This is a genomic window from Pantoea hericii (assembly GCF_014155795.1).
Taxonomy (GTDB): Bacteria; Pseudomonadota; Gammaproteobacteria; order Enterobacterales; family Enterobacteriaceae; genus Pantoea; species Pantoea eucalypti.
The window spans coordinates 569,518-626,575 of sequence record NZ_SCKV01000001.1; the positions used below are offsets into that span (position 1 = coordinate 569,518).

A 57,058-nucleotide genomic window follows, 5' to 3' on the forward strand; every position below is an offset into this window, starting at 1 on the left:
ACGCGTTAAGCGTGCGCAGCAGCTGATTTGCAAAGCAATAGCGTTAGATTCGCAGAAAGGCGAATGAAAGATAAATCAGAAAGGATTTTGACAACAATGACATCGACGTTGTCAGAAAATGGTGGAGATAAGCGGGATCGAACCGCTGACCTCTTGCATGCCATGCAAGCGCTCTCCCAGCTGAGCTATACCCCCACATCTGGAATCGTTTTTCAGTGCCAAACTTTTGGGAAAAAGTTTGGTGGAGCTAAGCGGGATCGAACCGCTGACCTCCTGCATGCCATGCAGGCGCTCTCCCAGCTGAGCTATAGCCCCGAACCGAAAAACTGTCGCGTTAAGCGACGGACGGCATAATATGAAACCGCCTCCAGGGTGTCAACGGCAAAATGACATTCTCTGTTTGATCGCTGAAAAAGGCGGCAACCTGCGAAGTTTCAGCAGCATGCTGCAGATAAAAATCATGTCTGGTCATGCAGTACCGTTTTTTAACTGTTATACCCGCTGCCATCAGGTTAATTCACGGTTAAATATGTTATAGGAATTTTCTTGTCTTCGTCTTTTTCGCATGCAAAACTTAGCCCGCTAATTTAGTGGCCACCGGGACCCTCTCCCGCGCGCCGCGCGTCCACCAGGCGTTATCGTCCCATTAATCATAAAAAAACTATTGAGATACTATGTCGCTGCATACACCTAAAGAAATCGCACAACTGGCGATCCAGTCTGGCGTGGCTAAAAGTCGTGCGCCTGTCAGCATCCTTCTGATTCTTGGCTTTATGGCGGGTGCATTTATTGCGACCGGCTTCCTGTTAGATCTTCACGTCATTAACTCCCTGCCCGCTGAATGGGGCTCTTTCGGTGGCCTGTTAGGTGCCGCAGTCTTCCCTGTGGGTATCATTATGACCGTGCTGGCGGGTGGCGAGCTGCTGACCGGCAATATGATGACGTTACCCGTGGCCTGGTTCGCCCGCCGCATCAGCTTTATGAGCGTAGCGCGTAACTGGTTCTGGGTGACCCTGGCGAACTTTATCGGCAGCGTGGCTGTTGCATGGTTCTTTGGCCATATGCTGGGCATGACCGAAGGTGACTACCTGAAAAAGACCGTGGCTATCGCCTCTGCCAAAGTTCATGCCGATTTCCTGCATTCCTTTATTTCAGGCATTGGCTGTAACTGGCTGGTGTGTCTGGCTGTGTGGCTGGCATTTGCGAGTAAAGATATGGTTGGCAAAATCTTCGGCATGTGGTTCCCGGTGATGGCGTTTGTTGCCATTGGCTTCCAGCACGTTGTCGCTAACATGTTTATTATTCCGGCCGCTATTTTTGCCGGTCAGATGAGCTGGGCAGAGTACTTCCCTAACTTTGTCGCCGTCTTCCTGGGCAATGCCGTAGGAGGAGCCGTCTTCGTTGGTCTGGCCTATTTCCTGGCATTCCGTCCTGCTGCCGAACCTGCCAGTAATCCTCAGTAATTCTGTTTTGCCTTTTGTCATCAGACAAAAGGCAATTTCAGCCTACGTTACTTTTCACCGTTACTTTTTGCTGTAATATGTACCGCTAATGTATTTAACAGGGACAGTGTCGTGAAAAAGGAATGGCTTACCCCCGAAGAGCTGGCTGCAGAAACGGGTTACAGTCGGCAAACGGTTAATAAGTGGATCAAGCGGGAGAACTGGACAACCACGCCAAAGCCCGGAGTTCAGGGCGGCAAGGCACGTCTTATTCATATTGATGAACGCGTAAAAAGTTTTATTCAATCCACCCGCAACCTTAATGAACCCACAGCCACCTATGGCGCAGTAACGAATTCATTACCTGCGTTATTGTTAAGTTCCATCCAGCAAATGAGCCAGGATGAACAGGATCAACTCACTGCATTAATCTTACGTGAAGGGATTAAAGGCGTGCTGGAGCGACTGGGAATTGGTGAAGAGTAAGAAAACCGGAAGCGTAGCGCCTCCGGCTGTGTTAATTACGCCTGCGCTTCGCGCTCACTGATAAAGGCCAGGGCCTGCTCAATACGGGCCACGCTGCGGCTGCGGCCAATCGCCTCCACGGTGACATCCAGACCCGGTGACTGACCGGCACCGGTCACGGCCACACGCAGCGGCATGCCGACTTTACCCATACCCACTTCCAGCTCATCTGCGGTGCTCTGAATCGCCTGATGCACGTTTTCAGCAGTCCATTCAGTGATGGCGGCCAGCTTGTCACGCACCACTTCCAGCGGCTGACGCGCGACCGGACGAAGATGTTTCTTCGCCGCATCGGCATCGAACTCTGCAAAGTCTTCGTAGAAGTAGCGGCAGGATGCAGCCATTTCCTTCAGCGTTTTGCAACGCTCGCCCAGCAGACCCACCAGCTTCGCCAGTTCCGGTCCGGTGCGGGTATCAATTTTCTGCTCTTCAATATGCCACTGAAGATGTGTCGCCACATATTCTGGCGGCAGCGTATTGATATAGTGGTGGTTCAGCCACTGCAGTTTCTCAGTGTTGAACGCACTGGCAGACTTACTGACGGCATCCAGCGTAAACAGCTCAGCCATTTCAGCCACGCTGAAAATTTCCTGATCGCCATGTGACCAGCCCAGACGAACCAGGTAGTTGAGCAGCGCTTCCGGCAGGTAGCCGTCATCACGATACTGCATCACCCCTACTGCGCCATGACGCTTGGAGAGTTTTTTGCCATCATCGCCCAGAATCATGGAGACGTGAGCGTAGACCGGAACCTGCGCGCCAATCGCTTTGAGGATGTTGATCTGACGTGGTGTGTTGTTGATGTGGTCTTCACCACGAATAACATGGGTGATACCCATATCCCAGTCATCAACAACAACGCAGAAGTTATAGGTTGGCGAACCATCGGTGCGGCGGATGATCAGATCATCCAGTTCCTGGTTACTGAACTCGATCGGTCCACGAATCTGATCGTCAAAGATGACCGAACCTTCCTGTGGATTGCGGAAACGCACCACGCATGGCTCATCATCAGCATGATGTTCATGGCTGTCACGGCAGCGGCCGTCATAACGCGGCTTTTCGTTGTTCGCCATCTGTTCTTCGCGCAGCGCTTCCAGGCGTTCTTTAGAGCAGTAGCATTTATAAGCGGTTCCGGCTTCCAGCATGTCATCAATGACCGCGTTATAGCGATCAAAACGTTTAGTCTGGTAGTAAGGGCCTTCATTCCAGTCGAGGCTCAGCCAGTTCATACCATCCATGATGGCTTCGATAGCTTCCGGCGTGGATCGCTCCAGATCGGTATCTTCAATGCGCAGCACGAACTCGCCCTGGTTGTGACGGGCAAAGAGCCAGGAGTAAAGTGCGGTACGTGCGCCACCGACATGCAGATAGCCGGTTGGGCTTGGCGCGAAGCGTGTTTTGATTTTCATTGAGTATTGCCTTAGATGCGCGGGTTCTTTGTCTGGATGACAAAAACAGGTTAGACGCGAAAAACAGTGGGCATATTCTAGCATCTGACGGTGAATCCTCAATGCATGCCCGCCGGTTGCGTCCCGGGAAAAGGGACTTTTCTGCCAGTAAAACCAGCACATTGGCTAAAAGCGCAACAGGATGTTTAAAAATAAACCGAACGCACATTTATGTTTTAAAAAGCGTTGACTCAAAATCAACTATCCCTATAATGCGACTCCACACAGCGGGGGTGATTAGCTCAGTTGGTAGAGCATCTCCCTTACAAGGAGGGGGTCGGCGGTTCGAACCCGTCATCACCCACCACTCTTAACAGCGTGGCCCGCAGTGAACAGGTATGAAGATATGGGTGATTAGCTCAGTTGGTAGAGCATCTCCCTTACAAGGAGGGGGTCGGCGGTTCGAACCCGTCATCACCCACCATATCTGACCTGTTAAAGCAGTACTGAAGTACGAAGTGGGTGATTAGCTCAGTTGGTAGAGCATCTCCCTTACAAGGAGGGGGTCGGCGGTTCGAACCCGTCATCACCCACCACTTAGGGTCGTTAGCTGAGTTGGTAGAGCAGTTGACTTTTAATCAATTGGTCGCAGGTTCGAATCCTGCACGACCCACCAATTCAGAATAAAGCGCCTTTTGGGCGCTTTTTTCGTTTCCGGGGCACGGACGTGACCGTGCGGGATGAGAACCTGCTGCAGGTTCGACTGAATCGCTGGCGATTCAGGCTGATGCGTTAGCATCACCCGGAGGGCGAGGCCCACGATGGGCCGAGGCTATCCTGCACGACCCACCAATTCAGAATAAAGCGCCTTTAGGCGCTTTTTTCGTTTCCGGGGCATGGACGTGACCGTGCGGGATGAGAACCTGCTGCAGGTTCGACTGAATCGCTGGCGATTCAGATTACGGACAAACTCAAATCAGGGCGCATCTTGCAGCGATGAATAGCTCAACTAGCAGGGAACAGGGTCAGAGGAGGAAAGCGTCCCGCGCCATGGACAAAAACGCCGGGAGCGTTTTTGAACAACGCAGAGCGTTGGCCCGGCAACGGGCGCACCTCAGGGATGAGGTAAGTAATCGCGCGGGCCGAGCGAGCCATGGATGGCGGTTTTAGCGTCTTTCCGATCTGACCCTGTTTCCTGCGCTGGCTCGCTCTCACTGCCATCAGTCCAGACTTTGTCGACAATCTGAAGGCCTGTAAGGCGCTTTTTTCGTTTCTGCTGTTTAGACATTGGCTTGTAGATAAGCTCCCTTCTTTTCCAAACCTTAACAATCTCCGCGCTAAAGTCGTTTCACTGCGTGCCGATAACGTATGTGACGACTTACAGGGAGAAAATGATGTCTTCAATTTCCGGAATTTTAAGCAGTGCGGTCAGTAGCGGTGACAGCGGCGGCAGTGTTGCTTCTCAGGTCGCAGCCCTGAATAAACAGATTCAGAATGTCTTAACCCAGGTCAAAGAGCTGGCCGACAACAAAGAGCTGACTGACGAACAGAAAGCTGAAATGCAGCAGATGTATCAGTCGCAGCTCACCATGCTGCAGGCACAGATTGCGCAGCTGGAGCAGAAGCAGGCGGAGCAGGATCAGCCAAAAAGTGACAGCACGCCTGTCAGTGAGAACAAAGCAGACGGCATTAACCGCCCTACCGACGCCAATAAAGTGGACGTCTATATCTAAAACGCGGGGCTGGCTTCGCGTTGTTGCGCCAGCAGCGCTGCCTGCTGGCGCACTTCCTGCCAGATCGCTTCGGCAGCAGGCGTCAGCGAGCGGTTTTTACGTTTGATCAGCGTCAGGCTGCGATTAATTTCCGGATAAAGACGACGCACCCTAAGGTCACGATCGGCCGGTAACGGTAAGGCCAGTGCGGGCAGAATACTGATGCCGATCCCCACTTCTACCATCGGAAACAGCGTAGCGGGATGGCCTATCTCCTGCACCACTTGCGCCCTGATGTTCTGCTGCTGCATCGCCGCATCAATCAGTACCCGACTGCCGGACGCGTAATCCTGCAGCACCATGGTGCGACCATCCAGCATCGACCATTCAGCCCTTTCCACCTGCGCCAGCGGATCATCATCGCGGCACAACAGCAGGAAAGGCTCATCCAGAATCGCGATGCTATCAAAATCACTGTCGCTGAGCGGCCCAATCACAATCCCGAAGTCGACCTCGGCGTTACGCACACTTTGCAGCACCCACTGCTGAGCGCGATCGTGCAGTATCACTTTGATATCGGGAAAGTGCTGCTGACTTGCAGCCAGACATTGCGGCATCAGATGCGCAGAAATAGTCTGGCTGGCTGCCACTCTGACGGTGCCGCTGCGCTGCTCACCAAAACTGCGGATATCCAGCAGCGTCGTATGAATCTCCTCCAGCAGGCGCTCCATCCGTGACGCCAGCTGCTTGCCTGCCTCGGTCAGCATCACCTCACGCGTGGTGCGATCCAGCAGCCGGACGCCGGTTTCCGCTTCCAGCTCTTTAATACTGTGGCTGACTGCCGACTGACTCAGACCTATCGCCTGCCCCGCCTGACTGAAACCACCGTAGTGTGCCACTGCAATAAAAGTCCGAAGCTGACGCAGGGTATAATTCATCGATTATGCTCATAGATTAATTCAATAAATCAATTTTATTTCTAAAACCATTTCACGCACAATCGCGCTATTGAAAAATTTACCGGATTTTAACAATGGGCTTTTTAAAACTCGATCCGATGATGGTCAAACTCATCATCACCGTGCTGCTGGCGTCGTTCCTGCCAGCGAAAGGGATCTACGTCGATGTCTTCAGCTACCTCGCGACGGCAGCGATAGCACTGTTATTCTTTATGCACGGTGCCAAACTTTCGCGTGAAAAAATCATCGCAGGCAGCAGCCACTGGCAGCTGCATCTGTGGATTATGTTCAGCACCTTTGTGTTGTTTCCCGCGCTGGGTCTGCTGCTGGTCTGGTGGCATCCGGTTGATGTCGGTCCGGAAATTTATACCGGCTTTATCTACCTCTGTATCCTGCCAGCCACCGTTCAGTCCGCTATCGCGTTTACCTCTATGGCAGGTGGTAACGTTGCAGCAGCGGTGTGCAGCGCCTCGGCATCAAGCCTGCTGGGTGTATTTATTTCGCCGTTGCTGGTGAACCTGGTGATGGATATTCACAGCAGCGCGCCCAGCGACGGTCTGGAGCAGATCGGTAAAATTATGCTGCAACTCATGGTGCCATTCATTCTGGGCCACCTCTCTCGTCGCTGGATCGGTGGCTGGGTTGAGAAACATCGCAGCCTGATTGGCAAAACTGACCAGACCTCGATTTTGCTGGTCGTTTATTCCGCCTTCAGTGAAGCCGTGGTGAATGGCATCTGGCATCGCGTTGGCTTGACTACGCTGCTGTGGATTGTGGCAGGTTCAATCATCCTGCTGACCGCCGTGCTGATTATCAACCTGCTGGCCTCGCGCCTGTTCCGCTTTAAACGTGCCGACGAGATTGTGGTGCTGTTTTGTGGCTCGAAGAAGAGTCTGGCGAACGGGGTGCCCATGGCGAATATTCTGTTCCCGGCCAGCACCGTGGGGATTATCGTGCTGCCGCTGATGATTTTCCATCAGGTTCAGCTGATGGTCTGCTCGTTTATTGCCGGCCGTTACAAGAAGACCAATGAGAAACAGCAACAGCAGACGCTGAAGGTTAAAGATTCGGTGATGGAGTCACAGAAGTAGAACAGGTGCCCGCCTGCGCGGGCACAGTTACTTGCGGGTCTGGAGCGGTTTAACTAATCCCTCCAGACCTTCAATTTTTATTGTCAGAGTCAATTGCATCAAATCCCCTAACAGCCCCGACGGGAAGTCGCCACTGCGTGCAAACCACAGCAGATAAGGCTCAGGCAGATCGATCAGCATCCGCCCTTTATATTTCCCAAACGGCATCGGCGTATTGGCTATCGCCACCAGCTGATGTTCATCCATCTCAGGCCCCCAGCAGTCGAATCATTTCCGCTTCATCAATTACCTCTATGCCCAGTTCCTGGGCTTTCGCCAGCTTGGAACCGGCAGCTTCGCCGGCAATCAGCAGATCGGTTTTCTTCGATACGCTGCCGCTGACTTTTGCGCCCAGTGCGACGAGCCGCGCTTTGGCATCATCACGGTTCATCTGCGACAGCGAGCCTGTCAGCACCACCGTTTTCCCCGCGAACGGACTGTCGATCTCTTCGGCTTTCACCACCACCACCTGCGGCCAGTGAATGCCTATCTCGTCGGTCAGCTGACGGATAACCTCACGGTTGCTCTCCTCTTCCATGAAGTTGCGAACGTGTGTGGCAACAACTTTGCCCACATCCGGTACCGCAATGAGCGCCTCAAGATCGGCATCCATCACCTTCTGCAGCTCACCAAAATGGTTAGCCAGATTAGCGGCGGTAGCTTCACCCACTTCACGAATGCCCAGCGCATAGAGGAAGCGTGCCAGCGTGGTCGACTTCGCTTTCTCCAGCGCATCTACAACGTTTTGCGCTGATTTCGGCCCCATGCGATCCAGTCCGGTCAGCTTGCCCGCCGTGAGACGGAACAGATCGGCTGGCGTACTGACGTACTCTTTCTCCACCAGCTGGTCGATAATCTTATCGCCCATGCCATCCACATCCAGCGCCCGACGTGAGACAAAATGCTTCAGTGCCTCTTTGCGCTGTGCGCCGCAGATCAAGCCGCCGGTGCAGCGCGTGACTGATTCGCCTTCAACCCGTTCAACCTCAGAACCGCAGACCGGACAATGGGCAGGAAATACCACCTCCCGCGTCTCTTCAGGTCGCTCCGCGATAACCACGTTGACGACCTGCGGAATCACATCGCCGGCGCGGCGAATCACAACTCGATCACCGATACGTAAACCCAGCCGTTCGATTTCGTCTGCATTATGCAGTGTGGCATTGCTGACGATAACGCCTGCGACCTGCACCGGCTCCAGGCGAGCTACTGGCGTGATAGCGCCTGTGCGGCCAACCTGAAATTCGACGTCGCGCACCCAGGTCAGCTGTTCCTGTGCCGGGAACTTAAAAGCAATCGCCCAGCGCGGCGCTCGCGCCACAAAGCCCAGCTGCTCCTGCAGCGCCTGTGAATCGACTTTGATTACGACACCATCGATATCAAAACCCAGGTTCGGACGTTGTTGCTCAATTTCCCGATAGAACGCCAGGGCTTCCTCCGCATTATGCACCCGCTTAATGCGGTCGCTGACCGGCAGGCCCCAGGCTTTAAACTGTTGCAGGCGCTCCATGTGGCTGTGTGGCATCTCACCGCCTTCCAGCAGGCCAAAACCGTAGCAGAAAAACGTCAGCGGACGTTTGGCGGTAATGCGTGGATCAAGCTGACGCAGGGAACCTGCTGCTGCATTACGCGGGTTAGCAAAAACTTTGCCGTCTGTGCGTCGCGCTTCTTCATTAAGCTTCTCGAAGCCGCGCTGCGTCATAAACACCTCGCCGCGCACTTCCAGCCGGGCCGGGATGTTGTCGCCCTTCAGCCGCAGCGGGATAGCGCGAATGGTCCGGACGTTGGCGGTAATGTTCTCACCGGTCGTGCCGTCACCGCGCGTCGCGGCCTGAACCAGCAGGCCATTTTCATACATCAGGCTGACCGCAGCGCCATCGAGCTTGAGTTCACAGCAGTAAGTAATGTCCTCACTGTTTTTCAGCCGATCCTGTACCCGCTTGTTGAAAGCCATAAATGTGGCTTCATCAAACGCGTTGTCCAGCGACAGCATCGGCACTTCATGGCGAACCTGCTCAAATACCGTCAGCGGCGCAGCACCCACACGCTGGGTGGGCGAATCCGGTGTAATGAGATCGGGATGTTCCTCTTCCAGCTGACGCAGTTCACGCATCAGGCGATCGTATTCAGCATCCGGCACTTCCGGCGCATCCATGACGTGGTAGAGATATTCGTGATGGCGCAGCGTGGTGCGCAGTTCGGTGATGTGATCCTGGACGGATTTCATAAAGCCCCATCAGATAAAAAACCCCCGACAGGCGGGGGTTTGTTTTAACAATTCAGATAGCGTTTAGCGCAGGTGTCAGACGCCAACCACATCGCGGATACGCGCTTTGTAAGTTTCCAGCTTCTGTGGCGTCATCATGCGACGCTCATCGTCCAGCACCACGCCACCAACATCATCAGCGATACGCTGTGCAGACTGCAGCATCAGCTTGAAGTTCTGATTCGCATCGCCATAAGAGGGCACCATCATAAAGATGGAGATACCAGGCGTGCTGAAATCGGTCATCATGTCAGGATTGAACGAACCTGGCTTGACCATGTTAGCCAGACTGAACAGCACCGGACCACTGCCTGCCGGACTAAGATGACGATGGAAAATATTCATTTCACCAAACTGGAAGCCCGCCTGCAGAATACCCTGCAGCAACGCTTCACCGTTCAGTTCGCCGCCCGAATGGGCAGCAACATGCAGCACCAGTACGGCTTCTTTCGGTTTTTCTGCTGGCGCTTTAGCCGCGGGTTGTTCAGGCGCAGGAGGCGCTGACACCTCAGGCTGCGGTTGTGGCTCAGGTTCAGCCTGGTACTGCGGCGCAGGCTGCACAGACTCCAGCGGATCCAGATCCAGCAACGGGTCGGCCTGAACAGGCGGCGCGACGAAAGTCTGCGCTGGCTGCTGACGCACCGGTTCAGGGCGCGGCTGTGGAGCAGGCTTCGGTGCCGTAGTGAACAGCGGATCGCTGTCAGGTTCGGGTTGCGGTGCGGGTCGTGGCGCAGGCTGACGCACAGGCTCAGCGGGCGCTTGCTTACGCGGCGCTTCTGGCTGTGGTTCGCGGATCTCATCGAAACGCGGTTCCTGATGGACGTTGCGCTCAGAACGAACACGAACCTCGCCGACGCCGTCATCTTCGTCGTCAATCAGGTCCTGCTCATCATGGTCATCACGTTGTTTTAGACGTTTGTGCGGGCGATCACGGAACACTGACGAACGCTCTTTACGGCTGGTCCACAGCCCGTGAAGAAGGAGCGCTATAATGGCGATCGCGCCAACAACGATTAATATCAGACGCAAATCCTGCATCATTGTATTCTCTGTTGTTCCAATACCTTGCCACCGCGGCAAACTTTATCCTCTAACTGTATTTGCCCTGCTACACAAGTGCAAGTCTGTGCAGTATTTTCTGACAAATAAGATAGGCAACCCACGCTTTTTCGCTGTTTTTTTACCCAAACGGCACCTGGCCTGGAGAAAAAGCCAGGTTATAGTGAGCGCGCCTTAACACCTTCAGGAGAATTGGCTTTATGGCCCTTGAGAATTCCGTCTCAAATTTTAATGGCATGCACTACTTTAGCCAGGGCTGGAAACTGGTCCGTCTGCCTGGCATTCGCCGCTTTGTGGTGATGCCACTGCTGATCAACATCATTATGCTGGGCGGCGCATTCGTCTGGCTGTTCTATCGCCTCGGCGACTGGATTCCACGCCTGATGACCCATATTCCCGACTGGCTGCAGTGGCTGAGTTATCTGTTGTGGCCACTGTCGGTGATTGCGATTGTACTGGTTTTCAGCTATTTCTTCTCAACGCTGGCAAACCTGATTGCTGCTCCATTCTGCGGCCTGCTGGCCGAACAGCTCGAAGGCCGCCTGACCGGTAAGCCCCTGCCCGACAGTGGCTGGGCGGGAATGATTAAAGATGTGCCGCGCATTATGAAGCGCGAGATGCAAAAACTGGGCTATTACCTGCCCCGCGCGCTGGGACTGTTGCTGCTCTACTTTATTCCAGGATTTGGTCAGACGGTGGCGCCCGTGCTGTGGTTCCTGTTCAGTGCCTGGATGTTATCCATTCAGTATTGCGACTACCCGTTCGACAACCACAAAGTGCCTTTTCAGCAAATGCGAAACGTCCTGCGCCGGCACAAAACGGCCAACATGCAGTTTGGCGCGCTAACCAGCCTGTTCACCATGATTCCGATTCTTAATCTGGTGATTATGCCGGTTGCCGTTTGTGGTGCCACTGCCATGTGGGTTGACCGTTACCGGCCGCAACTGGCCCGCAGTGAGGTGCGCTAGTCACACCCGCACGCCTTATGCTCTTTTTAGCAGGGCTTATTGCCGGGCGAAATATAGATATACGATTTCTTTCCTTCCGCCCCCAGGCAGAACAGGTATGCTCATAGCGTTCCCAATAATTCATACAGTTAAGGACAGGCTATGAGTAAGATCTATGAAGACAACTCTTTGACAATTGGTCATACGCCATTGGTTCGACTGAACCGCATCGGTAACGGCCGCATCCTTGCGAAAGTTGAATCCCGTAACCCGAGCTTCAGCGTAAAATGCCGTATCGGTGCCAATATGATTTGGGACGCAGAAAAACGCGGTATTCTGAAGCCCGGTGTTGAACTGGTTGAACCGACCAGCGGTAACACCGGTATTGCGCTGGCCTATGTTGCCGCAGCGCGCGGCTACAAATTAACCCTGACGATGCCAGAAACCATGTCAGTGGAACGTCGTAAATTGCTGAAAGCGCTGGGTGCTAAGCTGGTGCTGACCGAAGGTGCTAAAGGCATGAAAGGCGCCATCAGCAAAGCGGAAGAGATTGTCGCCAGCGATCCGGACCGATATGTCCTGCTGCAGCAGTTCAGCAACCCGGCTAACCCGGAAATCCATGAGAAGACCACCGGCCCGGAAATCTGGGAAGACACGGATGGCGAAGTGGATGTCTTTATCGCAGGTGTCGGCACCGGCGGTACGCTGACCGGGGTGAGCCGCTATATCAAAAACACCAAAGGCAAGAAAGACCTGATAACCGTCGCCGTTGAGCCAACGGATTCACCGGTAATTGCTCAGGCGCTGGCGGGTGAAGAGATCAAGCCTGGTCCACACAAAATTCAGGGTATCGGCGCAGGCTTTATTCCGGGCAACCTTGAGCTGAATCTGGTGGACCGCGTAGTGGCGATCACCAATGATGAAGCGATCAGCACAGCGCGTAAGCTTATGGAAGAGGAAGGCATTCTGGCCGGTATCTCATCCGGTGCTGCCGTCGCCGCCGCGCTGAAGCTGCAGGAAGACGAAACCTTCGCGAATAAAAATATTGTGGTCATTCTCCCCTCCTCCGGCGAACGCTATCTGAGTACGGCTTTGTTTGCCGATCTCTTCACAGAAAAAGAGCTGCAGTAGCAGCGGCAGATAGTCTGAAAATGGAGAAAAAAGCACCCGCCTGGGTGCTTTTTTGTGGTGCAGATCTCACTTTCATAACCCGGCAGATTGATTTCAGTGACGCCGATCTGGTATTCAGACTGCCAATTATTTCGATGCCTGAAATTAATCCGCCTTTGAAGTGGATCAAGCTGAATCGATTTACGGATTCAGTGAAACGGCGAATCACGGCATAATTAACCGGTGACGTGTAGAATCGGTTTTGAGAAGCAACGGAATGTAGATTTGACGCCTGCGCGTCTTTGGTCAGCATGATGCTATACCCGCGCACCTACACAGGCTAAAGTGAAGGCTCCAGGCTAGACTTTAGATCCATAACACTCATCCTGATAACGTTGGGGAAATAGAATGTTCCAGCAAGAAGTTACCATTACTGCACCAAACGGTCTGCATACTCGCCCAGCTGCGCAATTCGTAAAAGAAGCCAAAGCTTTCCAGTCAGAAATTACCGTGACCTCTAACGGTAAATCAGCAAGCGCGAAAAGCCTGTTCAAGCTGCAGACATTGGGTTTAACCCAGGGAACGGTTGTGACGCTTTCTGCAGAAGGCGAAGATGAGCAGAAAGCAGTTGAGCATCTGGTCAAACTGATGGCTGAACTGGAGTAATCTCCGCTCAGCTCTCCAGCCAATCGACTCCTCTGCGCCATTGAGTGCAAACATCTTGATCGCGGACAACCTGTCCGCGTTATTGCTTTCGTAGAGTACGTGTCCCGCGACAATGGCACCGCATAGAGTCCCATCAGCCATCGTGATTAAAAGGTAGCGTTATGATTTCAGGCATTTTAGCATCACCAGGTATCGCTTTCGGCAAAGCACTGCTGCTGAAAGAAGACGAGATCGTCATCAACCGCAAGAAAATTTCTGATGATCAGGTTGAGCAGGAAGTACAACGCTTCCTTGATGGCCGTAGCAAAGCGGCATTACAACTGGAAGCGATTCGCGTCAAAGCGGGTGAAACCCTCGGTGAAGAGAAAGCAGCCATCTTCGAAGGCCACATCATGTTGCTGGAAGATGAAGAGCTGGAGCAGGAAATCATCGATCTGATTAAAAAAGATCACGCTTCTGCCGATGCTGCTGCCTACTCTGTTATTGATGGCCAGGCGAAAGCTCTGGAAGAGTTAGATGACGAATACCTGAAAGAGCGTGCGGCTGACGTACGTGACATCGGTAAACGTCTGCTGCAAAACATCCTCGGTCTGCACATTGTTGACCTGAGCGCTATTCCGGACGAATCCATTCTGGTGGCAAAAGATTTAACGCCGTCAGAAACCGCACAGCTGAACCTGAAAAAGGTGCTGGGCTTTATCACCGATCTGGGTGGCCGTACCTCACACACTTCAATCATGGCGCGCTCGCTGGAGATCCCAGCCATTGTCGGCACCGGCAATGTGACCGTCACGGTTAAAAACGGCGATTTCCTGATCCTGGATGGCGTTAACAATGCGATTCACGTCAATCCTTCTGAAGCGATTCAGGAAGAGCTGAAAGCCGTACAGAATCAGTATCTGTCGGAAAAACACGAATTAGCCAAGCTGAAAGATCTGCCAGCCGTCACGCTGGATGGTCACCAGGTTGAAGTCTGCGCCAACATCGGTACCGTGCGCGATATCGCCGGTGCTGAGCGCAATGGCGCTGAAGGCGTTGGTCTTTATCGTACCGAATTCCTGTTCATGGACCGTGACTCTCTGCCAAGCGAAGAAGAGCAGTTCCAGGCGTACAAAGCCGTTGCTGAAGCGATGGGTTCACAAGCCGTTATCGTTCGTACCATGGACATCGGCGGTGACAAAGATCTGCCTTACATGAACCTGCCGAAAGAGGAGAACCCGTTCCTCGGCTGGCGTGCTATCCGCATCGCTATGGATCGCAAAGAGATTCTGCATGCGCAGCTGCGTGCTATCCTGCGCGCCTCCTCCTTCGGTAAACTGCGCATCATGTTCCCGATGATCATTTCGGTTGAAGAAGTTCGCAGTCTGAAAGCGGAACTGGAACTGCTGAAAGCGCAGTTGCGCGAAGAAGGTAAAGCCTTTGATGAAAGCATCGAAGTCGGCATCATGGTGGAAACCCCGGCTTCAGCCGTGATTGCGCATCATCTGGCGAAAGAAGTCGACTTCTTCAGTATTGGGACAAACGATCTGACGCAGTATACTCTGGCGGTCGATCGTGGTAATGATTTGATCTCGCACCTGTACAACCCAATGACGCCGTCTGTGCTTAACTTAATCAAGCAAGTCATTGATGCATCTCACGCTGAAGGTAAATGGACCGGCATGTGTGGTGAGCTGGCAGGTGATGAACGTGCTACACTACTGTTACTGGGAATGGGGCTGGACGAGTTCAGCATGAGTGCCATTTCTATCCCTGGCATCAAGAAAATCATTCGTAATACTAATTTTGAAGATGCGAAGGCATTGGCAGAGCAGGCACTGGCTCAACCGACAGCGGAAGACCTGATGAACCTGGTAAACAAGTTTATTAAGGAAAAAACGCTCTGCTAATCTGCATGATGCTGGCCCCAAATTACTGCTTAGGAGAAGATCATGGGTTTGTTTTCTAAACTTTTTGGCGAAAAAACGGATAGCGCTGGGACAATTGACATCGTAGCGCCTCTGTCAGGCGAAATCGTGAATATTGAAGACGTACCAGATGTGGTGTTTGCAGAGAAAATCGTGGGCGACGGTATTGCTATCAAACCCAGCGGCAACAAAATGGTTGCGCCTGTTGATGGCACTATCGGTAAGATTTTTGAAACCAATCACGCTTTTTCGATCGAATCAGACAACGGCATTGAGCTGTTTGTCCACTTTGGTATCGATACGGTAGAACTGAAAGGTGAAGGCTTCAAACGCATCGCTGAAGAAGGCCAGAAGGTCAAAAAAGGCGATGTGGTTATCGAGTTCGATCTGCCGTTGCTGGAAGAGAAAGCGAAATCAACCCTGACACCGGTTGTTATCTCCAACATGGATGAAATCAAGGAATTGATTAAGCTGTCTGGCCAGGTCACCGTCGGCGAAACGCCGGTGATTCGCATCAGAAAGTAAGTATGCGTTGATATCATAACGGCACCTGCGGGTGCCGTTATCGTTTCTGCAATACACCTTTTCAGGGCTGCCAGTGTGGCAGACGCAGCGTCAGTTCAAGTCCACCTTCTGGCCGGTTCCGGGCATCAACCTCACCATGATGCGCCAGTACGACCTTGCGCACGATAGCCAGACCCAGACCATACCCTTTACCCATCAGCGGCGAATTTACCCGCACAAACGGGTCAAAGATGCTGGAGAGTTTATCCTCGTCGACACCTGGCCCCTGATCGCACACCTGAATCGCCAGCCACTGCGCTTCTGCGCGCAAATGCACCTCAATCCGCTGTCCTGGCAGAGAGAAACGCAGCGCGTTACGTAACACGTTCTCTACGCCGCGCCGTATCAGCTCGGCATTGCCTCGCACGGTGTAATCAGCCTCGGCATCGACATGCAGCTCAACCTGCACACCGGGAATCTGCGCTTCATAACGGACATCAGTAAGGACTGCCTCCAGTAAACCAGTCAGGTCAAAATATTGCTCATCCGGAATGCTTTCATGCTCGGCCCGCGACAGCGTCAGCAGTTCGCCAATCATCTTGTCCAGCCGACGCGCCTCTTCATCAATGCGATCAAGCGAACTGTTTACGCTCTCTGGCGTCTGTCTGGCCAGTCCGGTAGCCAGCTGAAGTCGTGCCAGCGGTGAACGAAGCTCATGCGAGATATCGTGCAGTAGCTCTTCACGGGCGCGCACCAGGGTGTCCAGCCGCTCGACCATGGCATCAAAGGCTTCTGCAACGTTTGAGATCTCGTCGTGGCGCTTTCGCATGATCGGGAATAGCCGCACACGTAAATCACCCTCGGCGACGCGGGAAAATCCCTCACACAGCTGACGCATAGGCCGCGTCAGATTCCAGGCCAGCAACAGGCTGAACAGCAATCCCACCGAACCGGCAAAGATGAAAATCGGCTCAGGAATATTCAGAAATTTGCGTGGCATCAGATTATGCATGCTGTCTTTGCGCATGCCATCCAGGTCGTAACGCAGCTGATACTCTTTGCCATCAGCACCCTGAACCCAGCGCACCACCTCTTCAGGAAGACGCCCCACATAATCCAGATTGCCGCTGTTTTGTGATTGTGGCGATTTTGCCTGCTGCGTCACATGGAAAAACTGTCGATCGCTGTTATCCCAGTCCGACAGCATCGCATTCAGCGCGTCGGGCCCGCTGCGCGCCAGCACCGATGCAGCAGAAGTCATCTGCAGATCGACAATGCGCCGGATAGCCACAATTTCAGGCGGTTCGTGACGTTTACCGGAGAGCGTAAAACCCAGCCAGATAAGCTGACTCATGATGACAAAAACAATCCAGAAGCCGATAAAAATCTTCCAGAACATGCGTCCACGGTAACTCTGTTTCATCGAATGCGGTAACCGATGCTGCGAACGGTTTCAATGTTGATGCTGTCAGCAGTTAATGCACTGAGCTTCTGACGGATATTGCTGATATGCACATCGACACTGCGGTCATAGGCTTCACGCGGACGACCCAGCCCCTTCTCAGAGAGCTCATCTTTCGACACCACCCGATCCGGGGCGCGCAGCAGTAAATCCAGCAGGTTAAATTCCGATGCCGTCAGATCGAAGGCTCGCCCCTGCCATTCACTCATGCGGGTAGCCGGATTCAGCGTCAGCTCGCCCCAGCGCAGCGGCTCTCTGGCATCAGGTTGCGGAACCTGCTCTTCGAAACGACGCAATACGGCGCGCAGGCGGGCCACCAGTTCCCGGGGATAGCAGGGCTTTGGCATATAGTCATCTGCACCCATCTCCAGACCGATCACCCGATCAATGTTATCGCCTTTGGCGGTCAGCATAATCACCGGAATCCGGCTGTTCTGGCGTACCTGCCGCAGTACATCAATACCGCTCATGTCGGGGAGCATAATGTCCAGAATCATGGCGGTGAACTCACCTGATAGCGCGCCCTGAATGCCGGCGCTGCCGGTCAGAACCAGCTGCGCATCGAACCCCTCGGCGATCAGGTACTGGCTTAGCATCGTGCCTAATTCAACGTCATCATCAACAAGCAAAATTTTCATGTTTATCTCTCGACAGAATTGGCGCTATTTTGTCCTGTACCGGGCGTTCGTGCAGCCTGATTTACGCGATCCTTACAGATTCAGTCTATCTGGCGCGTGAAATACTGTTAAAAAAAAGCCTGTGGGCAGCAAACGCTGCGCACAGGCTGGGTTCCCGCATCAGCAAAGATTACTGATGATAGAGTCCGGTAGAGAGATAGCGATCGCCGCGATCGCAGGCGATCGCCACCACCACGCTGCCCGGATTAGCCTGCGCAATGCGCAGCGCCCCCGCAACCGCGCCGCCTGAACTGACGCCACAAAAAATACCTTCACGGCGTGCCAGCGCCCGCATCGTTTCTTCCGCTTCTTTCTGCGCCATATCCATCACATCATCCACCAGATCGGGACGGTAGATGCCCGGCAGATAGGCCAGTGGCCAGCGGCGAATGCCCGGAATGCTGCTGCCTTCACTCGGCTGTAAACCGATCACCTTCACGCCCGTGTTGTTCTCTTTCAGGTAACGCCCTACGCCGGTGATGGTGCCGGTCGTGCCCATGCTGGAGACAAAATGGGTCATGCGCTGATTCGACTGCTGCCACAACTCTGGCCCGGTCGTCTGATAATGGCCCAGCGGGTTATCAGGATTATTGAACTGATCCAGCACCCGCCCTTCACCACGCGCGGCCATTGCCTGCGCCAGATCGCGTGCGCCTTCCATGCCCTGCTCTCGCGGCACCAGAATCAACTCCGCGCCGTAGGCACGCATCGCATCCTGCCGCTCCTGACTCATGTTGTCTGGCATCAGCAGGCGAAGACGATAGCCTTTCATCGCTGCGATCATCGCCAGTGCAATGCCGGTATTGCCGCTGGTGGCTTCAATCAGCTGATCGCCGGGTGAAATGTCACCTCGCAGCTCTGCCTGATTGATCATCGACCAGGCTGCGCGATCTTTTACCGAGCCCGCCGGATTATTACCTTCCAGTTTGAGCCAGACCTCACTGCCGTTGGCAGGCGTCAGGCGCTGCAACTTAATCAGCGGGGTATTGCCGATGGTATTTTCAAGAGTCGTCACGGTCTGCTTCCTGGCCTGTTACAAACGAGAGGCGAAAAAAAGGCGGGAGTCACACTCCCGCCCGTTGTTGATGAGAAAATATCAGGCGCTTTGTGCAAAGGCAACCGGGCGCAACGGTGTGTCACCTTTATAGAGGCGCGCCTGCTGCAGGCCTACGAAGAGACGCTCGCCACGAATCGGGGCCGTCTGATCACCTTCAAACACCAGCGAGAACGGCTCGCTCTGCCAGCCAGCAGGCTGCACCACCAGCTGCCAGAAGTGGCCACGCGGGCTCACTTCCAGCACCTGCACCGGTAACGGGGTTTCCAGGCTGCTGCGGCGCGACACGTCGATTTCCCACGGACGCAGGAACAGCTCCACGGCGCCCTGATGTGCCGAGGTATAGCCCAGCGGCCAGTGATGCGCGCCCACGTGGAACTGCGATCCCTGAATTTCGCCATCAAAGCGATTCACTTCACCCAGGAACTCCAGCACAAAGCGGGTTGCCGGATCGCGCCACACATCATCTGGCGTGCCGACCTGTTCGATGTTGCCCTGGCTCATCACCACCACGCGATCGGCGACTTCCATCGCCTCTTCCTGATCATGGGTCACAAACACACTGGTGAATTTAATCTCTTCATGCAGCTGACGCAGCCAGCGGCGCAGCTCTTTACGTACCTGAGCATCCAGCGCGCCAAAGGGTTCATCCAGCAGCAGAATCTGTGGTTCAACCGCTAATGCACGCGCCAGGGCCACACGCTGTTTCTGGCCGCCCGACAGCTGTGCCGGGAAGCGATTCGCCAGATGGGCCAGTTGCACCATCTCCAGCAAACGCGTAACACGCTGTTTGATTTCTGCCGTTGAAGGACGTTCACGACGCGGCAGGACAGTCAGGCCAAAGGCGATGTTGTCGAACACTGTCATATGACGGAACAGCGCATAGTGCTGAAACACAAAACCGACCTGACGGTCGCGCGCATGCAGGCGGCTGACATCGTTGCCATGAAAACGGATCTGACCGCTGTTCTGATGCTCCAGCCCGGCGATAATACGCAGCAGCGTGGTTTTACCCGAGCCTGATGGGCCAAGCAGCGCCACCATTTCACCCGAGGCAATATCCAGAGAGATATCGTTCAGCACCGAGGTGCGACCAAAGGACTTGTTGATCTTGTTAATCTCAATGCTCATGATTTCCCTCCTGTTGCAGGCGTTTGTGCTGTTGCTCTAAACGCCACTGCACAATGCTTTTCAGAAACAGCGTCACAATTGCCATCAGGGTTAACAGTGCGGCTGCGGTGAACGCGCCAACGGTGTTGTAGTCCTGATGCAATAATTCAACCTGAAGCGGTAACGTATAGGTCTCACCGCGAATCGATCCCGAGACCACCGAGACCGCACCAAATTCACCAATCGCACGGGCGTTGGTCAGCACGATGCCGTACAGCAGCGCCCAGCGTATGTTCGGCAGCGTCACACGACGGAACATCTGCCAGCCAGATGCGCCTAACAACACCGCCGCTTCATCTTCATGACTGCCCTGACTCAGCATCACCGGAACCAGTTCGCGGACCACAAACGGACAGGTCACAAACACCGTCGCCAGCACCATACCCGGCCAGGCAAACATAATCTGGATGTTATGCGCATCCAGCCAGCCGCCTGCCGGACCATTCACGCCCCAGAACAGCAGGTACATCAGACCGGCGACAACCGGCGACACGGCAAAAGGAATATCGAACAGGGTCAGCAGCAGCTGACGCCCCGGAAAGGTAAAGCGCGTGACCAGCCAGGCAAGCAGCGTGCCGAATACCAGGTTAACCGGAACGGTAATCAGTGCCACCATGACAGTCAGCCAGATAGCGTGCAGCATGTCCGGGTCGGCCAGATTGCTGAGCGCCACGATCAGGCCCTGATTCAGCGCCTCCCAGAAGATGGAGGCCATCGGCACCACCAGCAGCAGAACAGAAATCAGTACGCCAGTACCAATCAGCAGCCACTTACCCCAGTTCACCGGCTGACGCGCCGCGTGATTAAGTTGTGAAACCTCAGCCATTAGTGACCTCCCAGACGACGGCCAAAGCGGCTCTGTAATGTGTTAATCGCGAATAACAGAATCAGCGAAGCCGTCAGGATCACCGAGGCGATGGCGCTGGCCGCCGGATAGTCGAACTCCTGCAGCCGGACAAAAATCATCAGGGAGGTCACTTCGGTTTTCCAGGCGATGTTACCGGCAATGAAAATCACCGCACCAAACTCACCCAGGCTGCGCGTAAAGGAGAGTGCCGTACCGGCCAGCAGCGCAGGGGCCACCTCTGGCAGCACCACGCGGCGGAAGCTCTGCCACGGCGTAGCACCCAGGGTTTCGGCGGCCTCTTCATATTCCGGGCCTAACTCTTCAAGCACCGGCTGTACGGTTCGTACCACAAACGGAATGCTGGTAAAGGCCATGGCAATGGCGATACCAATCCATGTGTAGGAAATTTTGATGTCGAAATGGGCGAACCACTGTCCGTACCAGCCGTTGACCGAAAAGAGTCCGGCCAGGGTGAGACCTGCTACGGCGGTAGGCAGTGCAAAGGGCAGATCCATCAGACCGTCCAGCAACGCACGGCCCGGGAAGCGATAACGGGTCAGAATCCACGCCATTAGCATGCCGAACACGGCATTAAATAGTGACGCAACACCGGCAGAGAGCAGCGTCACTTTATAGGCGGCAATCAGCTGCGGATTAGTCACCACATCCCAGTACTGCTGCAGCGTCATCTGCGACAGCTGCATGATCACCGCGCTGATCGGCAGCAGCAGAATCAGGCAGGTAAAGAGCAGGCTGGTGCCAAGGCTGAGACCAAAGCCGGGCAATACGCGTTTATGGCTGGCTGCAAACATTATCCGCGCCCCGCCGCTAACAATTTATCGAGCTCACCGCCGCTGACAAAGTGCGTTTTCATTACCTTGTCCCAGCCGCCAAAGGCATCTTCCACCCGGAACAGGCTGGTCTGCGGAAAGCGATCTTTCTGCGCTGCCATCAGCTGTGGATTATTCACGCGATAGTAGTAGTGCGTAATAATATTCTGCGCTTCTGGGGTGTAGAGATAGTTCAGGTATGCGCTGGCCGCATCTGCGGTTTTGTTGGTGGCGACGTTCTTATCCACCCACGCCACCGGAAACTCCGCCAGAATATTGGTTTTCGGCACCACGACTTCATATTCATCTTTGCCGTACTGGTTACGGATGTTATTCACTTCCGACTCAAAGCTAATCAGGACGTCGCCCAGACCGCGCTCAGCAAAAGTCGTCGTCGCGCCACGACCACCGGTATCAAACACTTCCACGTTTTTAAGGAACTGCGTCATAAAGGCCTGCGTTTTGGCCTGATCGCCGCCATCGGCTTTGTCCGCTGCGCCCCAGGCGGCCAGATAGGTGTAGCGGCCATTACCGGACGTTTTCGGATTCGGGAAAATCAGCTTCACATCGCTGCGGGTCAGATCTGACCAGTCGTGAATCTGCTTTGGATTTCCTTTGCGCACCAGAAACGCCATGGTGGAGTAGAAAGGTGAGCTGTTGTTCGGCAGACGGCTTTTCCAGTCTGCGGCAATCAGGTTGCCTTTATCGTGCAGCACCTGCACATCCGTCACCTGATTGTAGGTCACCACATCCGCGCGCAGTCCCTGCAGGATAGCCAGCGCCTGTTTTGATGAACCGGCATGTGACATCTTGATAGTGAGCGGATCGCCTGGATGTGTGGCATCCCACTGTTTAACAAACGGAGCATTCAGGGCAACAAACAGCTCCCGCGACACATCGTAAGAGCTATTAAGAAGTTCAGTGGCGTTGGCTGCGCCAGCAAGGCTCAGCGACAACGCGATACCGCTCACGATTTTTTTCATCGCTTGTAATGTCATTTGGCACCCTGAAAAAGTTTGATGCGGATCTCACCCGCTGAGGCATCAGTTTATTTATAACTCAGTGAAAACCAGTAACGGTTTTATATATCGTTTAATGATTTCAAAGTCGAAAAAAGCATAAGACGGCGGCAGAGTTTATGCACAAATCAGCAAAAGCCGATGGGGAGAGGGAACCGCGTGCAGCGTGGGCTGGCAGGGGTTCTGAGCTGTTCAGCGGCCGCCAGGGGGCGGCGCGCTGATAAGGCAGGCTTAACGCTGCCAGACAATCTTGCTGATTTTCCAGTTTTTCAGGGTATCGTCAGAAGGCATCAATCCTTCCGGCCCGTGCCAGTCGCCATGATAGACATAAGTCAGATGCTGACTGCCTGGCGCACGGCACGCCACGTCATGCGCGTCGGGGCCGCTGGCTAAGGTGCAGTTGTCGAAGGCTTTGCTGAACTTATTACTGAAGGCATCACCCACTTTGCTGCCGTCGCTGCTGGCGATCGCGCTGTCCATGACCTCGATACGATCGACCTGCGACTCTCCGTAAATCACCAGCTTAACTTTTCCATCATTCAGCGCCTGCCAGAATGAAATCACCTGACCATTCTCGCTACGCATGCCCTGTCGCAGCGAATAGTCACCGTTCAGTCCGGCACTGATCGCGTCCTCTTTCATGGCGGTCGAGGCGGTTAACCCACCCACGCCCTGTTCAGTCGCGGTCAGCGTGGAACCAAACCAGTTCCATGGCAGCGCAGAAGACCAGTGATACGTCAGCGGATTCCACCAGCTTGCCTGCTGGCTGCTGTCAGCGCCGGAACCCGAACTGGCACAGCCGCTCAGTGCAACGGCGGCAATCAGTAGCGTGGAACGAACAGCTTTCATGAGAACTCCTGTAAATACGATGCCGGAAAGGCGGAAATGATTGGAGTCGCAAAGCGACAAAAAGTTTAGTTGAGATGGTGCTCGGGCAGAAAGCAGTCGCGGCAGCGGCGATTAAACTGCAGCCAGATCAGCGCCAGCAGGTCGAACAGCGTCAGCAACAAGGGCAGCGGTGAGCTGAGCAGATCACCCTGCACAAACTGCCAGCCCTGCCAGAGGAGATTCACCAACAGCGACAGCGCCAGTACGCTGCGCCAGTGCTGCCAGAGTCGCGGCAGGCGCGTGCGATAACCGGTCAGCAGCAGGCCCGCCAGCGCGGGTAAACCCAGTGCCAGTCCGATCCAGAACGCCTGACGATCCGGATAGAACAGCGCCAGCAGATCGTTGCCCTGTTGCCGTGACGCGCCAGCCATCGCCAGCAGCAGCCAGGTTCGGGCCTGAAGCAACAGGATTAGCCAAAAAAGAAACGGCAGCCGTAGCTGCCCTTTCGCGTCGTATTCGTCCGGCTGATAGCCAGGTAACGGATTAGTATTCACGATCTTCAATCAGACGCTTACCAAACAGCAGCGCATCAACCGGTTCATAATCGAGCTTCTCATAAAACGCCACCACCTGATCGTTCTCTTCACGGATCATCAGATGCAGTTTCGGACAGCCTCGCGCGATCAGCTTTTTCTCCAGACGGTTCATCAGCGCATTCGCGAAGCCGCGTCCCTGATAGTCAGGATGCACCGCCAGGTAATACGCCGCGCCACGGTGACCATCGTAACCGCCCATCAGCGTGCCAACGACGACACCGCCCACTTCAGCGACCAGAAAGAGATCGGGGTCGTGATTCATTTTGCGTTCGATATCCAGCTCCGGATCGTTCCATGGCCGTAACAAATCGCAACGTTCCCATAAGGTGATCACTTCTTCAAAATCTTCCTGGCGGAAGGCGCGGATTTCCATCTTCTTTACCTGCAAATAAGCACAATTTGCTGATTATCACGCATTCTCTGCTGCACGCAACCCTCCATGGCGAGGGACAAATAAAAAAGCGCAAATTTCCTGTTCGCGACCTGCAATACAAAGTAATGCCCTGAAATGTTTCTGTGATCGCAGGCAGCAGAGGCTTAGGCTATAACACCGGCAAGATTCCTGTTACCGGACCCCCACATGCACCTGCTTAAACGTTTGATTCATCGTCGTCAGTTACTGCTTTCCGGGCTGGCGCTAGCCATTTTAACGCCGCGTGCGGTTCAGGCTAAAGAAAAAACCCTGACCGGAGCAAATCCTCATACGCGCCCGGCTCCACCAGCGAAAAACGGCAAACGCATCGTCATGATCGATCCTGGCCACGGTGGCATCGACTCCGGTGCTGTTGGCGAAGAGGGTTCAGAAGAGAAACACATCGTGCTGGAGATCGCTGGCAACGTGCAGCGCCAGCTCCAGAGCCATCCGCGCATTGAAGTGCGCCTGACCCGCGACAGCGACCATTTTATCCCGCTCTATCAGCGCGTCGAGATCGCGCATCAGCACGGCGCCGATCTCTTTATGTCGATTCATGCCGACGGCTTTACCAGCCCCGACGCCAGTGGCGCCTCCGTATTTGCGCTCTCTAATCGTGGGGCCAGCAGCTCCATGGCGCGTTACCTGTCACAGCGGGAGAACGATGCAGACAAACTGGGCGGCGTGAAAGCGCAGCAGCAGGATCACTATCTGCAGCAGATCCTGTTCGACCTGGTGCAGACTGATACCATCAAGAACAGCCTGACACTGGGCAAGCACGTACTGGACCAGATCCGACCGGTGCATCATCTTCATAGCCAGCACACCGAGCAGGCGGCCTTTGCGGTACTCAAGTCACCGTCGATCCCCTCCGTGCTGGTTGAGACTTCCTTTATTACCAATCCGCGCGAAGAGCAATTACTCGGCACGACGGCGTTTCGCCAGAAAATTGCCTCTGCAATTGCCAGCGGCATCGTCAATTACTTTGATGAGTTTGACCGCCGCAACGCCTGATGTGGGTAGCGGGTTTAGGTCCGGGCACTCGCCGTACTCATGCAAGCGGCGCGGTTTTGCGTATAATCGCGTCAGACTTTGACAAACGATAAGCGAAAAGATGGCTGATATTTCACGCGTAAAAGCATTCCTGCTCGCACTGCAGGATGAGATTTGTAACCAGCTGGCAGCTGAAGATGGCGGCGCACAGTTTGCCGAGGATAGCTGGCAGCGTCCTGGCGGCGGCGGCGGTCAGAGCCGCGTCCTGCGCAATGGCGCGGTGTTTGAGCAGGCAGGCGTCAACTTTTCGCATGTGCATGGCGATCAGATGCCAGCATCAGCGACCGCGCACCGGCCAGAGCTGGCGGGTCGTAGCTTTGAAGCGATGGGGGTCTCTCTGGTGATCCACCCGAACAATCCCTATGTGCCCACCAGTCACGCCAACGTGCGCTTCTTTATCGCCGAGAAACCGGGTGCCGATCCAGTCTGGTGGTTTGGCGGCGGCTTTGACCTGACCCCATTTTATGGCTTCGAAGAAGATGCGCTGCACTGGCATCAGACTGCAGCAAACATTTGTCAGCCTTTTGGTGAAGATGTTTATCCTCGCTACAAAAAATGGTGCGACGACTATTTTTATCTGAAGCATCGTGATGAGCAGCGCGGCATTGGCGGTCTCTTTTTTGACGATCTCAATACGCCCGACTTTGAGCAGAGCTTCAGCTTTATGCAGTCGGTAGGCCGCGGCTTTATCGATGCTTATCGGCCCATTGTGGCGCGCCGTAAAGATCATCCGTGGGGCGATCGTGAGCGCCAGTTCCAGCTCTACCGCCGTGGTCGCTATGTGGAGTTTAATCTGGTGTGGGACCGTGGCACGCTGTTTGGCCTGCAGACCGGTGGCCGCACAGAATCGATCCTGATGTCGATGCCACCGCTGGTGCGCTGGGAATATGATTACCAGCCCGAGGCCGACTCTCCAGAAGCGGCTCTCTATCGCGATTTCCTGCCGGTAAAAAACTGGCTGAACCTGCCCGTCTGATTTCTTCTGCCGCTGCAGCGCGAGCCTGCTTCCGCGCTGCGCTTACCTCTCTCCTGATCGGTTTATTCTTTTTTACAGGGCACGGATTGCTACAGTGCAGCCTGCGTCATTCCGCGTGACTGCTATGCTTACAGATGGAATATGGCGCATCCCACGGTAAAAACCGCATGACGGCTCCTTCGCACCTCCTCGCAGCGCAACAATCAGAGAAACCGCATTTCCATCAGAAAGTCTCTGTTGCAATGTTATGGGTTCGCGTTACCGGTAGCAGAACATGCCACAGACCGGCTGCGAGGCCTGAGGTGCTCCCTGTTCGCTTTCATTTTTCTTTTCAAGGAGTTTAGAGATGAATCAGTTAGAAGCCCTAAAACAGTTCACCACCGTGGTGGCGGACAGTGGTGATATCGAATCGATTCGTAATTACCATCCGGAAGACGCCACCACCAACCCCTCACTCATTCTGAAAGCGTCCGGTCTCGAAGGGTATAAACACCTGATGGATGACGCGATTGAGTACGCCAAAAAACAGGGTGGCAGCAAAGAGACCCAGATTATTAATGCCAGCGACAAAGTGGCGATCAACCTCGGTATGGAAATCCTGAAGAGCATACCGGGCCGTGTTTCGACCGAAGTGGATGCGCGCCTCTCCTTCGATCGTGGCATGTGTGTCACCAAAGCAGAAAAACTGATTCGGATGTATGAAGAGCACGGTATCGACCGCTCTCGCGTACTGATTAAGCTGGCATCGACCTGGGAAGGTATCCGTGCAGCAGAAGAGCTGGAGAAAAACGGCATTAAGTGCAACCTGACACTGCTCTTCTCCTTTGCCCAGGCGCGTGCCTGTGCCGAAGCGGGCGTGTTCCTGATCTCCCCGTTTGTTGGCCGCATCTATGACTGGTACAACTCACGCAAGCCGATGGAACCCTATGTGGCGGATGAAGATCCCGGCGTGAAGTCTGTGCGTCGCATTTACGATTACTATAAAAAGCACCGTTACAGCACCATCATCATGGGTGCCAGCTTCCGTAAAGTGGAGCAGATTATCGCGCTGGCGGGCTGCGATCGCCTCACGATCTCCCCTAACCTGCTGGAAGAGATGCAGAACAGTGATGCGCCGCTGGAGCGCAAACTGGAGCCCTCCACAGAAGGCTTCCATCAGCCATCGCCGCTCTCCGAAGCGGAGTTCCGCTGGGAACATAACCAGGACCCGATGGCCGTTGAGAAACTCTCTGACGGCATCCGCCAGTTCGCGGTTGACCAGCAGAAACTGGAAGATGTGCTCGCCGCACGTCTGTAGTCCTCATTTTAATCGGGCGGGACATTCCCGCCCTGATGCATAACAAGGGAGAACTGTATGTCCTCACGCAGAGAGTTGGCAAACGCGATCCGTGCACTGAGCATGGATGCCGTCCAGAAGGCAAATTCAGGCCACCCCGGTGCGCCGATGGGTATGGCCGATATCGCCGAAGTGTTGTGGCGCGACTTCCTCCAGCACAATCCGACCAATCCCGCCTGGCTTGATCGCGACCGCTTTATCCTCTCCAACGGCCACGGCTCCATGCTGCTTTATAGCCTTCTGCACCTCAGCGGCTATGACCTGCCAATTGAAGAGCTGAAAAATTTCCGCCAGCTGCACTCTAAAACGCCAGGTCACCCGGAAATTGGTTACACCCCAGGCGTTGAAACCACCACCGGCCCGCTGGGTCAGGGACTGGCTAATGCCGTGGGTCTGGCGATTGCAGAACGCACGCTGGCCGCGCAGTTTAACCGTCCGGACCATGACATCGTCGATCACCACACCTATGTGTTTATGGGCGATGGCTGTCTGATGGAAGGGATCTCGCACGAAGTCTGTTCACTGGCGGGCACCCTGGGCCTGGGTAAACTGATCGGCTTCTACGACCATAACGGTATTTCAATCGATGGTGAGACCGAAGGCTGGTTTACCGACGACACCCACAAACGCTTTGAGTCCTACAACTGGCATGTGATTGGCGACATCGACGGACATGACGCTGATGCTATTCGTGACGCCATTAAAGAAGCACAGAGCGTTACCGATAAGCCTTCACTGATTATCTGCCGCACCATTATCGGTTTCGGGTCACCGAACAAAGCCGGTAAAGAGGAGTCGCACGGCGCAGCGCTGGGTGAGGCTGAAGTTGCCCTGACCCGTAAGCAGCTGGGCTGGAACTACCCGGCGTTTGAAATCCCGGCTGAAATCTACCAGCAGTGGGATGCCAAAGCGGCGGGTGCTGAACGTGAAAAAGCCTGGGATGCGAAATTTGCCGCTTACAAAGCGGCCTATCCTGAGCTGGCGAAAGAGTATGAACGCCGCATGAATGGCGAAATGCCGGCCAACTGGGAAACTGAAGCAGCCCGTTTCATTCAGGAACTGCAGGCTAATCCGCAGAAAATCGCCAGCCGCAAAGCGTCACAAAATTCGCTGGAAGCGTACGGTAAAATGCTGCCGGAATTCCTTGGCGGCTCAGCTGATTTGGCACCGAGTAACCTCACTATCTGGTCAGGCTCCAAATCGATCAAAGAGGATCCGGCCGGTAACTACATTCACTACGGCGTACGTGAATTTGGTATGACGGCGATTGGTAACGGTATCGCGCACCATGGCGGTTTCGTTCCTTACACTGCCACCTTCCTGATGTTTGTTGAATATGCGCGAAACGCCGCGCGTATGGCGGCGTTAATGAAGGCGCGTCAGATTCTGGTCTATACCCATGACTCCATCGGTCTGGGTGAAGATGGCCCGACGCACCAGCCGGTTGAGCAGATCGCCAGCCTGCGTCTGACACCAAACATGAGCGTATGGCGTCCTTGTGACCAGGTGGAAACGGCGGTGGCGTGGAAAGCGGCTATTGAGCGCCATCACGGTCCAACCGCGCTGATCCTCTCCCGTCAGAACCTGCTGCAGCCGGAACGTACGCCGGAGCAGATCGAAAATATCAAACGCGGCGGCTACGTGCTGAAGGATTGCGACGGCACGCCAGACGTGATTCTGATCGCCACCGGTTCTGAGATTGAGATCACGCTGGGTGCAGCAGAAAAGCTCACCACGGGCGGTCACAAGGTGCGGGTGGTTTCACTGCCTTCAACTGACCTGTTTGATGCGCAGGATGCCGCTTACCGCGAATCTGTTCTGCCGAGCGGCGTGAAAGCGCGTGTGGCAGTCGAAGCAGGTATTGCTGACTACTGGTTCAAGTATGTCGGTCTGGATGGTGCAATTGTCGGGATGACCACCTTTGGTGAGTCCGCCCCTGCCAGCCAGCTGTTCGCAGAGTTTGGCTTCACGGTTGAGAATATCGTCAGCCATGCTGAAGCATTACTCAAGCCCGTTTAAGGCCTGCGCCCTTCCCGGCTCACCGGGAAGGGCCATTTCATCTTAAAAACTGAAACAGAAAAAAACCTCTATTCCCCTCTTCACGCCCCGCGCAAACTGATTACTATAGAGCCGTCCTATTCAATGCTGCCTGTACGCTGGCTGGCCCTCTTTTCCTGCTGTTGTTCCTGCCGGGATAAAAACGGGTCTGACCTGCCGCATTCTGATGAGTGAAGGCAGATTTTCTCCGATATCTATAGCGAAGCCACTTCCGTTGAACATGCGTACACCCTATTTACTGGCCCTGATGGTTTCACTGCTTCCTTTAAAAAGCATGGCGCAGGTCGCGCCCGATCCGCTGCTGGCTTCTCAGATTGTTGATCGCTATGCGGAACATATTTTTTATGGCAGCGGTGCAACCGGCATGGCGCTGGTGGCGATAGATGGCAATCAGCGGGTGTTCGCCAGCTTCGGTGACACCCGTCCCGGCAACAATGTGCGTCCACAGAAAGATTCACTGATTCGCATCGCCTCGCTGAGTAAGCTGATGACCAGTGAAGTGATGGTGAAGATGGCTGAACGCGGACAGATTCGCCTTGACGATCCCCTGAGTAAATATGCGCCTCCAGGTGCACGCGTGCCCACGTATAACGGCCAGCCTATTCGCCTGATTAATCTCTCAACCCACACCAGCGGACTGCCGCGCGAACAGCCGGGCGGCAAAGCGCAGCGTCCGGTGTTTGTCTGGCCGACGAAAAGCGAGCGCTGGACATGGCTGGCGCGCGCCAGCCTTAAAGCGGCACCCGGCAGCAGTGCCGCCTACTCCAACCTGGGCTACGATCTGCTGAGCGATGCGCTGTCACGCGCCGCCGGCACCCCTTATCCGGCGCTGTTTCAGCAACTGATAACCCGCCCGCTCGGCATGAAAGACACCACCTTTACGCCGTCGCCCGAGCAGTGCGGACGCCTGATGGTGGCGGAGAAAGGTGCCAGCCCGTGTAATAACACGCTGGCGGCGATCGGCAGCGGCGGCGTCTATTCCACGCCGGATGATATGGGCCGCTGGATGCAGCAGTTCCTTAACTCTTCCGTAAACCATCGCACGCCGCAGATCGATCGACTGCAAACGCTGATTTACCGTCGCGATCAGCTGCACAAAGTTGAAGGCATGGATGTGCCGGGTAAAGCGGATGCACTGGGTATGGGCTGGGTCTATATGGGGCCAAAAAATGGTCGCCCGGGCATTATTCAGAAAACCGGCGGCGGTGGCGGTTTCATCACCTATATGGCGATGGTGCCGCAGCATAACGTTGGGGTGTTTGTCGTGGTGACGCGCTCGCCGCTGACCCGCTTTACGCCAATGAGCGACGGCGTGAACAATATGCTGGCCGAACTGGTGGGTAATCAACTGGGCTCACCGATGATGGTGCAGGCCATTCCTTAACGCTGCTGTACGCTACCGTCAGACTGGCTGACCCACAGGGTTGGCCAGCCATCACTGCTGTGCCAGGCGTCACAGGTCGACTCTTCCGCATACTCCGCTAACACAAAACGCGTGCCATCAAACTGCCAGCGTGTCGCACTGCCACAATCGCCCAGTCCCCGTCCTTTACCAAAGGTGTAGAGCTGGCCGCTGGCCGCATCATACTCGGCGTTAATCAGCTCAAGCTGTCGATCGCTGGCACCCGGCGGTGTAAACGGCAGGGTTAAGGTAATACCCCGTGCCACGTAAGGCTGGCTGCGTGTCACTTCAAACGCCAGATCGATCACGTTATAGGCCCCCATTTCACAACTGACCAGCAGCAGCGCGCGCTGGTCAGTGAGGGGAGCCACGCTGACTTCCCGGCGTAGCGGATCGAGTGAACAGGAATCGGTATTGACCCGCCAGGTGCCGTAATCAATGAGTCCGCTGGTCTCATCGCGCGTCAGTGCTGCGGGCGGCTCGACAGCAGGCCGCAATGGCGGCAGCGCAGGCGGCGGCGGAACGTCCCAGCTGGCACGGTCGCCACGTTTGATCCACGCGCTCAGGCTGTTTACCCGACCCTGGGTGTCATCCATCAGCAACAGTGCAGCTTTCATGCCGCGCAGCGAGATCAGCGCATTGGGATCAAAGGTGAGCTGCAGGGTTTTCGCCTCCATCACCAGATCAAGGAACTCATCTATCGCGATGGTATTGCTGGTGGCGAGATGATGAGGTTCTACCGTCCAGTGTTTGAGGTCGGGCTTAAGGCGGCGCTGATCGAGCAGCAGGTTATCCTGAAGCGGACCGCCAGGCAGCGCACCACTGTAGGCGCTGCCATAGTCAATACGCAGCAAGGGGCGATCGTTGACGCCCGCATGACGCGAAATCGTCATCACCAACCCTTTGTCGCCTGGAATATTGCGCGCCACGCAAAAGGCGACATTGTTGCAGGTAATTTGCCAGTCGTTGAATGACTTTTGCAACGGTTCCGCCTGAACACAGGCAACCCACAAAGACGGCAACAGCCACAGCGATTTCATCCAATACGACATTAAGAAAATCGATCCCCGAATAACCAGAATGGAGAGGATAGCGCATCAACGGGCCTGGCAGGGTTCGCATTCTGTGAACCTGTGCAAAAAGCGCAGTTAAGTGCTTAAAAAGCGTACATAAGGTGGATAAAGCTGCATCCTTCCACGTTCAGCGCTGCTGCGCGGCAACAGGTATGACAGATGGGTTTCCTAAGGCCTCAGCCATCCCGCAATCTGCGCATGCTGTAGCAGCATAATGGTTTTACCGTCGCGAATACGGCCATCGGCCACCATCGCCAGCGCATCAGGGAAGCTCAGTTCCAGCACATCAATTGACTCATCCTCAACGCCACCGCCTGGGTTGTCGCGCAGTGATTCGTTGTATTCTGCCGCAAAAAAGTGGATCAGTTCGGTCACGCCGCCCGGCGACATATAGCAGGTAAAGAGTGTCTCCACCTCACCGACTGCATATCCGGTCTCTTCAATCGCCTCTTTGCGGATGCAATCTTCCGGGGAGTCGTCGTCCAGCAAGCCCGCGCAGGCTTCAATTAACATGCCGCCGTCGTTGCCGTTGACGTACGTCGCGATGCGGAACTGGCGCGTCAGGACGACGCTATTCTTTTCGCGATTATAGAGCAGGATGGTCGCCCCGTTTCCGCGATCGTAGACTTCGCGTTTATGACGGATAACCTCGCCACGGCGATCGGTGATGTCATAGGTGTAGTTGCGCAGCACAAACCAGTTTTCAGACAGGAGCTTATTTTTGATGATGTTGATCTTAAACGACATGGAGACTCCGCTACCGCATAAAGGGAGTTATTCATCATAGGGCCAGGCTTGCCGGAAAACTATCCTAATTCGCATTGCCAGAAAGGCGATTAGCGGCCAAAAAAAGCCAGCCCGAAGGCTGGCCCTGATTGATGCAGACCTGATCAGCGTGACGTATCGTCAGCCAGTCGGGTTGACTGAGGCTCATCCTCATGATGATCCTGTTCGGTCTGCGCGATAGCGTTAACACGCTTACGCACACCAAACCATCCCAGCACCAGCAGCACTGCAATCAGCGGAATAGAGGCAATGGTGTACGTCCCGTTCGGGTAGTCAAACGCCATCAGCACCAGCACGCTGAACAGGAACAGCAGCGTCAGCCATGAGGTGAACGGCGCACCTGGCAGCTTGAAGCTGACATCATCTGCTTTGCCTTCTTTGATCGCTTTGCGCAGACGCAGCTGGCAGACCACGATAAAGGCCCAGGAGGAGATAATGCCCAGTGAGGCAACGTTCAGGACGATCTCAAATACCTGAGAAGGCACATAGTAGTTAAGCACTACACCAATGACATAAACGGCAATGGTGACGAGAATACCGGCATAAGGGACCTGCTGACCGTTCATCTTTGACATGAATTTCGGTGCAGAGCCACCCATCGACATGGAACGCAGAATACGCCCGGTTGAATAGAGGCCGGAGTTCAGGCTGGAGAGCGCTGCGCTCAGGACCACGATGTTCATGATGCTGCCAACGTAAGGCACGCCAAGTTTCGAGAAGAATGTCACGAATGGACTCTGGCCCGCCTGATAGGCATTCCATGGCAGCAGCAGCACCAGCAACACAACCGAACCGACATAGAACAGACCAATACGCCAGATCACACTATTGATCGCTTTCGGCAGCATGGTTTGCGGGTCTTTACATTCACCGGCCGCCGTACCGACCAGCTCAATTGAGGCAAAGGCGAATACGACGCCCTGAATCAGCACCAGCGCGGGCAGCAGGCCGTGCGGGAACAGGCCGCCGTTATCAGTAATCAGATGGAAACCGGTGCTGTTGCCATCCAGCGGCTTGCCGGTGCCAAGAAACACCACACCCACCACCAGGAAAATCACAATCGCCAGCACTTTCACCAGCGCAAACCAGAACTCCATCTCGGCAAACCACTTAACGCCAATCATGTTCATGGTGCCGACAATCGCCAGCGCGCCCAGTGCAAAGACCCATTGTGGCACATCACCAAACGCGCCCCAGTAGTGCATGTAAAGCGCAACGGCGGTGATATCGACGATACCGGTCATCGCCCAGTTGACGAAATACATCCAGCCTGCAACGTAGGAGGCTTTCTCACCCAGGAATTCACGGGCATAAGAGACAAAGCTGCCACTGCTCGGGCGGTGTAACACCAGTTCGCCCAGCGCACGCAGAATGAAGAAGGAGAAGATGCCACACACCAGATAGATGAGGGCTAACGCGGGGCCTGCAGCCTGCAAGCGGCCACCTGCACCCAGGAACAAACCGGTGCCGATAGCACCGCCGATCGCAATCATCTGAACGTGACGGTTACCCATCGCTTTCTGGTAGCCAGCATCGTGAGAATTCAGCCAGCGCCGTTTCGCAGCGCGCATCTCACCTGGGGTTTTCTTTTTGGATTTCATAGCATTCCTGTTTGTCCGGACTATCAGTCGTCGTCTCCCCAATGCGGACGTAACGTCCTGCAAAATGGGGGATTTTCCTCTGTGCCTTTGCCTGTGAGTGAGTGCCGGGCAACGCGGGAATTTACGGCGATGAATCCTACCCGTTCTGCAAGAACGAAGCAAAATATACCGGGCAGATGCACAGGCTGATTTGTAAGAATCCATCATGATGCACAAAAACAAAAAAACCGGCCATTTTCAGGCCGGTAAAAGCTACAGGGATGGAAACAGGAGGGTTGGGTTAGCGATAAATCTCTGCGGTGCCGCTCCACAGGCTGGAATCGCCTGGATTATCGACACCGATAACACGGTAATGGCTGGCGCCCATCTCTTGCGCTTTTTGCGATAACTGGCGATTCGCATCATCCAGTGAACCGCGTACGCCGGAAACAGACACACTGCCGATGCTCTGCATACCCAGCGCCTGTGACCGATCGACGGGCGCGGCGGCGAAGGTGGCAAATGAGGCGGTAGCCAGTAAAGCACCCGCCAGTACAGCACTCAGTTTTTTCATTGGATGCTCCTTGATCTGTGATCGGGATTGCGTTGCTAATGACTGAGTGAATTATTAGCGCTGCAATGAAAAGCAACATCGGCACGATGTAAACCTGTTCCCTTTTTAACCGTAAAATCGTAACGCATCCTGGGAAGTGTCAGTCGAGGTCATTTTATGTGCGACCTGTAATGTCCTGTGCGATAAACAGGGAAGGGATCATTTGCGTTGCGTGACTTCGCTCATATAATTCCCCCACTCAGAAGAGGGCCATTCATGTGATCGTTAAACGTTCAGTTACACAAAGCATCGCTCGGGCCCTCAGCGCCATTGTCCTGCTGTCGCTTCTCACCACCAGTCTGGCCTTAGTCACGCTACTCAGCAGTCAGCGCGACGCCGAGGCGATTAATCTGGCGGGTTCACTGCGCATGCAGAGCTATCGCATGGCCTGGGATGCCAGCCGTCAGCCGCAAAACCTGCCGCAACATTTCGCGCGCTATCAGCAAACGCTGGATGCGCCAGTGCTGCAAAATCTTGATCGGCCCTGGGTACCACGCGAAGTGGGCGTTCGCTACCAGCGACTGCGCGCCGCCTGGCCTCTCCTGCAACAGGCGTTGCAACGGGGTGATAGCGTGGCCTTGCAGCAGCAGGTGCCCATTTACGTCGGGGAAATTGATCGCTTTGTTCTGGGTCTGCAACGCTATACCGAATTAAAAATGCATCTGGTGGCCGCCAGCAGCCTGGTCGGTGTTATTGCGATTGTGGCGCTGGCGCTCATGACGATTCGCTTTACCCGACTGCATGTCGTGCGGCCACTGAATGCGCTGGTCAAGGCCAGCCGCTACGTCGAGAATGGCAACTTTGCTTTTCCGCCGTTGCACGTTGAGCAACAAAATGAGCTGCGGGTTCTGTCGCATGCCTTTAGCGGTATGGCGGCACGCCTGCATTCGCATTACCAGTTGCTGGAGAGTACGGTTCGCGCAAAGACGGAAGACTTAACTCAGGCGAATCGCACGCTGTCGCTACTCTATGACAGCTCACAAATGCTGACCGCCAGCCCACTGCATCCGGCGTTGTTTGAAGCGGTGCTGACCACGGTGCTGACGCGTGAAAAACTGACGGCAATCTGGCTCGAGAGCGACCAGTTTCAGTTCCGCGCCGGTGACGAAAAGGCTGCTGGTGAGTGGCAACGTCAGCCATTACAGCAGGATGAGCAGCAGATTGGCGAATTACGCTGGCAGACATGTGGCGCTTCCCCACCGGATGAGCTGATGCGCAGTCTTGCGGCGATGCTGGGACGCGCAATCTGGATCTGGCAGGCACAGCAGCAGTATCAACAAATGCTGCTGATTGAAGAGCGAACGACGATTGCCCGGGAATTACATGACTCACTGGCGCAGTCACTCTCCTTTTTACGTATTCAGCTGACCCTGTTACGCCGCACCGTGGACAAGGATGACAGTGCCGCCCATGCGATTATCGCTGACTTCGATCAGGCGCTGGCTGATGCCTACCGTCAGTTGCGCGAACTGCTGACCACCTTCCGCCTGACCATTGAGCAGGCAGATCTGGTGGCGGCGATGCAGGCAATGATCGCCTCGTTGCAGGAAAAGAGCGGCGCAGAGATACATTTTAACTATCAGACCGGCCTGCAGAATCTGGAGGCACAGCAGCAGGTGCATGTCTTGCAGATCGCCCGGGAGGCGTTGCTGAATGCGATTCGTCATGCGAGTGCGCAGGTGATCAACGTGGACTATCAGCACAGCAATCAGGGTGAGCACTTACTTACGATAACGGATGACGGCGTGGGCATCGGCAGTACTGACGAACCTCCAGGCCATTACGGTCTGACGATTATGGCTGAACGTGCCCAGCGCCTTAATGGTAATCTGACCCTTCATGCACAGGATCAAGGGACACGGGTTGAACTGCGCTTTCCACCGCAACCGGCACGGCAGCTAACGTAATTTATCCTTCAAATAATTAAAACACGCTACTGGCTACAGATAGCCGGCTATTAAAGGCTGAACACAGGCATACCGGTGCGCGATACGTGTTGCCCCGCCGCAGTCTGAAACGATAAAACGGAGAAATTATGCAACAGCCCGCATTAACATTGATGATTGTGGATGATCACCCTCTGATGCGCCGCGGCGTTCGTCAGCTGCTGGCACTGGATCCCCGGCTGGACGTGATCGCCGAGGCTAACAATGGCACCGAAGCGCTGGCGGAAGCCCGCCGTCAGGAACCTGACATCATTCTGCTCGACCTCAATATGAAAGGCATGTCCGGGCTGGATACCCTAAAGGCGCTGCGCCACGAAGGTATCAGCTCGCGCATCCTGGTGCTGACCGTCTCCGATGCCCGCAGTGATATTTTTGCCATGGTGGATGCCGGTGCCGACGGCTATCTGCTCAAGGACAGCGAGCCAGAGATTCTGCTGGGACATATTCTGCAGGCATCGCGGGGCGAGAAAGTCTTTAGTGAGGGCGTCGCCAGCTATCTGGATAACCGTCAGCACAGCGCCGACCCTCTGCGTCTTCTCACTGACCGCGAGTGCGACGTGCTCCAGGAGGTGGCGCGTGGCCTGTCAAACAAAGAGATCGCTGCCATTCTGCATATCTCTGAAGAGACAGTGAAAGTGCATATCCGTAACCTTCTGCGTAAGCTGGATGTCCGTTCACGCGTTGCCGCCACGGTGATGTGGCTTGAAAGCCGCAAATAGCCAACGAATTTACATTTTCTCCTCAATTTCTCCACGATTTCCCTCGCTGCCGCACGTAAAGTGAAAGGCGGCGGAGAATCGTGTAAAGACCCTGCGACCTTTCTGCCTGTGGCCCGTTGCCGGTGGGCCTGACCGATAATAATAAGTCCTGAGGAGTGTCGATTTAATGTCGAATTTCTTTATCGACCGCCCCATTTTTGCCTGGGTGCTGGCGATTCTGCTGTGCCTGTGTGGCACCCTTTCGATTATTTCGCTGCCTGTTGAGCAGTATCCCGATCTGGCTCCACCTAATGTGCGTATCACCGCTAACTATCCCGGCGCATCCGCCGAGACGCTGGAAAACACCGTGACTCAGGTGATCGAGCAGAACATGACCGGCATCGATAATCTGATGTACATGTCCTCGAACAGCAGCAACACCGGTCAGGCGCAAATCACCCTCACCTTTACTGCCGGGACCAATCCCGACGAAGCCCGCCAGCAGGTTCAGAACCAGTTGCAGTCCGCCCTGCGCAAATTGCCGCAGGCGGTGCAGTCGCAGGGCGTGACGGTCAACAAAACCGGTGACAGCAATATTCTGATGGTGGCCTTCGTCTCGACCGACGGCAGTATGGATAAGCAGGATATTTCAGACTATGTCGCCAGTAATATTCAGGACCCGCTGAGCCGTATTGATGGCGTCGGCCAGGTTGATGCTTACGGCTCGCAATATGCGATGCGCATCTGGCTCGATCCCAACAAACTGATCGCTTACGCGCTCACCACCGACGATGTCGTCAATGCAATCCAGTCGCAGAATACCCAGGTGGCTGTGGGTCAGGTCGGTGGCCTGCCGTCGGTGGAGAAACAGGCACTTAACGCCACGGTCAACGCCCAGTCGATGCTGCAGACCCCCGAGCAGTTCCGGGCCATTACCCTGAAAAACAATCCCGACGGTTCTGTGGTGACGCTGGGCGATGTCGCCACCGTGGCGCTGGGCGCAGAGAAGTATGATTATCTGAGCCGCTATAACGGCCAACCTGCGTCAGGCCTGGGCGTGAAGCTCGCGTCCGGTGCCAATGAGATGAACACTGATAAGCTGGTACGGGCGCGTATAGAGGAACTCTCGCACTATTTCCCTCACGGCCTGGAAGCAAAAATTGCCTATGAAACCTCGCCGTTCGTCAAAGCATCAATTACCGATGTGGTGAAGACGCTGCTTGAAGCAATCGTGCTGGTATTTGGCGTGATGTATCTGTTTATGCAGAACTTCCGCGCCACCTTAATTCCCACCATTGCGGTGCCGGTAGTGCTGTTTGGCACCTTTAGCGTCCTTTATGCCTTTGGATTCAGCATCAATACCCTGACCATGTTTGCCATGGTGCTGGCGATAGGACTACTGGTGGATGATGCCATTGTGGTGGTGGAGAACGTTGAACGCATCATGCATGAAGAGGGACTTTCGCCGCGTGCTGCCACACGAAAATCGATGGGACAGATTCAGGGTGCACTGGTGGGTATCGCGCTGGTGCTCTCTGCGGTGTTTGTGCCAATGGCGTTTTTCGGCGGTACCGTTGGCGCCATTTATCGTCAGTTCTCAATCACCATTGTCTCGGCGATGGTGCTGTCAGTGCTGGTAGCGATGATCCTGACGCCAGCGCTCTGTGCCACACTGCTCAAACCCGCTGCGCAGGGCGAGGTGCACGAGCGTCGCGGCTTCTTCGGCTGGTTCAATCGCCACTTTAATCGTAACGCTGACCGCTATGAACGCGGCGTTGCGGGCATCCTGCGCACAGGTGGTCGCTGGCTGCTGGTCTATGTCGCGATTATTGGCCTGATGGCGTTTCTGTTTCTGCGTCTGCCGACGTCATTTCTGCCGCTGGAAGATCGCGGCGTATTCCTGACTCAGGTTCAGCTTCCGGCAGGTGCGACGCTTGAGCAAACGGCCAGCGTCGTTGCCAAAGTCGAAAATTATTATCTCACCGAGGAGAAGGCCAACGTACTGTCGGTTTTCTCCACTATCGGTGCCGGGCCGGGCGGCAATGGACAGAACGTCGCACGTCTGTTTGTCCGTATGAAAGACTGGGAAGCGCGGCCCGGCGCCGATCGGACTTCGTTTGCGATTATCGATCGCGCGACCAAAGCGTTTCAGAAGATTAAAGAGGGCCGGGTTATTGCCAGCAGTCCACCTGCTATCACCGGCATGGGCAGCAGCTCTGGTTTTGACATGGAACTGCAGGATCACGCCGGTATCGGCCATACCCAACTGATGGCGATGCGCGACAAACTGCTGGAGATGGCAGGCAACGATAAGTCGCTGTCACGGGTACGGCACAATGGACTGGATGACAGTCCGCAGCTGCAGATCGATGTGGATGCCCGTAAAGCGCAGGCGCTGGGCGTGTCGCTGGATACCATCAACGACACGATGACCACGGCCTGGGGTTCAACCTATGTGAACGACTTCCTGGATCGCGGCCGGGTGAAAAAGGTCTATGTACAGGCCGCCGCCGAATTCCGCATGCTGCCGGACGACGTCAATAAGTGGTATGTGCGCAACAGCAGCGGCAAAATGGTCCCCTTCTCCGCGTTTGCCACCAGCCGCTGGGAGACTGGCTCACCCCGTCTTGAACGCTATAACGGTTATTCTTCACTGGAGATTGTCGGGGAAGCGGCTAATGGCGTCAGCAGCGGCACGGCAATGGACGAGATGGAAAAGCTGGTGAATGCCCTGCCGCTGGGCGTCGGGTTCCAGTGGACAGGTGCTTCTTATCAGGAGCGCCTCTCTGGCTCACAGGCACCGGCGCTGTATGCGATATCGTTGCTGGTTGTATTCCTCTGCCTGGCCGCACTGTATGAAAGCTGGTCAATTCCGTTCTCGGTGATGCTGGTGGTCCCACTGGGTGTCGTCGGCGCGTTGATTGCGACCTGGCTGCGCGGACTGGAGAATGATGTCTACTTCCAGGTGGGCCTGCTGACAGTCGTCGGGTTATCCGCCAAAAACGCCATCCTGATTGTGGAATTTGCTAATGAGATTAACAGTAAAGGACGCGAACTGGTGGAGTCCACGCTGGAGGCATCGCGTCAGCGTCTGCGACCGATTCTGATGACCTCGCTGGCCTTTATCTTTGGCGTGCTGCCGATGGCAATCAGCAGCGGCGCAGGCTCCGGCAGTCAGCACGCGGTAGGAACCGGTGTGATGGGTGGAATGATCTCCGCCACGCTGCTGGCGATCTTTTTTGTGCCGCTGTTCTTTGTGCTGGTTCGCCGTCGCTTCCCGCTGAAAGAGAAGCCACTCGACTGATCACTGAGGCAAATAAAAAGCGGCCACTGATGTCAGTGGCCGCCTTATTTCTGTGTGTGGTAAGAATTCCAGTCAGCAGGTTTACCCCGCCTTTACCTCAGCCTGTTACTTGTTGCGTAACATTGCTTCGATAAATTCTTTCCAGGTTCCCATTTCAGTGTCAATCATGATGCCCTCTCTTATTGTGCTGGCGATGTTACGCTCTTTTTTTAATCAGGTGAATACGGTTACACCTGTTTTATTTATCGGCAAGCCTGATAAAAACATGAATTCTGCCGGTTCTGGAAGCTGACGCACATTTCAGCAACTCCTTAACCCGATTGAAAATAATTTATTTTAAGCCCAGCGGTAGACTATTTTATCTGCATGGCGAAATTCCGAATAAAATAATGCTAAGCAAGGTAATGATTACCTGAGAAATTGATAGCGGTTACCCGAGGATAAACGGTGGCTTTCACGACACGATCGCGGGTCAGATTCCCGCGCCCCGGCAACTGCCGCAACGGATCACACTATGGTAAACTCGCGCTTTGGCTGCTTTTTCAGCTTTTACTTCTCACAGGACAATAAGGATCGGGCAATGAGCACGCAGTGGGTGATGTTCGGGATTAAAAATTGCGACACCATAAAAAAAGCCCGGCGCTTTTTAACAGACGCAGGCGTTGAGTATCACTTTCACGATTACCGTGCCGATGGCCTGAGCGATGTCCTGCTGCAGGAATTTATCGATGCGCTGGGCTACGAAGCCCTGCTTAATACCCGCGGCACCACCTGGCGTAAACTGCCAGAGACCGACCGTGAAGGGGTTACCGATGCCAGCAGCGCCAAAGCGCTGATGCTGGCGCATCCCACCATGATTAAGCGCCCGCTGTTGCGCACCCCGGATGGCAGTTTGCTCGCCGGTTTCAGCGAAGCCACCTATCAGAATGCTATCCAGGAGAGGTCATAATATGTTTTGCCCGGTCATTGAGCTGACGCAGCAGCTTATTCGTCGCCCTTCCCTCAGCCCCGATGATGCCGGATGTCAGGCTCTGCTGATCGCCCGTCTTGAAGCTATTGGTTTTAAGATTGAAACGATGAACATCGACGACACCCTGAATTTCTGGGCCACCCGTGGCGAAGGTGAAACACTGGCGTTTGCCGGTCACACCGATGTGGTGCCGCCTGGCGATGCCAGTCGCTGGATCAACCCACCTTTTGAGCCCACCATACGCGATGGCATGCTGTTTGGTCGTGGTGCGGCCGACATGAAAGGTTCACTGGCCGCCATGGTGGTAGCTGCCGAACGTTTTGTTGCAGCACGTCCCCATCACAGAGGGCGACTCGCCTTTATGATTACCTCTGATGAGGAGGCCAGCGGGACCAACGGCACGGTTAAAGTGGTTGAACGGCTGATGGCGCGCCGGGAACGGCTCGACTATTGCCTGGTCGGTGAGCCGTCCAGTACGGAAGTGGTCGGTGACGTGGTGAAAAATGGCCGTCGTGGATCAATTACTGCCAACCTGACGGTGCATGGTGTGCAGGGGCACGTCGCCTATCCGCACCTTGCGGATAATCCGGTCCACCGGGCAATGCCAGCACTGAATGAGCTGGTCGCCACGGAGTGGGATCAGGGAAATGAGTTCTTCCCGGCAACCAGCATGCAGATTGCCAATGTCCAGGCGGGCACCGGCAGTAACAACGTGATCCCTGGTGAGCTGTTTGTGCAGTTTAACTTCCGCTTCAGCACTGAACTCACTGATGAGCTGATTCGCCAGCGCGTCGAAGCATTGCTGGATCGTCACCAGCTGCGTTACACCATTGAGTGGAAACTTTCGGGTCAACCCTTCCTGACCACGCGCGGTAAGCTGGTTGATGCCGTCGTAAAAGCTGTCGCGCACTATAATGAAATTAAGCCGCAGCTGCTGACTACGGGTGGAACCTCTGATGGCCGGTTTATTGCCCGGATGGGGGCGCAGGTGGTTGAACTGGGACCGGTAAATGCCACCATTCATAAAATCAATGAGTGTGTGAAAGCTTCAGATCTGCAGATGCTGAGCCGGATGTACCAACGCATCATGGAACAACTGATCGCCTGATGGCGATGTTAAGGAGCAGCAAATGGAATTTATTAAAGATTACTGGTGGATCCTGGTGATCCTGCTGATGGTTGGCGTGCTGATGAACGTTTATAAAGATCTGAAACGCATCGATCACAAGAAGTTTATGGATAACAAACCAGACCTGCCGCCGCATCGTGATTTCAACGATAAATGGGATGACGACGATAACTGGCCGAAGAAGAAGTAAACGAAAATGCCCCTGCTCTGCAGGGGCATTTTTATTGTTCTTCATAAAGTCAGCCCTCATCAGCGTTAAGATCGAGCCTGCGCAGGGTACACGGTCAGATCGGAAAGTCGCTAAAGCCAATCCATGGCCGCTCGGCCCGCACCGTCCCTGGCGCGGGACGCTTTCCTCCTCTGACCGAGCTCCCTGCGTGTTGAATTTATGCGTAGCGGCGGGATTACCCCCGGTTCGGCATTGTCAGCAATCTGCTCTGCAGGGGCATTTTTACATCAACGCGATAACGTCATCGTCACCGGGTTTTGCGCCGCTTAACGCCTCATCAAAGTAGCGTTTTGGCACCGTATAACGCAGATGATTCAGCGCCAGTTCCATACTGCGGTGATCGATGGCATGCGCCAGATCGTCAACGATGTCCAGAGTGACGTCGCCCCCGCGGGCGGTCAGCCGCTGCTCCGCCTCCTGTGCATGGTGCAACGGGATCTGCTCATCATAATCACCGTGGATCAGATGAATCGTGGTGCGGGTACTGGCTTTCTCCGGCAGCGTGATAAACCGGCCATTGAACACCACCGCGCGGCCCGCCAGATCAGGATTCGCTTTGACGCCTTCCAGCACCATACTGCCGCCCTGCGAAAAACCGACTAAGGCTGTCGCTTCCGCCCGCACGCCGCTCTTTTTTTGCCAGTGACGCACCGACTCGACAAACTGCGGCATCGCCGCATCAACCCGCTGCTGGATAGTCTGATCGTGCAGGTCAGTTTCGCCAAACCACTGACGAACCGCGCCAGGCGAGCCAACGGACACCACCAGCGCGTCGGGAAAGGTTTTCGCAAACCAGTGACCAATCTCACCCATTGAATCCGGGTTATCGCCAACGCCATGGTAGAGCAGAAACAGCTGTGCTGTGGTAGCAGGCTGTTGAACGATTACATATTTCAGTGTCATGTTGTTGACCTCCTGTGTTCACTCTACGCCGCGTAGCAAAAAATGATATGGGGATAATTTGAACCAGCTGGTCGAATTATTTCAACGGCCGGTGCAGTCAGCCCGCAGTAACGCCCAGGCTCTGGAGCGCTGTTGCTGCCTGCTGACGTAACACCGCGACCAGCGCTTTACGGCCACTCACGCCTGCCTGCCGGGCAAGCTCGCTTAGCGCATCGGGGGCGGCAACGACTGCGGCCAATAACGGGGCGGGCGCGACACTGGCTTCTGCCAGACGCTGCAATACCGGCAGGCTCGCCTCCAGGGGCCGCTGCGCCCAGGCAAAACCGATGGCCAGATGCATATCCTGGGCTGTTAATCCATTATCTGGGATCTGATCAAACTGCAGGTCCAGCGCGATATGTTGTCGCAACAGTGGCCAGTCACGCGCCAGCTGTTCTGCCGCCCGGCGCGCTAATGCCCTGCCCGCAGCAGAACAGGGCAGAATAGCCATTGCCGCATAGCAGCCGCTGCTGGCTTCGCGCTGGCTGCCTATTCGCACCAGAGTAAAACCACAGGCGCGCCAGAACGCCCAGAGTGATTCAGTGTAGCCGAAGCTGACAGAGAGGTAGTCGTGTTCTGCAGCCGCACGGGCCGCGGCGGCCACAAGCTGCTGACCGATTCCGCGGCGACGGCTCTCCGTTGCCACGGCAACACGGCTGATTCGTTGCGAGCGCAGGATTGCCGCTTCGGCAAGACCGGCGTGGGCAGCCAGAGATTGCGCCACCAGATTCCCGCGTGGTCGCCGGGTGCCCGCCCAGACCGCCTGCGCCAGTGCTGGCTCAAGACCGCCCTCCTCCACCAGCCAGAGTGCACCCTGTAATGCAGGTGTCTCGCCCGCCCGCCACAACGTCATACCCGGCGCATCCAGCAGGCGGCGCAGATCAAGTGGCGACGTGCGATAGTGCGCGCTGGTGAGCAGGCGATAGGCGGCTTCCAGCGTGCTGAAATCGTGACGTTCAACAGGATGCGGTGTGGCCGGAGAATCGGGTGCCGTCGCGCTGGCATCGTCAAACAGCAGCGCCTGATTCAGCCACTGCTCCAGCGGATCACAACGCGACCAGCGCAGCGGCTCGTCCAGCGTGAAATAGTGCACCCCGGTAAGCCCGGCGCAGAACTTAAGGATAAAGCCGCGCCCGCTGCCTTCGTAGCCCTGCACGGTGGTGGTGAGCAACACGCGGGGATAACGGCTGACCAGCGCCTGCAGTAGCGGGGCCGGTATCGCCGCCGCTTCATCCACAATCAGCCAATCCGCCTCGGGCGGCGGCTCCAGCGCCAGCAGTGCATCCGGCGCCATAAAGTGAAAATGCTCAGCGGCAAAGGTGGCCAGCACCTCCGTTGAAGCTTTCGCGGGTGCCGTGACCAGACAATGGCGATTCTGGCGGGCCAGCATCCCCGCCAGCGCCGATTTACCCCGTCCACGGGCGGCGGTCAGCACCGCGATCCCCGATGGCAGTCTCATCAGTTGATCGAGTATCGCCTGCTGCTGTTGCGGGGCCTGACAGTGCCATTCTGGCCAGTCAGGCTGCACCGGAAAACGGCATGGCTGATGCTGCCGCTCCAGCAGTACCTGGTCATCCGCCAGGATCAGCTGTTGCAGATGGTGAACAAAATGGGGTGTTGGGATGGGCTGAGCGACATCGGCCCAGCGCAGGCTGTCGGTGTCAGGCTGCTGCGACCACCCTTCCCAGGGCGGGACCAGCAGTAACAGCCAGCTACCTGCGGTGAGCGTGCCAGCCAGCGCAGCGAAAGCCTCGGCATGAAAGCCCTGGCGGGCATCGAATATCCCATGACGAAATTCACGGCCAAGCAGCGTGCGAACCGCGCCTGGCTGTTTGTGCATAAGTGACTCACCAGAGGAAGCAGAGAAGAGCGGCTCCGGGCTTAGCACCAGCCAGTCGCCTGGCAACGCGTCATGCCACTCTGCAGCACGCTCCAGGCACCAGTCCGGGTCGCCGCTGATCACGGCCAGGCGACGCACACCGGCCTGCTGCATAGGCTGTGTTGCGATCATCCGTTACTGGCGAAGGTGTTGCACTGACCTGGATTACCACCATCAAATCCGCGCTTAAACCAGGTGTAGCGTTGCTCCGAGGTGCCATGGGTAAAGCTGTCCGGCACTACGCGGCCCTGACCCTTCTGCTGCAGACGGTCATCGCCAATCGCCTCTGCGGCGTTCAGCGCTTCCTGCAAATCCCCTGCTTCAAGGATGTTCTCTTGCTGCATATAGTGTCCCCAGACACCGGCAAAACAGTCTGCCTGCAATTCCATTTTCACAGAGAGCTGATTGACCTGCGTCTGGCTCGCGCCCTGCTGCATTTCACGTACTTTAGGCTCAATACCCAGCAGTTTCTGAACATGGTGGCCCACTTCATGCGCGACAACGTAGCCCTGGGCGAAGTCGCCGTCAGCGCCGAGTTTGTTTTTCATCTCGTCATAGAAAGAGAGATCGATGTAGACAGTCTGATCGGCTGGACAGTAGAAGGGTCCCATCACGGATTGGCCTGTGCCGCAGCCGGTTCGGGTTGCCCCGCGATACATCACCAGCTTTGGTGCAACATACTGTTTGTTCATCTGTTTGAACAGCTTGCCCCAGGTATCTTCCGTGGTCGCAAGAATCACCTTAGTGAATTTTGCAGCCTCGTCATCATTGGTGCTGACGCTGCGCTGTTGCTGCTGGCTGGTTGGTGCAACGCCCCCACCCGTCAGCAGCGCGGTAAGGTCATAACCGTAATAACCTGCAATAGCCACCACCACCAACAGGATGATACCGCCTTTGCCGCGCGGCAGACGAATCTGACGGCCTCCGCCACCTAAACCGGACGATTGATCGCGACGGTCCTCTACATTGTCGCTTTCGCGACGCCCTTGCCAGCGCATGCTCTCTTCCCTCAGTCATTTTTTTCAGATGGCATGATTTTAGTTGCGTGACCGGGCAATCACCAGCTTTAGGCTGAAATGAAAACGGAGAGCCTGGGCTCTCCGTTTTATTCTGCTTACTTACTGCACTGCAGGCTGACTCAGTCGAGTTTTACACCCAGCCGCTGTGCCACTGCTTCATAAGCTTCGACTACGCCACCCAGGCTCTGGCGAAAACGGTCTTTATCCATTTTATCCAGGGTCTCTTTGTCCCACAGGCGTGCACCATCTGGCGAAAACTCATCGCCCAGCGTGACTTCACCGTTAAACAGACCAAACTCAAGTTTGAAATCAACCAGAATCAGACCCGCATCGTCGAACAGCTTGCTCAGCACTTCGTTGGCTTTAAAGGTCAGTTCCTGCATCCGCGCCAGGTTCTGCTTGCTGACCCAGCCAAAAGTTTCGCAGTAGGATTCGTTGACCATCGGGTCATGCTTTTCATCATCTTTGAGGAAAAGATCAAACAGCGGGGGATTGAGCACAATGCCCTCTTCCACGCCCAGACGTTTTACCAGCGAACCTGCGGCGCGGTTACGGACCACGCACTCTACCGGCACCATCTCCAGCTTCTTCACCAGCGCTTCGGTATCAGACAGCAGCGCTTCCATCTGGGTTGGAATACCCGCTTCCTGCAATTTGGTCATGATGAAGTGGTTAAACTTGTTGTTAACCATTCCTTTGCGATCAAATTGCTCAATTCGGGCGCCATCACCTGCTGACGTATCGTTGCGGAATTCGAGTATCAGCAGATCCGGATTATCGGTGCTGTATACGGTTTTCGCTTTACCGCGATACAACTCAGCTCGCTTTTGCATCTTATTCACTCCAGACTTGAAATAACGGGTGTTCAGCGGCCAGTGCCGCTGCGGCGATTGCCTTGACGCAATCGTTTACTTCGCCGCGCGCTATTATGCCAAAAACAAAATAAAAAGGCCGGAGAATCTCCGGCCTGAGGCAACTTTATTTGTTCAGCGCCGCCTGGAACACGGCCACCAGCGCATCGTTCTGCGACTGGGTCAGCACATGCCCTTTCGGGTCGATAAATTGCAGACTGGTGCGGTTGTCCAAATCACCGACCTGCACTTTGTAATCACCGTCAGGTAATTCCGGGTCTTTTGCGCCAATGGAATCCCAGTCGCTGCTGCTCAGTGACTTGTAGGTCACTTTCATGCTACCCGTTGAGCGAGTGGTATCCGTCACCTCCATCCCAACGCGTTTCATCGCTTCAGGCAGACGCTGCCACGCCACATTATATGGCGTGCGCAGGATCAGCATTGGCAGGCCGGTATCATCTGCGCCGCTCTGCACATCAATAGCCCCACTCACCCGACCTGCCGCCGCGTTTTCACTGGCGGTATCAATCTTGTCCAGACCGGTGCTGATTTCATTCAGCATCTGCGCGGTATAGCGCTGAATCTGAACAGGTGAGGTAACCGTTTTACCCGCCTGCTGCAGCTCCAGCAGACGTACGGTGAGCTGCTGCTGATAGCTCTGCGACTGCACACTGATCTGGTAGCGACCACGATACTGCTGATCTTCATCAGCACGGTTCCACTGTACCCAGTCGGTCGTCAGCTGCTGGCCGGCGTCATTACGTGAAGCAATCGCGAAATTGTTTGACTGCACGACGCTCACGACGCGTGGCCAGACTGAACCACGGCTACTATCAATCATCAGTGCGCCCGTGTTGTTGCTGAACTGCGCACGGGTGCCGTTCATCAGCGCCAGCGGCTGGGCAGGTGGACGAATGTCGAGCTGCTTGCCGGTCGGTGCCTGACTGCTGGTGCGCGGTACATCGTAATCACCACGCTGTACCGGCAGGATCATGCCGGCCGGCGCTTTCAGTTCACTTAACTGACTGGCTTCAAGATAAGATTCGTCACCACTGACCTGGCGCTTATAACGCTGATCACTTGAACAGGCCGACAACAGCATCAGGGTAGAAAGCCCCACCACTGTGGCTACTGTTGACCGCTTTACTGAGTAATTCATTCAAACTCCCTAAATTATCGCAAACCCGCTTTCACCAGCGCCTGCTCCACTTTCGGCTGGCCAGCTGCAGTCAGTGGCGTCATTGGCAGACGCAGCGTGTCGTTAGCGATTAATCCTAGCTGTTTCGCAGCCCATTTCACCGGGATAGGATTGGGTTCACAGAAAAGCGTCTGGTGCAGGTGCATCAGACGCTGATTCAGGCGGCGTGCCTCAACGAAATTGCCCTGCTGTGCAAGTTGACACAGTTGAACCATTTCGCGTGCAGCGACGTTTGCGGTCACCGAAATGACGCCTTTACCGCCCAGTTGCATAAAGTCCAGCGCAGTCGCGTCATCGCCACTCACCAGAATGAAATCTTCATTTACCAGCTCTTGGATCTGACTAACACGCGATAAGTTCCCGGTTGCCTCTTTGATTCCGATAATATTTTTGATTTCGGCCAGGCGGGCAACGGTTTCCGGCAGCATGTCACAACCGGTGCGCGAGGGAACGTTATACAGCATCTGTGGCAGGCTGGTGCTATTCGCAATCGCTTTGAAGTGCTGGAACAGCCCTTCCTGGGTCGGACGATTGTAATAAGGCGTCACGGTGAGGCAACCCACCACGCCGGAATTTTCAAAACGCTTCGTCAGAGAGATGCCTTCAGCGGTGGCGTTTGCACCGGTTCCGGCTATCACCGGGATACGGCCATCAGCCAGTTCCAGGGTCAGCATCACCACATCACCATGTTCTTCATGGCTCAGGGTTGCAGATTCGCCTGTGGTGCCGACGGAAACGATCGCCGCGGTGCCGCTGGCGACATGATAATCAATCAGTTTTTTCAGACTCGACCGGCAGACATTACCGTTGTCATCCATTGGCGTAACGAGTGCAACAATACTTCCCGTAAACATTGGCGATCCCCTCGACAAACAAGTGCTTCATGGTACGTTTTACACTTAGGGAAAAGCAAGCAAGCCACGCCATTCCCGCGCTTGTCAGCAGTTTTTTTTATGTTTACCTTATGGTTATTAGCGAAAGCAGAGGAAAAGCCATTTTGCCGCAATCTCAGCCCCATCATCTGGTGATCACCGCGCTTGGTGTTGACCGTCCGGGTATCGTCAACACCATTACCCGACACGTCAGCAGCTGCGGTTGTAATATTGAAGATAGCCGTCTTGCCATGCTCGGGGATGAGTTCACGTTTATTATGCTGCTGTCGGGCAGCTGGAACGCAATCACACTGATTGAATCGACATTGCCGCTGAAAGGCGCAGAGCTGGAGCTGCTGATCGTCATGAAGCGAACCAATGCCCGGCTTCGTCCGCCGATGCCAGACACCGCATTCATCCAGGTTGAAGTGGCCGATTCGCCGCATATTATTGAGCGTTTCACCGATCTTATTGATAAGCATCAGATGAACGTGGCCGAACTGGTGTCGCGAATCACACCTGCGCAACACGAATTGCCACCGACACTCTATATTCAAATGACGGCCCACAGTCCAACGCGAACCCGTGGCACGTCGTTTGAGCAGGCTTTTAATACCCTGTGCCAGGAGCTGAATGCCCAGGGAACGCTACGTCTCTACAGTGTCTCAGACGCCGACAGCAGCGAACCTGTCAGCGCGATACGCTAAGCTTTGGTCCTTAAACCGGAGTTATTTCTCCACATTACTGACGCCTGAATGCGCGGCTATGTGGTGAAATACCCCCTGATGGTAATGTTGCTGCTGGCCGTTTCTGGCCGGATGGTGTATTACCCACAGCCTGAATAAGAAAATGGAGAGATGTGATGAATCCACTGAAAGCCGGAGATACTGCACCCGCATTTAGCCTGCCTGACCAGGACGGCGAACACGTGAATCTGACCGACTTCCAGGGACAGCGCGTTCTGGTGTACTTCTACCCGAAAGCGATGACACCAGGCTGCACCGTGCAGGCGTGCGGTCTGCGTGACAACATGGATGAGTTGAAAAAAGCGGGCGTGGAAGTGCTGGGTATCAGCACCGACAAACCGGAAAAACTGTCAAAGTTTGTCGAAAAAGAGCTGCTGAACTTTACGCTGCTGTCAGATGAAAATCATGAAGTCTGCCAGGCGTTTGGCGTCTGGGGTGAAAAAACGTTTATGGGGAAAACCTATGACGGTATTCATCGCATCAGCTTTTTGGTTGATGCCGAGGGCAAGATCGAAAAAGTGTTTGATAACTTTAAGACGTCGAATCACCACGACATGGTGCTGGATTACGTCAAATCAGCCTGATGTTAAGGGGCGCGTTAGTCTGACCGCCGCGCCCCTGCTTCTCTTTTTCCCGCACGTTTACCCTGCCGTAATGAAACATCCGGTTTCACCCGACTAGGAGTCGGCAACGATCACACAGTTACGTCCGGCACTCTTCGCCTCATAGAGCGCCGCATCCGCCTGTTTCAGGCTGTTTTCCAGTCCCGCATCCTGCGAACCATTCCAGGCCGCCACGCCAATAGACAAGGTAATGCGCCCCACGTCAGTCAGCCAGGCTTCAGCAATGCCCACCCGTACGCGTTCTGCGATGATCTGCGCCTCATCCAGGGCCGTTCCTGGCAATAGCATCAGAAACTCCTCTCCGCCATTGCGACAGACCACATCAGACTGACGGGCGCTGGCACGCAGCGTACTTGCCACCTGCTGAATGACCCGGTCGCCCACGTCGTGGCCCCAGCTGTCATTAACGTTTTTGAAATGATCGATATCCAGTGCCAGCACCGAAAAAGGCTGGCGCAGGGTCCGATAGTACTCCAGCACCGCATTCAGACCCCGGCGATTGAGTACCTGAGTCAGCGGATCGGTCTGCGCTTCTGAGTTAAGGCGACCAATTTTATCCTGCACCAGCCCAATACCGGTGAGCAGCGCGCGCTTTACCTGGGCCGCCTCAAAATACCAGGCGGTGATGCCGCCAATTTCTTTTGATACGCCCTGCGCATCCATCCGGCTGGCTTTGCGCGCCAGCTGGAAGAGTGGCCGGGCAATCAGACGTGCCATGACTAAGGCCACCAGCAGAGTCAGCAGCGCGAACGGCACAGAATTTTTCAGCACTTTCATCAACAGACCGGACAGCGGATCCAGTGTGACGTTAATCGGCTTCAACGCTACCACTGTCCAGCCGGTCGTCGGCACCACGGCAAAGCCCGCCAGCTGTGTGGCATTACCCGGACCGGCAAGCATCAGCGAGCCATTGGTCTGGTCATCACGCGGATTGACGATGGCAGGCAGCGTTTTGCCAATCAGTTGACGATTCTGGTGATACAACACCTCATTGTTGCTATCGAGCACATAAACCGTTGTGCCATCGCGATAGAACTGCTCACCCAGCAGCGCATTGAGTATGCTTTTCTTCTTCAGGTAGATAGTGCCGCCGATGTAGCCCAGGTAGTCACCCTCGGGACTCCAGACAGGCCATGAGACAAAAACCAGCAGATTATTGGCGGCAGAAAGGGAGGGTTTACTGATGATCGGCTGTCGCAGGGTCAGCGCCTCTCGCGAGGCGTCACTGGTGAGGTGCATACCCTGTAACGTCAGTGACTCGGGGGAAATTGCTTTGATCACGCCCTGCGCATCCACGATCGCGACGGAGTTGAAACTGGTGGTCTGCTCACGCAGTCGATTGACTTCATTGTTCAGCAGCCCCTGATTAGTAAAGTCACGGCTGAGCTGATTGGCGCTGTAATGAAGTTGAGACTGCGCCAGCTGGAAGAAAATTTCACTGGTTGAGGCGAGCTTGGCGGCATACGCCCGGTTAGCCTCAAGCGTGGTGTCAATAAGCACCTGGCGCTGAACCCGCCAGGTAGCGTAGAGCGCGTTCGCGAGTGTGATAACAATGCTGACAATCACCAGCAGGGCGATCAGATTGCGCAAATCGGCCTTGGGCCGGATGTGCTTTAGCATGGCGTCGCCGCGCCGAAGATGAGTGTCATGTCGTGAATGCCTGATTATTTTTTTAAGTGTGCCAGAGGCCCTGATATCCGGGCTTAAGTCTACACTGTGTCGGCATTTTTGAGCAGCACTAAGACAAATTTTACCCCGCTTAATACAGATTTAGCTGGCACTAATCGATTAATCCCTGACTATCGTAAAATGGCCAGGGTCCTGAAAAATGGCCAATCGCGCACTGATGTGTGACCATTCCCTCTCCGGGTTGCCAGCAATGCAGTAAATAGCCGGGCGGCTCCAGGATAAAGTGCGCGGGCCCCTCCGGATGCAGATCCAGCGCGACCTGATGCGATACGCCCGGCGCGACACAGGCGAGCGTGCCAGCAAAGCGGGTCTGCAGGCTGCGATGCAGATGTCCACACAAGACCCGTTCTACCTGCGGATGACGGGCAATGATCGCCTCAAGAGCCTGCGGATGGCGTAACCGTTGCCGATCCATATGCGCAATGCCGCAGGCAAAAGGCGGATGGTGCAGCATGACCAGGGTGGGCTGATCCGCGGACATGCCCAGCGCCTGGTCCAGCCATTCTAACTGTTCCTCATCTACCTCACCCCACGGCTGTTGCGGTACGCTGGAATCCAGGGCAATCAACCTGACGCCGCCCACACTCAGCTGCCAGTTCAGTGTGGGTCCGGATTGCAGATAGCCGTGATCAGGGAAGGCAGCCCGCAGCGCCTCGCGGTCGTCGTGATTGCCCGCCATGAGATAAAACGGCGGTTGCAGGCGCTGCAGGGCTTCCCGCAAAGTCTGATACTCATCCGGCCTGCCAAAATCGACCAGATCGCCGGTAATTACCACTGCATCAGGTCGCGGCTGCAGCGAGTTGAGGGTATCGATAACCTGCAGTAACGCCGCATGGGTATCGACCTGTTTGTATGAGAGGCGGCCATGGGCCTTGATATGCAGATCGCTGATTTGAGCAATCAATGTGGGTTGAAGAGACACAACAGACTCCTTAGCAACTGAATTCCAGCGCGGCGTGGCTGGTCAGCGACCAGCTGATACGCTGCCCCGCCTGCCAGATTTCGCGCGCATGACGATCGACCTGAATGGGATTATCCAGTCCGATATCAATCAGTAAGCGCTGTGAAGCGCCGAGAAACATACTGCCCACCACCACGCCGCGCTGGGCATAGCGCGTATCATCGGCCAGCAGAACATCTTCCGGGCGGCAAAAACGCACAGGATGGCCTTCCGGGTCGTGCGCAACGCAGTTAATCGCACCCACAAAATCGGCCACAAAGCGGGAGGCAGGACGCTGATAAATGCCCTGCGGGGTATCAAGCTGCACCAGACGGCCCTGCTCCATCACCGCGATGCGATCGCCCAGCGCCATCGCCTCCTGCTGATCATGCGTGACGTAAACGGCGGTGATCGCCAGCCGCTTAAGCAGCGCACCGATCTCCAGACGCAGTCGGTCGCGCAGCCTGGCATCAAGCGCCGCCAGCGGCTCATCAAACAGCAGCACTTTAGGCCGGGCGGCCAGCGCACGTGCCAGCGCCACACGCTGTTTCTGCCCGCCGGACAACTTATCAATCGCGCGATGTGCCAGAGGCGTCAGATCAACCAGCGCCAGCATCTCTGCAACCCGCGCCTCTCGCTCGGCACGCGGCACGCCCTGCACCTTCAGGCCATAGGCGACGTTCTGCGCCACGTTAAGTGTCGGGAACAGCGCGTAGTTCTGGAACACCATGCCGACATTGCGTTTCTCAATCGGCAGCGCGGTAACGTTACGTTGATCAAACCAGATCTCGCCCGGCGGATCGCTGCTTTCCAGGCCACTGATAATGCGCAGTAGCGTGGTTTTACCACAGCCCGACGGTCCCAGCAGAACCAGCGTTTCTCCGGCGTGCACGCGCAGATCGAGCGGATGCAGCGCGACCTGCTGATTAAAGCGACGCGAGCAGTGGCGCAGCGTCACATTGATGGCCTCATTCATACGGTTTCCTCTCTCTGCTGCCGCGACGTTTGCCGTTCCAGCCAGTGATTACAGGCGTTAAGCAACAGCAGCAGCGGTAAAATCATCATGATAAAGATCAGTGTGTAGGCAGAACCGACTTCCAGCCGCATGGAGGTGTAGCTGTCGGCCAGCCCCACCGGCAGCGTTTTGGTCAGCGGTGTGTGGAGCATCCAGGTAATGTTGAACTCCCCCACCGACAGGGTGATGACCATAAACGCACCCGCCAGAATGCCGTTACGGCAGTTCGGAACGACCACAGTAAAAAAGCGACGCCAGAAACTCGCCCCCAGGCTGGCGGCGGCCTCTTCCAGGCGCGGAAGATCAATCGCCTGCATCACCGACAGCACCGGGCGAATCATGAAGGGCAGTGTAAACAGCACATGGCCGATCAGGATAAAGAGCCAGCTGTCGCGCAACGCACTGAACTGACCGTAAAGCAGAATGATGCCCAGCGCGGTGGCGAGGCCCGGCAACGCCACCGGCAGCATCAGACACTCCTCAATACGCGAGGCCCAGCGTGACGGTGACTTGAGTAAGCCCCAGGCGGCGGGTACGCCAGCAATGACCGTCACCGCCAGACAGCTCAGCGCAATCAGCAGTGACAGCCAGAAGGTGTCGGCATACATCTGCCACACCTGCTCCACCCACTTCAGTGTCAGGCCACTGCGCAGGCCCGCGAAGTAGTTCTGTGTAACGCCCGCCAGCATCGAGAGCATGACCGGCACGATCATAAACAGTGCGGTGAGGCTGGTGATCGCAACCTGCAGCCAGAAGAGACCCCGTCGTTTCATGATTCATGCTCCTTCCGGCGCGTAAGGCCATTAGCCAGCATCAGCGCCAGCCAGGCCACGGCGCCCATCACGACTGAGAGTGCCGCCGCAGTGGCAAAGTTAGCGTAATTGGTGAACTCACCGTAAATGGTCAGCGGCAGCACAGCGAGTTCGGTACCCAGCGTAAAGGCGGTGCCAAACGCGCCCATACTGGTGGCGAAACAGAGTGCGCCACAGGAGAGCAGCGCCGGTTTCAGTCCGGGTATGATGACGTCTATGATGATGCGCCACTGGCTGGCACCCAGTGAACGGGCCGCCTCTTCCAGCGATCTATCCAGTTTCTCACTGGCCGCCACCAGCGTTACGATGGCACGCGGCAGCGAAAAGTAGAGATAGCCAACAAATAAGCCGCTGAGTGAATAGGCGAAGACCCAGCGTTCATGAAACAGGCTGAGACTGAGTTGCGCCAGCACACCCTGACGCCCCGCCAGCATGACCATCAGAAATCCCACCACCACGCCCGGAAAAGCCAGCGGAAAGGTCAGCAGCGCCAGCAGCGTTCCTCGCCCGGGAAAGCGCTGCCGCGCCAGAAAGCAGCCCACCACCGCCGCAATCAGCAGCGTGACCAGGGTCACCGCCGCCGAGAGCAGGACGGTATTCAGCAGGCTTTGCAGATATTGTGGCTGGCTGATTACCGTCCAGTAGCCACTGTGGTGCGTGGTGCGATCCTCCGTCATGCCGATCTGCAACAGGCGGGCAAACGGCAGCACCCAGAAGGCGGCAAAGAAGAGCAGCGCAGGCAACAGCATCCACGGCCAGTTTGCCCCCAGCGGGCGGAGCCGATGGCGAAGCGGCCCACCCGTGGT

General features: G+C 55.4%; 53 protein-coding genes, 6 tRNA genes and 1 other RNA gene (1 of these 60 cut by a window edge). 27 read left to right on the top strand and 33 right to left on the bottom strand.

The annotated features are described in order from the left end of the window. Positions 1 to 119 precede the first annotated feature (119 nt). Both H7K52_RS02570 and H7K52_RS02575 read right to left on the bottom strand, forming a co-directional pair. Positions 120 to 195: transfer RNA gene (locus tag H7K52_RS02570), tRNA-Ala, on the bottom strand. 44 nt (positions 196 to 239) lie between these two features. Then, positions 240 to 315: transfer RNA gene (locus H7K52_RS02575), tRNA-Ala, on the bottom strand. A gap of 359 nt (positions 316 to 674) precedes the next feature. On the opposite strand from H7K52_RS02575, the gene H7K52_RS02580 reads away from it, so the two are divergent. Next, positions 675 to 1,463: a formate/nitrite transporter family protein gene (locus H7K52_RS02580; RefSeq protein ID WP_003848892.1), complete on the top strand. Its 789-nt coding sequence runs from the start codon at positions 675 to 677 to the stop codon at positions 1,461 to 1,463. 111 nt (positions 1,464 to 1,574) lie between these two features. Next, positions 1,575 to 1,928 carry a YfeC-like transcriptional regulator gene (locus tag H7K52_RS02585; RefSeq protein ID WP_003848889.1) on the top strand — a complete coding sequence of 118 codons (354 nt, stop codon included), beginning with the start codon at positions 1,575 to 1,577 and terminating at the stop codon, positions 1,926 to 1,928. Positions 1,929 to 1,963: 35 nt separating this feature from the next. Here the strand turns inward: H7K52_RS02585 and gltX are convergent, their stop codons facing one another. After that, complete coding sequence (gene gltX, locus H7K52_RS02590) at positions 1,964 to 3,379, bottom strand: glutamate--tRNA ligase (RefSeq protein WP_039659597.1); 1,416 nt, start codon at positions 3,377 to 3,379, stop codon at positions 1,964 to 1,966. A 270-nt stretch (positions 3,380 to 3,649) separates the two neighbouring features. Here gltX and H7K52_RS02595 point away from each other — a divergent pair. The 6 genes from H7K52_RS02595 to H7K52_RS02620 all read left to right on the top strand — a co-directional run bounded on the left by H7K52_RS02595 (position 3,650) and on the right by H7K52_RS02620 (position 5,091). Next, positions 3,650 to 3,725, top strand: a tRNA-Val gene (locus H7K52_RS02595). A 41-nt stretch (positions 3,726 to 3,766) separates the two neighbouring features. Next, positions 3,767 to 3,842 (top strand) — tRNA-Val (locus H7K52_RS02600). Between the two features lie 36 nt (positions 3,843 to 3,878). Beyond that, positions 3,879 to 3,954, top strand: a tRNA-Val gene (locus H7K52_RS02605). 4 nt (positions 3,955 to 3,958) lie between these two features. Beyond that, positions 3,959 to 4,034: transfer RNA gene (locus H7K52_RS02610), tRNA-Lys, on the top strand. 43 nt (positions 4,035 to 4,077) lie between these two features. Next, a non-coding RNA gene (locus tag H7K52_RS02615) (RtT sRNA) lies at positions 4,078 to 4,210 on the top strand. Positions 4,211 to 4,752: 542 nt separating this feature from the next. Next, positions 4,753 to 5,091 carry a FlxA-like family protein gene (locus H7K52_RS02620; protein ID WP_033761500.1) on the top strand — a complete coding sequence of 113 codons (339 nt, stop codon included), beginning with the start codon at positions 4,753 to 4,755 and terminating at the stop codon, positions 5,089 to 5,091. On the opposite strand, the gene H7K52_RS02625 is transcribed toward H7K52_RS02620, so the two are convergent. Continuing rightward, positions 5,088 to 6,008, bottom strand: coding sequence for a LysR family transcriptional regulator (locus H7K52_RS02625; RefSeq protein WP_003848882.1), 921 nt, complete (start codon positions 6,006 to 6,008; stop codon positions 5,088 to 5,090). The two genes, H7K52_RS02620 and H7K52_RS02625, sit on opposite strands and share 4 nt — an antisense overlap. A gap of 95 nt (positions 6,009 to 6,103) precedes the next feature. Between H7K52_RS02625 and H7K52_RS02630 the strand changes: the two genes are divergently transcribed. Continuing rightward, a complete protein-coding gene (locus tag H7K52_RS02630) occupies positions 6,104 to 7,120 on the top strand; it encodes a bile acid:sodium symporter family protein (protein ID WP_003848880.1) in 1,017 nt (338 codons plus the stop codon). A gap of 27 nt (positions 7,121 to 7,147) precedes the next feature. On the opposite strand, the gene H7K52_RS02635 is transcribed toward H7K52_RS02630, so the two are convergent. The 3 genes from H7K52_RS02635 to zipA all read right to left on the bottom strand — a co-directional run bounded on the left by H7K52_RS02635 (position 7,148) and on the right by zipA (position 10,466). Next, positions 7,148 to 7,366, bottom strand: coding sequence for a DUF3820 family protein (locus tag H7K52_RS02635; RefSeq protein ID WP_003848878.1), 219 nt, complete (start codon positions 7,364 to 7,366; stop codon positions 7,148 to 7,150). A 1-nt stretch (position 7,367) separates the two neighbouring features. Further along, complete coding sequence (gene ligA / locus H7K52_RS02640; RefSeq protein WP_182629653.1) at positions 7,368 to 9,386, bottom strand: NAD-dependent DNA ligase LigA; 2,019 nt, start codon at positions 9,384 to 9,386, stop codon at positions 7,368 to 7,370. Positions 9,387 to 9,461: 75 nt separating this feature from the next. Then, a complete protein-coding gene (zipA, locus tag H7K52_RS02645; protein WP_008926527.1) occupies positions 9,462 to 10,466 on the bottom strand; it encodes a cell division protein ZipA in 1,005 nt (334 codons plus the stop codon). A 218-nt stretch (positions 10,467 to 10,684) separates the two neighbouring features. On the opposite strand from zipA, the gene cysZ reads away from it, so the two are divergent. Continuing rightward, positions 10,685 to 11,452 (top strand): sulfate transporter CysZ, encoded by a 768-nt coding sequence (cysZ, locus tag H7K52_RS02650; protein WP_182629654.1) that lies wholly within the window; start codon positions 10,685 to 10,687, stop codon positions 11,450 to 11,452. 141 nt (positions 11,453 to 11,593) lie between these two features. Then, positions 11,594 to 12,562 carry a cysteine synthase A gene (gene cysK / locus H7K52_RS02655; protein WP_003848872.1) on the top strand — a complete coding sequence of 323 codons (969 nt, stop codon included), beginning with the start codon at positions 11,594 to 11,596 and terminating at the stop codon, positions 12,560 to 12,562. Here cysK and H7K52_RS02660 read toward each other — a convergent pair. Beyond that, positions 12,540 to 12,854 (bottom strand): hypothetical protein, encoded by a 315-nt coding sequence (locus tag H7K52_RS02660; protein ID WP_153574537.1) that lies wholly within the window; start codon positions 12,852 to 12,854, stop codon positions 12,540 to 12,542. The genes cysK and H7K52_RS02660 overlap by 23 nt on opposite strands. Before the next feature lie 95 nt (positions 12,855 to 12,949). Between H7K52_RS02660 and ptsH the strand changes: the two genes are divergently transcribed. From ptsH to crr, 3 genes are all read left to right on the top strand, one after another. Continuing rightward, a complete protein-coding gene (gene ptsH, locus H7K52_RS02665; RefSeq protein ID WP_003848868.1) occupies positions 12,950 to 13,207 on the top strand; it encodes a phosphocarrier protein Hpr in 258 nt (85 codons plus the stop codon). 161 nt (positions 13,208 to 13,368) lie between these two features. Further along, positions 13,369 to 15,096 carry a phosphoenolpyruvate-protein phosphotransferase PtsI gene (gene ptsI, locus H7K52_RS02670; RefSeq protein ID WP_003848857.1) on the top strand — a complete coding sequence of 576 codons (1,728 nt, stop codon included), beginning with the start codon at positions 13,369 to 13,371 and terminating at the stop codon, positions 15,094 to 15,096. Between the two features lie 42 nt (positions 15,097 to 15,138). Beyond that, positions 15,139 to 15,639, top strand: coding sequence for a PTS glucose transporter subunit IIA (crr, locus tag H7K52_RS02675; protein ID WP_008926530.1), 501 nt, complete (start codon positions 15,139 to 15,141; stop codon positions 15,637 to 15,639). 61 nt (positions 15,640 to 15,700) lie between these two features. On the opposite strand, the gene H7K52_RS02680 is transcribed toward crr, so the two are convergent. From H7K52_RS02680 to H7K52_RS02725, 10 genes are all read right to left on the bottom strand, one after another. Beyond that, on the bottom strand, positions 15,701 to 17,041 hold the full coding sequence (locus tag H7K52_RS02680) for an ATP-binding protein (protein ID WP_003848854.1): 1,341 nt from the start codon (positions 17,039 to 17,041) through the stop codon (positions 15,701 to 15,703). Beyond that, positions 17,038 to 17,718, bottom strand: a complete 681-nt coding sequence (locus H7K52_RS02685) for a response regulator transcription factor (RefSeq protein ID WP_003848852.1) — start codon at positions 17,716 to 17,718, stop codon at positions 17,038 to 17,040. The genes H7K52_RS02680 and H7K52_RS02685 overlap by 4 nt, the downstream gene beginning before the upstream one ends. A gap of 169 nt (positions 17,719 to 17,887) precedes the next feature. After that, positions 17,888 to 18,772, bottom strand: coding sequence for a cysteine synthase CysM (gene cysM, locus H7K52_RS02690; protein WP_003848848.1), 885 nt, complete (start codon positions 18,770 to 18,772; stop codon positions 17,888 to 17,890). 81 nt (positions 18,773 to 18,853) lie between these two features. Next, positions 18,854 to 19,942: a sulfate/thiosulfate ABC transporter ATP-binding protein CysA gene (cysA, locus tag H7K52_RS02695; RefSeq protein WP_003848847.1), complete on the bottom strand. Its 1,089-nt coding sequence runs from the start codon at positions 19,940 to 19,942 to the stop codon at positions 18,854 to 18,856. Beyond that, positions 19,932 to 20,807 (bottom strand): sulfate/thiosulfate ABC transporter permease CysW, encoded by an 876-nt coding sequence (gene cysW, locus H7K52_RS02700; protein ID WP_008926532.1) that lies wholly within the window; start codon positions 20,805 to 20,807, stop codon positions 19,932 to 19,934. Before cysW ends, cysA begins: the two co-directional genes overlap by 11 nt. Further along, complete coding sequence (gene cysT, locus H7K52_RS02705) at positions 20,807 to 21,640, bottom strand: sulfate/thiosulfate ABC transporter permease CysT (RefSeq protein ID WP_003848842.1); 834 nt, start codon at positions 21,638 to 21,640, stop codon at positions 20,807 to 20,809. Before cysT ends, cysW begins: the two co-directional genes overlap by 1 nt. After that, complete coding sequence (locus H7K52_RS02710; protein WP_039659584.1) at positions 21,640 to 22,656, bottom strand: sulfate ABC transporter substrate-binding protein; 1,017 nt, start codon at positions 22,654 to 22,656, stop codon at positions 21,640 to 21,642. Before H7K52_RS02710 ends, cysT begins: the two co-directional genes overlap by 1 nt. A gap of 252 nt (positions 22,657 to 22,908) precedes the next feature. Further along, on the bottom strand, positions 22,909 to 23,526 hold the full coding sequence (locus tag H7K52_RS02715) for an RpoE-regulated lipoprotein (RefSeq protein ID WP_182629655.1): 618 nt from the start codon (positions 23,524 to 23,526) through the stop codon (positions 22,909 to 22,911). A gap of 65 nt (positions 23,527 to 23,591) precedes the next feature. Continuing rightward, positions 23,592 to 24,059, bottom strand: coding sequence for a DUF2919 family protein (locus tag H7K52_RS02720; RefSeq protein ID WP_003848836.1), 468 nt, complete (start codon positions 24,057 to 24,059; stop codon positions 23,592 to 23,594). Next, positions 24,049 to 24,474, bottom strand: a complete 426-nt coding sequence (locus H7K52_RS02725) for a GNAT family acetyltransferase (protein ID WP_003848834.1) — start codon at positions 24,472 to 24,474, stop codon at positions 24,049 to 24,051. The genes H7K52_RS02720 and H7K52_RS02725 overlap by 11 nt, the downstream gene beginning before the upstream one ends. 207 nt (positions 24,475 to 24,681) lie before the next feature. Here H7K52_RS02725 and amiA point away from each other — a divergent pair, with 207 nt between their 5' ends. From amiA to ampH, 5 genes are all read left to right on the top strand, one after another. After that, entirely contained in the window at positions 24,682 to 25,527 is an 846-nt protein-coding gene (gene amiA / locus H7K52_RS02730) for an N-acetylmuramoyl-L-alanine amidase AmiA (protein ID WP_008926534.1), read from the top strand. 100 nt (positions 25,528 to 25,627) lie between these two features. After that, a complete protein-coding gene (hemF, locus tag H7K52_RS02735) occupies positions 25,628 to 26,542 on the top strand; it encodes an oxygen-dependent coproporphyrinogen oxidase (RefSeq protein ID WP_003848828.1) in 915 nt (304 codons plus the stop codon). A gap of 346 nt (positions 26,543 to 26,888) precedes the next feature. After that, positions 26,889 to 27,839: a transaldolase gene (gene tal, locus H7K52_RS02740; RefSeq protein ID WP_003848827.1), complete on the top strand. Its 951-nt coding sequence runs from the start codon at positions 26,889 to 26,891 to the stop codon at positions 27,837 to 27,839. A gap of 57 nt (positions 27,840 to 27,896) precedes the next feature. Continuing rightward, positions 27,897 to 29,897, top strand: a complete 2,001-nt coding sequence (gene tkt, locus H7K52_RS02745) for a transketolase (RefSeq protein ID WP_008926536.1) — start codon at positions 27,897 to 27,899, stop codon at positions 29,895 to 29,897. 259 nt (positions 29,898 to 30,156) lie between these two features. Beyond that, the gene (ampH, locus tag H7K52_RS02750) at positions 30,157 to 31,320 is read left to right on the top strand and encodes a D-alanyl-D-alanine-carboxypeptidase/endopeptidase AmpH (protein WP_003848822.1); all 1,164 of its coding nucleotides are present in this window, start codon (positions 30,157 to 30,159) and stop codon (positions 31,318 to 31,320) included. On the opposite strand, the gene H7K52_RS02755 is transcribed toward ampH, so the two are convergent. The 4 genes from H7K52_RS02755 to H7K52_RS02770 all read right to left on the bottom strand — a co-directional run bounded on the left by H7K52_RS02755 (position 31,317) and on the right by H7K52_RS02770 (position 35,351). Beyond that, positions 31,317 to 32,390, bottom strand: a complete 1,074-nt coding sequence (locus tag H7K52_RS02755; RefSeq protein WP_182629656.1) for a DUF1176 domain-containing protein — start codon at positions 32,388 to 32,390, stop codon at positions 31,317 to 31,319. The two genes, ampH and H7K52_RS02755, sit on opposite strands and share 4 nt — an antisense overlap. 189 nt (positions 32,391 to 32,579) lie before the next feature. Then, positions 32,580 to 33,158: a GDP-mannose pyrophosphatase NudK gene (nudK, locus tag H7K52_RS02760; RefSeq protein ID WP_008926538.1), complete on the bottom strand. Its 579-nt coding sequence runs from the start codon at positions 33,156 to 33,158 to the stop codon at positions 32,580 to 32,582. 143 nt (positions 33,159 to 33,301) lie between these two features. Then, entirely contained in the window at positions 33,302 to 34,798 is a 1,497-nt protein-coding gene (gene ansP, locus H7K52_RS02765; protein ID WP_008926539.1) for an L-asparagine permease, read from the bottom strand. 280 nt (positions 34,799 to 35,078) lie between these two features. Next, entirely contained in the window at positions 35,079 to 35,351 is a 273-nt protein-coding gene (locus H7K52_RS02770; protein WP_008926540.1) for a YdgH/BhsA/McbA family protein, read from the bottom strand. Between the two features lie 257 nt (positions 35,352 to 35,608). Here H7K52_RS02770 and narQ point away from each other — a divergent pair, with 257 nt between their 5' ends. The 6 genes from narQ (at position 35,609) to H7K52_RS02800 (ending at position 43,627) form a co-directional block, all read left to right on the top strand. Further along, entirely contained in the window at positions 35,609 to 37,297 is a 1,689-nt protein-coding gene (gene narQ / locus H7K52_RS02775) for a nitrate/nitrite two-component system sensor histidine kinase NarQ (RefSeq protein ID WP_182629657.1), read from the top strand. Positions 37,298 to 37,425: 128 nt separating this feature from the next. After that, entirely contained in the window at positions 37,426 to 38,055 is a 630-nt protein-coding gene (locus tag H7K52_RS02780; protein ID WP_008926542.1) for a response regulator, read from the top strand. A 166-nt stretch (positions 38,056 to 38,221) separates the two neighbouring features. Next, positions 38,222 to 41,338, top strand: a complete 3,117-nt coding sequence (gene acrD, locus H7K52_RS02785; RefSeq protein WP_182629658.1) for a multidrug efflux RND transporter permease AcrD — start codon at positions 38,222 to 38,224, stop codon at positions 41,336 to 41,338. A gap of 580 nt (positions 41,339 to 41,918) precedes the next feature. Beyond that, positions 41,919 to 42,287 carry an ArsC family reductase gene (locus H7K52_RS02790; protein ID WP_033761518.1) on the top strand — a complete coding sequence of 123 codons (369 nt, stop codon included), beginning with the start codon at positions 41,919 to 41,921 and terminating at the stop codon, positions 42,285 to 42,287. Between the two features lies 1 nt (position 42,288). Then, complete coding sequence (dapE, locus tag H7K52_RS02795; protein WP_003848801.1) at positions 42,289 to 43,416, top strand: succinyl-diaminopimelate desuccinylase; 1,128 nt, start codon at positions 42,289 to 42,291, stop codon at positions 43,414 to 43,416. Between the two features lie 22 nt (positions 43,417 to 43,438). Then, a complete protein-coding gene (locus H7K52_RS02800; protein WP_003848800.1) occupies positions 43,439 to 43,627 on the top strand; it encodes a YpfN family protein in 189 nt (62 codons plus the stop codon). A gap of 261 nt (positions 43,628 to 43,888) precedes the next feature. On the opposite strand, the gene ypfH is transcribed toward H7K52_RS02800, so the two are convergent. From ypfH to dapA, 6 genes are all read right to left on the bottom strand, one after another. Beyond that, positions 43,889 to 44,569 (bottom strand): esterase, encoded by a 681-nt coding sequence (ypfH, locus tag H7K52_RS02805; protein ID WP_003848796.1) that lies wholly within the window; start codon positions 44,567 to 44,569, stop codon positions 43,889 to 43,891. A 97-nt stretch (positions 44,570 to 44,666) separates the two neighbouring features. Then, complete coding sequence (locus tag H7K52_RS02810; protein WP_182629659.1) at positions 44,667 to 46,619, bottom strand: tRNA(Met) cytidine acetyltransferase TmcA; 1,953 nt, start codon at positions 46,617 to 46,619, stop codon at positions 44,667 to 44,669. Beyond that, on the bottom strand, positions 46,616 to 47,485 hold the full coding sequence (ypfJ, locus tag H7K52_RS02815; RefSeq protein ID WP_182629660.1) for a KPN_02809 family neutral zinc metallopeptidase: 870 nt from the start codon (positions 47,483 to 47,485) through the stop codon (positions 46,616 to 46,618). Before ypfJ ends, H7K52_RS02810 begins: the two co-directional genes overlap by 4 nt. Positions 47,486 to 47,625: 140 nt before the next feature. Continuing rightward, positions 47,626 to 48,339: a phosphoribosylaminoimidazolesuccinocarboxamide synthase gene (gene purC, locus H7K52_RS02820; RefSeq protein ID WP_003848791.1), complete on the bottom strand. Its 714-nt coding sequence runs from the start codon at positions 48,337 to 48,339 to the stop codon at positions 47,626 to 47,628. A 145-nt stretch (positions 48,340 to 48,484) separates the two neighbouring features. After that, a complete protein-coding gene (gene bamC / locus H7K52_RS02825; protein WP_003848789.1) occupies positions 48,485 to 49,516 on the bottom strand; it encodes an outer membrane protein assembly factor BamC in 1,032 nt (343 codons plus the stop codon). A 14-nt stretch (positions 49,517 to 49,530) separates the two neighbouring features. After that, positions 49,531 to 50,409, bottom strand: coding sequence for a 4-hydroxy-tetrahydrodipicolinate synthase (dapA, locus tag H7K52_RS02830; protein WP_003848787.1), 879 nt, complete (start codon positions 50,407 to 50,409; stop codon positions 49,531 to 49,533). Positions 50,410 to 50,552: 143 nt separating this feature from the next. On the opposite strand from dapA, the gene H7K52_RS02835 reads away from it, so the two are divergent. Together H7K52_RS02835 and bcp are read left to right on the top strand one after the other, a co-directional pair. Continuing rightward, entirely contained in the window at positions 50,553 to 51,134 is a 582-nt protein-coding gene (locus H7K52_RS02835) for a glycine cleavage system transcriptional repressor (protein ID WP_003848785.1), read from the top strand. A gap of 155 nt (positions 51,135 to 51,289) precedes the next feature. Beyond that, complete coding sequence (bcp, locus tag H7K52_RS02840; RefSeq protein WP_003848783.1) at positions 51,290 to 51,757, top strand: thioredoxin-dependent thiol peroxidase; 468 nt, start codon at positions 51,290 to 51,292, stop codon at positions 51,755 to 51,757. Positions 51,758 to 51,850: 93 nt separating this feature from the next. Here bcp and H7K52_RS02845 read toward each other — a convergent pair whose 3' ends face one another. From H7K52_RS02845 to H7K52_RS02865, 5 genes are all read right to left on the bottom strand, one after another. Further along, positions 51,851 to 53,416: a sensor domain-containing diguanylate cyclase gene (locus H7K52_RS02845; RefSeq protein WP_008926546.1), complete on the bottom strand. Its 1,566-nt coding sequence runs from the start codon at positions 53,414 to 53,416 to the stop codon at positions 51,851 to 51,853. Between the two features lie 160 nt (positions 53,417 to 53,576). Then, positions 53,577 to 54,407 carry a phosphodiesterase gene (locus H7K52_RS02850; RefSeq protein WP_003848775.1) on the bottom strand — a complete coding sequence of 277 codons (831 nt, stop codon included), beginning with the start codon at positions 54,405 to 54,407 and terminating at the stop codon, positions 53,577 to 53,579. A 10-nt stretch (positions 54,408 to 54,417) separates the two neighbouring features. After that, positions 54,418 to 55,401 carry an ABC transporter ATP-binding protein gene (locus H7K52_RS02855; protein WP_003848773.1) on the bottom strand — a complete coding sequence of 328 codons (984 nt, stop codon included), beginning with the start codon at positions 55,399 to 55,401 and terminating at the stop codon, positions 54,418 to 54,420. Beyond that, complete coding sequence (locus H7K52_RS02860) at positions 55,398 to 56,213, bottom strand: ABC transporter permease (protein WP_003848771.1); 816 nt, start codon at positions 56,211 to 56,213, stop codon at positions 55,398 to 55,400. The genes H7K52_RS02855 and H7K52_RS02860 overlap by 4 nt, the downstream gene beginning before the upstream one ends. After that, on the bottom strand, positions 56,210 to 57,058 hold the 3' portion of the coding sequence (locus tag H7K52_RS02865; protein WP_033761480.1) for an ABC transporter permease. 27 nt of this gene lie beyond the right edge of the window; 849 of the gene's 876 nt are visible here — the last part of the coding sequence; its start codon lies off the right edge, out of view — the gene reads right to left on this strand; its stop codon occupies positions 56,210 to 56,212. Before H7K52_RS02865 ends, H7K52_RS02860 begins: the two co-directional genes overlap by 4 nt.

Excerpts from the sequence above, each read along its gene's own strand:
- H7K52_RS02580 (WP_003848892.1), top strand. The coding sequence starts at position 675 with ATGTCGCTGCATACACCTAAAGAAATCGCACAACTGGCGATCCAGTCT.
- gltX (WP_039659597.1), bottom strand. The coding sequence starts at position 3,379 with ATGAAAATCAAAACACGCTTCGCGCCAAGCCCAACCGGCTATCTGCAT.
- H7K52_RS02620 (WP_033761500.1), top strand. The coding sequence starts at position 4,753 with ATGTCTTCAATTTCCGGAATTTTAAGCAGTGCGGTCAGTAGCGGTGAC.
- H7K52_RS02625 (WP_003848882.1), bottom strand. The coding sequence starts at position 6,008 with ATGAATTATACCCTGCGTCAGCTTCGGACTTTTATTGCAGTGGCACAC.
- H7K52_RS02630 (WP_003848880.1), top strand. The coding sequence starts at position 6,104 with ATGGGCTTTTTAAAACTCGATCCGATGATGGTCAAACTCATCATCACC.
- H7K52_RS02635 (WP_003848878.1), bottom strand. The coding sequence starts at position 7,366 with ATGGATGAACATCAGCTGGTGGCGATAGCCAATACGCCGATGCCGTTT.
- ligA (WP_182629653.1), bottom strand. The coding sequence starts at position 9,386 with ATGAAATCCGTCCAGGATCACATCACCGAACTGCGCACCACGCTGCGC.
- zipA (WP_008926527.1), bottom strand. The coding sequence starts at position 10,466 with ATGATGCAGGATTTGCGTCTGATATTAATCGTTGTTGGCGCGATCGCC.
- cysZ (WP_182629654.1), top strand. The coding sequence starts at position 10,685 with ATGGCCCTTGAGAATTCCGTCTCAAATTTTAATGGCATGCACTACTTT.
- cysK (WP_003848872.1), top strand. The coding sequence starts at position 11,594 with ATGAGTAAGATCTATGAAGACAACTCTTTGACAATTGGTCATACGCCA.
- H7K52_RS02660 (WP_153574537.1), bottom strand. The coding sequence starts at position 12,854 with ATGCTGACCAAAGACGCGCAGGCGTCAAATCTACATTCCGTTGCTTCT.
- ptsH (WP_003848868.1), top strand. The coding sequence starts at position 12,950 with ATGTTCCAGCAAGAAGTTACCATTACTGCACCAAACGGTCTGCATACT.
- ptsI (WP_003848857.1), top strand. The coding sequence starts at position 13,369 with ATGATTTCAGGCATTTTAGCATCACCAGGTATCGCTTTCGGCAAAGCA.
- crr (WP_008926530.1), top strand. The coding sequence starts at position 15,139 with ATGGGTTTGTTTTCTAAACTTTTTGGCGAAAAAACGGATAGCGCTGGG.
- H7K52_RS02680 (WP_003848854.1), bottom strand. The coding sequence starts at position 17,041 with ATGAAACAGAGTTACCGTGGACGCATGTTCTGGAAGATTTTTATCGGC.
- H7K52_RS02685 (WP_003848852.1), bottom strand. The coding sequence starts at position 17,718 with ATGAAAATTTTGCTTGTTGATGATGACGTTGAATTAGGCACGATGCTA.
- cysA (WP_003848847.1), bottom strand. The coding sequence starts at position 19,942 with ATGAGCATTGAGATTAACAAGATCAACAAGTCCTTTGGTCGCACCTCG.
- cysW (WP_008926532.1), bottom strand. The coding sequence starts at position 20,807 with ATGGCTGAGGTTTCACAACTTAATCACGCGGCGCGTCAGCCGGTGAAC.
- cysT (WP_003848842.1), bottom strand. The coding sequence starts at position 21,640 with ATGTTTGCAGCCAGCCATAAACGCGTATTGCCCGGCTTTGGTCTCAGC.
- H7K52_RS02710 (WP_039659584.1), bottom strand. The coding sequence starts at position 22,656 with ATGACATTACAAGCGATGAAAAAAATCGTGAGCGGTATCGCGTTGTCG.
- H7K52_RS02715 (WP_182629655.1), bottom strand. The coding sequence starts at position 23,526 with ATGAAAGCTGTTCGTTCCACGCTACTGATTGCCGCCGTTGCACTGAGC.
- H7K52_RS02725 (WP_003848834.1), bottom strand. The coding sequence starts at position 24,474 with ATGGAAATCCGCGCCTTCCGCCAGGAAGATTTTGAAGAAGTGATCACC.
- amiA (WP_008926534.1), top strand. The coding sequence starts at position 24,682 with ATGCACCTGCTTAAACGTTTGATTCATCGTCGTCAGTTACTGCTTTCC.
- hemF (WP_003848828.1), top strand. The coding sequence starts at position 25,628 with ATGGCTGATATTTCACGCGTAAAAGCATTCCTGCTCGCACTGCAGGAT.
- tal (WP_003848827.1), top strand. The coding sequence starts at position 26,889 with ATGAATCAGTTAGAAGCCCTAAAACAGTTCACCACCGTGGTGGCGGAC.
- tkt (WP_008926536.1), top strand. The coding sequence starts at position 27,897 with ATGTCCTCACGCAGAGAGTTGGCAAACGCGATCCGTGCACTGAGCATG.
- ampH (WP_003848822.1), top strand. The coding sequence starts at position 30,157 with ATGCGTACACCCTATTTACTGGCCCTGATGGTTTCACTGCTTCCTTTA.
- H7K52_RS02755 (WP_182629656.1), bottom strand. The coding sequence starts at position 32,390 with ATGTCGTATTGGATGAAATCGCTGTGGCTGTTGCCGTCTTTGTGGGTT.
- nudK (WP_008926538.1), bottom strand. The coding sequence starts at position 33,158 with ATGTCGTTTAAGATCAACATCATCAAAAATAAGCTCCTGTCTGAAAAC.
- ansP (WP_008926539.1), bottom strand. The coding sequence starts at position 34,798 with ATGAAATCCAAAAAGAAAACCCCAGGTGAGATGCGCGCTGCGAAACGG.
- H7K52_RS02770 (WP_008926540.1), bottom strand. The coding sequence starts at position 35,351 with ATGAAAAAACTGAGTGCTGTACTGGCGGGTGCTTTACTGGCTACCGCC.
- H7K52_RS02780 (WP_008926542.1), top strand. The coding sequence starts at position 37,426 with ATGCAACAGCCCGCATTAACATTGATGATTGTGGATGATCACCCTCTG.
- acrD (WP_182629658.1), top strand. The coding sequence starts at position 38,222 with ATGTCGAATTTCTTTATCGACCGCCCCATTTTTGCCTGGGTGCTGGCG.
- H7K52_RS02790 (WP_033761518.1), top strand. The coding sequence starts at position 41,919 with ATGAGCACGCAGTGGGTGATGTTCGGGATTAAAAATTGCGACACCATA.
- dapE (WP_003848801.1), top strand. The coding sequence starts at position 42,289 with ATGTTTTGCCCGGTCATTGAGCTGACGCAGCAGCTTATTCGTCGCCCT.
- H7K52_RS02800 (WP_003848800.1), top strand. The coding sequence starts at position 43,439 with ATGGAATTTATTAAAGATTACTGGTGGATCCTGGTGATCCTGCTGATG.
- ypfH (WP_003848796.1), bottom strand. The coding sequence starts at position 44,569 with ATGACACTGAAATATGTAATCGTTCAACAGCCTGCTACCACAGCACAG.
- H7K52_RS02810 (WP_182629659.1), bottom strand. The coding sequence starts at position 46,619 with ATGATCGCAACACAGCCTATGCAGCAGGCCGGTGTGCGTCGCCTGGCC.
- ypfJ (WP_182629660.1), bottom strand. The coding sequence starts at position 47,485 with ATGCGCTGGCAAGGGCGTCGCGAAAGCGACAATGTAGAGGACCGTCGC.
- purC (WP_003848791.1), bottom strand. The coding sequence starts at position 48,339 with ATGCAAAAGCGAGCTGAGTTGTATCGCGGTAAAGCGAAAACCGTATAC.
- bamC (WP_003848789.1), bottom strand. The coding sequence starts at position 49,516 with ATGAATTACTCAGTAAAGCGGTCAACAGTAGCCACAGTGGTGGGGCTT.
- dapA (WP_003848787.1), bottom strand. The coding sequence starts at position 50,409 with ATGTTTACGGGAAGTATTGTTGCACTCGTTACGCCAATGGATGACAAC.
- bcp (WP_003848783.1), top strand. The coding sequence starts at position 51,290 with ATGAATCCACTGAAAGCCGGAGATACTGCACCCGCATTTAGCCTGCCT.
- H7K52_RS02845 (WP_008926546.1), bottom strand. The coding sequence starts at position 53,416 with ATGCTAAAGCACATCCGGCCCAAGGCCGATTTGCGCAATCTGATCGCC.
- H7K52_RS02855 (WP_003848773.1), bottom strand. The coding sequence starts at position 55,401 with ATGAATGAGGCCATCAATGTGACGCTGCGCCACTGCTCGCGTCGCTTT.
- H7K52_RS02860 (WP_003848771.1), bottom strand. The coding sequence starts at position 56,213 with ATGAAACGACGGGGTCTCTTCTGGCTGCAGGTTGCGATCACCAGCCTC.